The following is a 56,953-nucleotide window of genomic DNA, read 5'->3' as shown; positions in this document are numbered from 1 at the left end:
AGGTGCGTTCCTTCGCCACGCTGCTGCAGCAGTCCAAGGAGCTTGGCACCAGCCTGTCGGGGGCGCTACGCGTGTTTTCCGACGAAATGCGCCACAAGCGCATGTCGCTCGCCGAGGAGAAGGCGCATGCCTTGCCGGCCAAGATGTCGGTCCCGGTGACGGTCTGCATCTTGCCGGTGGTGCTGATGATCGCCATCATTCCGATCATCGTCAAAATGACGGCGAATTAGGATCTCGTTTTTTGCGACAAATGCGATCCTTGCTCGAAACCAAATTTTAGGCGCGTTTCGGCACCGAAGGTTAAGCGCCTTCCTGTACGGTGCTTCCTGAAGAACGACCCGGCAAATCGGGCGATTGGGGCAGGGCATGCGTCACAGAACTCTCACGGCAATGGCCGCGATGGCAGCCGTCTTGATGATATCCGGTTGCACGTCGAGCAACGTCGACACGACCAAGACCACCGCCATCCAGCCAACGGCAAAGGACGTCAGCGCGTCCGACCTGGACCAGGGCAAGGCGCAGTTCCGCGAGGCGAATTACGGCCTCGCCGAAAAGCACTTCCGCAAGGCCGTCGAGCTGAAGGCCGACAATGCCGAGGCATGGATGGGGTTGGCCGCTTCCTATGATGAACTCGGCCGCTTCGACTTTGCCGACCGCGCCTACGACCAGCTTTTGAAGGTTGCCGGCCGCAAGCCGCAGATCGTCAACAATATGGGCTATTCGCAGCTGCTGCGCGGCAACAAGAAGAAGGCGAGGGTGCTGCTTCTGGAGGCCAAGGCCCACATGGCCGACCAGACGGTGGTCGACGCCAATTTGGCGCTGCTGGCCAAGAGTTGATCCCTTCCGTCTCGCATCCGTAGCGTGCAGCGGTCGCCGGGACAGGACATCAGTTCTTTGTAAACCCTGTCCGCAGGTTGGGCGGGAAACCTTGCCGAAAGCAGTATCTGCGGGCTGCCGCTGGCTTATGATGCAGTGCAACCAAGGATCGCAAAGGCTGCCGCTCACCTATGTTGGATTTCAGTTCGCTCCTGCTCGCGGCGGCGCTGTCGGGTACGTGTCTCAGCATCACCCTGCTCGCAATCTGGTTCACCACGCCGATGGCGCGGTTTGTCCTGACGGTGGCCTGCGGCATGCTCGTCCTTGTGGCGCATGTGGTGCTGTTCTGGCAGTACGGCAGAGATCCGGGCCCCTGGCTGTGCCAGGCCGTGCTTGCGCTGCTCAGCCTGGGCTTTCTGATCATCTGCCTGTCTGCCATGCAGTATCTCGGCGTTCGTCACTATCGCAGCGTTGTGCTTCCGACCGTTGCGGCGATGGCCGTCTGCGCGGCTGTCACCTATTTCGGCCTCGATGGCGTCGGCTTCATCCTCACTTACGTTGCCGTGACGGCGCTGCTGACAGTGACCGGGGTGCTGTTCTGGATCCAGGGCGGTCATGATCGCCGGATTCTGCTGGTCGTTTCTTTCCTGAGCGGCACCTGCGCCCTTTCCTTCGGACTTTGTGCCGCGATGCTGGTCGTCAAGGGACAATGGGTGCTCGGCGTGGCGCCCGACAACTGGGCCGAACGATTGAATTCCGTCGTGGCGGTCGCATGCATGACCGGTCTCGGCGCCTTGACGCTCTCGCTGCACCATCTGCAAGCGCAGATCGAACTGAAGGCCGAGACCCTCACCGATCCGCTGACCGGGCTGATGAACCGGCGGGCGCTGATGTCGCTCTATGGCGAGCGCGCCTTCGGCCCGTTCATGTCCGTGGTCATGTTCGACCTCGATCATTTCAAGCGGACGAACGACGTGTTCGGCCATCCGGTCGGCGACAAGGTCCTGTGCCGCTTCGCCGCGGTCATCCGCAAGTATGGCAGGACCGGCGTCGACGCCTTTCGGCTGGGCGGCGAGGAGTTCGCGCTGGTCATGTCGCGCATGACGGAAGAAAAGGCCTACGACTTTGCAAGCAAGATCGGCGTAGCCTTCGGCGCCGAGGTCGTGCCGACCCCGCGCGGCCCCTTGCGCAGCACCGTCAGTGGCGGCATCGGTTTCGGCGAGGTCGGCGGCCGCAGCCTCGAGGACGTGCTGGCCGAGGCCGACAGAGCGCTCTACGCGGCCAAGAACGCCGGGCGAAACCGCGTGCTTGTCCTGGACAGAGCGAGCAAGGCCGACGGGTCGGCCTTGCGTTCCGCCTGACCCGTCGCCCGAATTACTCGGCGGCGCCCAGATATTCCGACAACGGCGGGCAGGAGCAGACCAGGTTGCGGTCGCCGGCGACATTGTCGATGCGCGACACCGGCGGCCAGTATTTTGCCGCGCTGTCGGCATCACCCGCCGGATAGGCGGCCTCCAGGCGCGAATAAGGATGCGACCACTCGACGGCCAGCGCTTCCGCCGCGGTGTGCGGTGCATTGACCAGCGGATTGTCGGCAAGCGGCCATTCGCCCTTCGCCACCTTGGCTGCCTCACCAGCAATCGCGATCATCGCCTCGCAGAAGCGGTCGAGCTCGCGCTTGGGCTCGGATTCGGTCGGCTCGACCATCAGTGTGCCGGCGACCGGGAACGACATGGTCGGCGCATGGAAGCCATAGTCGATCAGCCGCTTGGCGATATCGTCGACGCTGATGCCGGCGCTCTCCTTGAGCACGCGGGTGTCGAGGATGCACTCATGCGCGATGCGATCGTGCCTGCCCTTGTAGAGCAGCGGGAAGTGCGGCGCGAGCCGCGTCGCCACGTAGTTGGCCGAGATGATGGCGGTTTCCGTAGCCTGCTTCAGGCCGGAAGCGCCCATCATGCGGATGTACATCCAGGTGATCGGCAGGATCGAAGCGCTGCCGAAGGGTGCGGCCGCCACGGCATGCGCCGAGCCCTCGGTGACATGACCCGGCAGATAGGGCTGCAGATGGGCCTTGACGCCGATCGGGCCGACGCCCGGACCGCCGCCACCATGCGGGATGCAGAAGGTCTTGTGCAGGTTCATGTGGCAGACGTCGGCGCCGATATCGCCGGGGCGGGCGAGGCCGACCAGGGCGTTGAGGTTGGCGCCGTCGAAATAGACCTGGCCGCCATGCTCATGGATGAGGGCGCAGAGATGGCGCGCGCCTTCCTCGTAGACGCCATGCGTCGAGGGATAGGTGAACATCAGCGCCGCGAGATTCTTGGAATGCTCATTGGCCTTGGCCCGCATATCGTCCATGTCGATATTGCCGTCCTCTGAGCAGCGCACCACCACAACGCTCATGCCCGCCATCGCCGCACTGGCCGGATTGGTGCCATGCGCGGAGGACGGGATCAGGCAGATGGTGCGATGGCCCTCGCCGCGCGAGCGGTGATAGGCGCGGATGGCAAGCAATCCGGCATACTCACCCTGGCTGCCGGCATTGGGCTGCAGGCTGACCGCGTCGAAACCGGTGATCTCCGACAGCCAGCCTTCCAGTTCGCCGACCATCGCGCGGTAGCCAGCCGAATGACTGGCCGGGGCGAAGGGATGCAAATTGGCGACGCTCGGCCAGCTCACCGGCATCATCTCGGCGGCGGCATTGAGCTTCATCGTGCAGGATCCCAGCGGGATCATGGCGCGGTCGAGCGCCAGGTCCTTGTCGGCCAACCGGCGCAGGAAGCGCATCATCTCGGTTTCCGAGTGGTTGTCGTGGAAGACCGGCTGGCTGAGGAATTCCTTGCCGCGCGGTTTTCCGGGCAGGGTGCCGGCACCGGCCGCGCCGGCCTTGGCGCCGAACAGCGCGGCAATCGCCTCCAGATCGGTCTCGGTCGAGGTCTCGTCGAAGCTGATGCCGACATGGTCGGCATCGATGGCGCGCAGCAGCCGGCCGGTTTTTTCGGCGGCGGCGACAATCGCCTTGGCCTTGCCTTTCACTTCAACTGTAACGGTATCGAAGCGGTTTGCACCAAGCACCGAAACGCCTGATGCCTCGAGGCCGGCAGCCAGGCGGCTGGCGAGCGTATGGACGCGTTCAGCAATCGCCTGCAGGCCGGCGGGGCCGTGCCAGATGGCATAGGCCGTCGCCATATTGGCGAGCAGCGCCTGCGCCGTGCAGATGTTGGAGGTCGCCTTGTCGCGGCGGATATGCTGTTCGCGCGTCTGCAAGGCGAGCCGATAGCCGGGGCGGCCCTTGCTGTCGGTCGATTGGCCAACGAGGCGGCCGGGCATCAGCCGGGTCAATTTTCCGGAGACGGCGCAATAGGCGGCGTGCGGGCCGCCAAAGCCCATCGGCACGCCAAAACGCTGCATCGGACCGACGGCGATGTCGGCGCCGAGCTTCGCCGGCGCGTCGGTAAGCGTCAGACCGAGCGGATCGGCGATGAAGATGACCAGCGCACCAAGGGCGCGGGCTTTTTCGATCGCTGCCTTATGGTCGCCATAGACGCCGTACGTGTCCGGCCAGGAGACGAGCAGGGCAGCGGTATTGTCGTCGATCGTCTCGCCGTCGACTTCGGTGTCGAGCGGCTCGGCACGGGTGCGCACGACATCCAGCGTCTGCGGATGCGGCGTGCCGGCAAGCGCCACCTTGGTGCGCTTGTCGCGATGATGGCGCAGCGCAATGCCGACGGCCTCGGCGACGGCGGTTGCCTCATCGAGCAGCGAGGCCGATGCTACCGGCAGGCCGGTCAGCTCGGCGACCAGGGTCTGGAAGTTGAACAGCATTTCCAGCCGGCCCTGGCTGATCTCGGCCTGGTAGGGCGTGTAGGCCGTATACCAGGCCGGATTCTCGAACAAATTGCGCTGGATGACCGGCGGCACGTGGACGCCGTGATAGCCGGCGCCGATGAAGCTCTTCAGCACCGTGTTCTTTGCCATGGTCGCCGACAATTCGGCCAGCGCTTCAGCTTCGCTGGCCGGCGCGGGCAGGGTCAGCGGCAAGTCGAGGCGGATCGATCTCGGCACGGCCTGGCTGATCAGCGTCTCGACGGAGGGAACGCCGATAGTGGCCAGCATCGCTCGAACATCGTTGAGGCCGGGGCCGATATGGCGGGCGGAAAAGGGGTAGGGTGCTGCGCTCATTGTCTTGATCCTGCTGTCAGCCGATATGGGCCTTGTAGCCCGCCTCATCCAGAAGGCCTTCGAGCTGACCTTCATTGGCGAGCCGCATCTTCCACAGCCAGCCGTCGCCGGTCGCGGCCGAGTTGACCAGCGACGGGTCCGACGACAACGAAGAGTTGGCGTCGGTGATCTCGCCATCGACGGGCGCGTAGACGTCCGAGGCCGCCTTGACGGATTCGACCACGACCGCCGTATCGCCCTTGCTCAGTTTCTTGCCGATTTCGGGGAGTTCGACGAAGACGAGATCGCCGAGCTGCTCCTGCGCGTAGTCGGTGATGCCGACGGTGGCGATGCCGCCTTCGACGCGGAGCCATTCGTGGTCTTCGGTGAAATAGGTCTTTGCCATCAGGACTTATCCTTTGCGGTAGCGATGAGGTGTGAAGGGCAGGGGATTGATTTCGATCGGGATTTTCGTCCCGCGCACATCGGCGAAGAGTTTTGTGCCGGGCTTGGCCAGAGCAGTCTGGACATAGCCCATGGCGACCGGATGGCCGGCCGACGGGCCGAAGCCGCCCGAAGTGACGTGGCCGGCCGGATTGCCGTCGGCGTCGAACAGGGCCGCTCCCGCGCGCACCGGCTGGCGGCCTTCCGGCTTCAGGCCGACGCGTTTTTGCGCCGCGCCGCGCTCAAGGATTGCGCGCAGCGCGTCGGCGCCGATAAACGAACCCGAGGCGCGAACATCCTTGGGGACCGCCCACATCAGCCCGGCGCTGGCCGGATCGATCTCCGGCGTGATGTCCTGGCCGTGCAGGCAGAGCCCGGCCTCCAGCCGCAGGCTGTCGCGCGCGGCTAGGCCGATCCAGAGCACGCGCTCGTCTTCGAGCAGTTTCGCAACCAGATTCCGCGCGTCCGCTTCGGGCAGGCCGATCTCGAAGCCGTCTTCGCCGGTATAGCCGGAGCGGCTCATGAACCAGTCTTGCCTGGGCTCGATGCCGTGCATGAACAGCAACGAACCGGTCTCGATGCCGGCGCGGGCAAGGGCTGCCCAGGCCTCGGGCCCCTGGATGGCCAGGAAGACGCGGTCGAGCGCGTCCACCTTTGCGTCGAAATCCTCGGCCAGCGCGCGCAGGTGTTTTTCGTCGGTGACGGCATTGCCGGCATTGGCGACGACCATGAAGCGCTCGTCGCCGAGGCGGGTGACGATGAGGTCGTCGATGATGCCGGCGGCCTCATTGAGGAAGAAGGTGTATTTGGACTGGGAGATATCAAGCGCACCGGCATCCAGCGGGCAGGCGCGGTTGAGAAGTGCCGCGGCAGCGGAACCGCTGACCTCGAACAGCTTCATGTGCGAGATGTCGAACAGTCCGGCATGCTCGCGGGTGTGGAGATGCTCCTTCATGACGCCGGCCGGATAGGTGAGCGGCATCGACCAGCCGGCGAACGCGCCAAAGCGCGCGCCTGCGGCCGTGTGCAGATCCTTGAGAGGCAGGTGTTTGGTGTCTTCGCCCGTCATGTCTTCTCCAGAGTCGCACGCAATCGGCCGCTGATGGCGACCAGTCCGTGCCCCTCTGTCTGAAGCCTGAGAGACTCGCGCCCCGTAACTCTGTCGGCAGCGCTTACACCTTCGGCGCGGGGGCAAGCCCCGACTTTCCAGAGTGTCTTTCCCGTCTACGGTTCTTTTGCCTGAGAGATTTCGGGCGATTTCCCCTTCGGCGGCAGCTCTCGCTGCTCTCTCCCGCAAACAGGTAGGACTCAAACCGTGAGCCCTCGACTCGCCATCCATAGCCCGTGAACGACACCTTGTCACCTGCCAGCGACATCTAAAGCGCGTCGCGCTGAAACGGATTCAGGCGATGCGCCTTAGATCTTTGTTTTGATGCATGTCGTTCTCCCAAAACCGCGGCACACTTTTGGGCGACATGCATTGGCCAACAAGTCTTCGCTAACCACGCCGTTTGCCGGATTCTCAAGACACTGCTGATATGCTGGTCGATATGGTGGCTTGCGACCGGCGGCTGCCGGCGCGGACGGGGACAAGAAAATGGGCGAACTGATCATGAGCGCACCGGCGGCAGGACTGACCTCGAAGAACCGCATCACGGCCGAGGACGTGACGATGCTGCGCCGCGAGGTATTCGGCGACGGCGTGGTGAGCCGCGGCGAGGCCGAGGCGCTGTTCGCGCTCGACGCGACGGCTCGCGACAAGTGCCAGGAATGGCCTGAATTCTTCGTCGAGGCGATCACCGACTACATCGTCCACCAGGAAAAGCCGGCGGGCTACATCTCTGAGGGCAATGCCGATTGGCTGGTCCAGACGATCTCGCGCGACAGCATGGTCGACAGCCGCACCGAACTCGAACTTCTGGTGCATGTGCTGGAAAAGGCGAAATCCTCGCCGAGCAAGCTTTGCGCCTACGCGCTGGAACAGGTCGGCCATGCGGTGATCGACGGCAAGGGTCCGCTGATGCTCGGCGGTGATCTGGTCCCCGGCCTTATCGCCAAGGGCGAGGTCGATCTGTTGCGCCGCATCCTTTATGCCTATGGCGGCGACGGCAACATCGCCATCACCCGCGCCGAGGCCGAGGTGCTGTTCAAGATCAACGAGCGGACCGCGGCGGCCAGCAACGACCCGTCCTGGAACGATCTGTTCGTCAAGGCGATCGCCAATTTTGTCATGTGCTCGGCCGGTTACGAGGCGCCGACGCGCGAGGTGGCGCTGCGCCGCGATAGCTTCTTCGAACAGTCGGATGCCGAAATCGGCGGCTTCTTCGGCCGCATGGTGTCAGGCGGTCTTGCCGGCATCATGGAAGCCTATCGTGCGCCGGATGATATCGAGACCGAGTGGGAAGCGAAGAACCGGGCAGCGGAAGCGCTGGCCCGCCGCGCCGAGACGATCGACGCCGGCGAAGCGAAATGGCTGGCCGAGCGAATCGGCGGGGGCCGGCCGCTACGCGAGAACGAGCGCGCGCTGCTGACGCTGATCAAGCACGCTTCGCCGGAAATCCACCCGGCGCTGAAACCGCTGCTCGACAAAGTGGCTTAGACGTCAAATCATTGATCGGAAACGGTCGACGGCTTCAAATCCCGGCGTACCAGTCGTAGCCATTGTCCTCCCAATAGCCGCCGCGGCCGCCGCCGATCGCGGCGAAACTGTCGACCAGCTCGATCTTGTAGAGGTATTTCGGCATCTTGTAGCCGAGTTGTCGTTCGACGCGGACGCGCAGCGGCGCACCGTTCTCGACCGGCAGCGGCTTGCCGTTCAGACCATAGGCCAGGATCGTCTGCGGATGGCGGGCATCGATCAGGTCGATGGTGCCGTAATATTTGATATCGCCGGCCAGACTCCGGTCGATCGTGTCCAGGCAATGGAACATGACGTAACGCGCCTGCGGCTTGACCATCGCCTGGTCGAGCACCAGCGACAGCGGCGTGCCGGTCCATTTGGCTATGCAGCTCCAGCCTTCGACGCAGTCGTGGCGGGTGATCTGGGTGCGGCTCGGCATGTTCTGAAGCTGCTCGCGGGTCAGCGACAGCGGCTTTTCGACGAGGCCTGAGACTTCCAGCCGCCAGTCGGCGAAATTGTTGGCGAGCAGGCCCTTGTAGGTGTCGTCGTCGGGCGCGGTGACGCCGTTCGGCCGCTGCGGCTGGCGGATGTCGGCCTCGGTGAATTCCTGGGCCAGCGCGTCGTGGCCGGCGAGCCAGCGTTGCGCGCGATATGTCAGGCCGTTGGCGCCTTCGAGGAAACTGCGCAAGCCGTCACCGACGCCGAGCTGGCTGTCGAAAGCATCGCAGCCCGACAGCATGATGCCGGACATGCCGAGGCTGGCCGAGGTGAGGAACTTGCGGCGGCTGATCTCGAACTTCGCCATGTCAGGCGCTCCTCTCGGACGTGTTGTCGCCATGTGCCGGCGGGTCGGTGCGGTACCAGCCGGTGATGATCGAGCGCAGCTCATTGATCGGGCCGGCAGCGAGGATCATCAGCATATGGATGATGAAGAAGCCGACCAGCAGCACCATGACCGCGAAATGGATGGTGCGCGCCGTCTGCCGGCCGGCGAGCAGATCGTTGAGGAACGGCAGCACCGAATTCATGCTCGGCGACATGGCAAGGCCGGTGATGATCATCAGCGGCAGCAGCACGAACAGAACTCCGCCATAGGCCATCTTCTGCAGCGTGTTGTATTCGCGCGTGTGGTGGAACTTCAGTTTGGCGTGGTCGACGATGTCACGCGGCAACCGCTTGAGGTCATCGATGCGCGGGGCGAGATCGCGGCGCAGATGGCCGTTGATAAGGCTGGCGACGAGCCACACGAGCAAGGTCGTGCTCAAAATCCAGGCGAAGAAGAAATGCACCACGCGGGCGGTGCCCAGGTCGTAGTAGGACGGGATCGTCGCCCAGGACGGGAAGCCGCGCGAGGTTTCCTGGCCCGCCGGCCCCGACCAGCCAAGCACGCCCGTGGTGTCGAAACGTTTGCCGAAGATCTCGGTGTAGCCGCGCGTGCCGGTGGCGGTGTTTTCGGCGCCAATGGCGAAGACGGTGTTGTTGTAGTCGAACCCGGACTCCTTGCCGATGTAGAGCTGGGGGCGGGCGTTGAAGATCTGCAGGCCGGAAAGCAGCATGAAGAACAGCGAGATCGCCCACAGCCAGTGCGTCAGCCGCGTCCAGCTCGACTGCCGGTAGATCAGCGTCGCATCCTTCGGCGCGGCATCCGCCTCGACGGTTGGTTGGCTCCTGGCAACGGTTTCCATCGTCTTTTGTACTCCCGTCCGCGCGTCCCGTCGCGGCCTCTCAGATGTTCGTTCTCCTCCCAATACGTCGCCGGCCCAAGCGATGTTTCACACGATCACGTTTTTATTACGGGCTGCCGAGGTTGACGGCGAGATTGACCGCGGCGGCGACGATGATGGTGTTGAAGAAGAACGACAGGATCGAATGGAGAAGCACGATGCGCCGCATCTGTGTGGTCGAGACTTCGGTATCGGAGGTCTGCGAGGTCATGCCGACAGTGGTCGAGAAATAGAGGAAATCCCAGCCGTCCGGCCGCTCCTTGCCGGTGAATTCGAGGCCGCCGACGGGCTTTTTCTGTTTCGATTTGCTGCCGGTCTCCTCGTCGTCCATCCAATAAACATGCGCATAGTGTAGCGCTGTCATGGCATGGATGGTGAACCAGCCGAGCGGGATCGACAGCAGTGCGAAGGTGAGTTGGAGCGAATCCGCGCTGTCCTTTTGGTTGATCAGCTGGAACAGCGAGACGATGGCGACGCCGACGACAATCAGCGTGACGGCGAAGATGACCAGCACCGGCTGGTCGGTGGCGCGCGCGTTCTTGCTCAGATAGGTGCCGGTAAGCAGCGGCATCTGGGCGACGACGAGAGTGATATAGGTGCCGAAAAACGCGTTGGCGCCCATCGAATAGGCGAGCGGTGCACGCAAGAAAAGCGCGATGACCAACGCTGCCAAGCCAATGCAAGCAGATATCGCGAACTGCTTGTGCCGGTGCAAGGGCGTCTTGATGGGCATGTCGGTCGTCATATTTCAATCCGGTGTGGCGGATTTGAGCGCCCGCCGCAAGATGCGGTCGAGTTCGCCGAGGAAACGCGATCGGTCCTGCGGCATGAAACCGGCATTGTAGCCCTTGCTTTCGCCGGTCTCGCGCAGGTGCTGTTTGAGGTCGCGCATCGCCACCGCCATGCCGATCGTCTCCGGGGTGAACGGGCGTCCGGTCGGGCCGAGCACATGGGCGCGGAGCGCCACCGCGCGGGCGGCGAGCGGGATGTCGGCCGTCACCACGACATCGTTGGGCTTGGCATTGTCGACGATCCAGTCGTCGGCTGCGTCTGCGCCCTTGGAGACGACGACATTGCGGACCATCGGATCGCGCGACGGGCGCAAGCCGCCATTGGAAACGAAGGTGGTGACGACGCCATGGCGTCCGGCGACCTTTTCGACCTCGGCTTTCACCGGGCAGGCGTCGGCGTCGACGTAGATGGCGGGTGCGGGCATTGTCTCTCCAAAACGAGCATGGGGCCGGAGACTTGTCCGGCCCCATGCCTGAAATCGAACAAATGTCAGGCCGGCAATGCGCCCGACTTCTTCGCGGTCCAGGTGGCGATATAGTCCATCAGGCCCGGATTGAGGCAGTCATAGGGCTCGAGGCCGATTGACTTCAACTGCGCGCGGATACCGTCCATGCGGCTCGGATCGACACCGGATTCGATGATCGAGGAGACGAAGGCGGTGAAGCCCGGCGGCGACCAGCCGTCCTCCTCGAAGCGTTCGGGATGGATGAAGCTCAGGCCCTTGAAGGGATGATCGCGTTCGACCGGACCGTGCATGTGGACGCCGCAGCCGGTGCAGGCGTGACGCTGGATCAGCGCGCTCGGATCGACCACTTTCAGCTTGTCGCCGTTCTCGACGACGGTGACGTCGCCGGTGCCAGCCACGGCAACGACCGAGAAGATCGCGCCATCAGGCTTCCAGCACTTGGTGCAGCCGCAGGCGTGGTTATGGGCGATCTGGCCCTTGACCTTCACCTTCACCGGCTTGCTGGTGCAGGCGCAGACCAGTGTGCCGCCGGCAAAGCTTGCGCTTTCCCTGGGTAGGCCATTGTCGATTTTCGGATGCAGTTTTTCCGACATTTATTCCTCCCTTGTTGAACCCTGTGCAACGTCAGTCGCTGGCCCTTCGGTCGGCGGCTTTCTTCTCCTCAGTAAATCACCACGCTCCTGATCGACTTGCCCTCATGCATGAGGTCAAAGCCCTTGTTGATGTCTTCGAGCTTCAGCGTGTGGGTGATCATCGGGTCGATCTGGATCTTGCCGTCCATGTACCAGTCGACGATCCTCGGCACGTCGGTGCGGCCGCGCGCGCCACCGAAGGCGGTGCCCATCCAGGTGCGCCCGGTGACCAGCTGGAACGGCCGCGTCGAGATCTCCTGGCCGGCGCCGGCGACGCCGATGACGACCGACTTGCCCCAGCCGCGATGCGAGGCTTCCAGCGCCTGGCGCATCACCTTGGTGCTGCCGGTGCAGTCGAAGGTGTAGTCGGCGCCGCCGATCTGGTCGGCGCCGCGCTTGGTCATGTTGACCAAATGCGGGACGATGTCGCCGTCGACCTCCTTCGGATTGACGAAATGCGTCATGCCGAACTTCTCGCCCCAGGGCTTCTTGTCGTTGTTCAAGTCGACGCCGATGATCATGTCGGCGCCGGCAAGTTTCAGGCCCTGGATGACGTTGAGGCCAATGCCGCCGAGGCCGAAGACGACGGCCGTCGCACCTTGCTCGACCTTGGCCGTGTTGATCACCGCCCCGATGCCGGTGGTGACGCCACAGCCGATGTAGCAGATCTTGTCGAAGGGGGCGTCGGGATTGACCTTGGCCAGCGCGATCTCGGGCAGCACGGTGAAGTTGGAGAAGGTCGAGCAGCCCATATAGTGGAAGAGCTTGTCCTTGCCGATCGAGAAGCGCGACGAGCCGTCCGGCATCAGGCCTTGCCCCTGGGTGGCGCGGATCGCGGTGCACAGATTGGTTTTTCTCGACAGGCAGGACGGGCACTGCCGGCATTCGGGCGTATAGAGCGGGATGACATGGTCGCCCTTCTTGACCGAGGTGACGCCCTTGCCGACATCGACGACGATTCCGGCGCCTTCATGGCCGAGAATCGCCGGGAAGAGACCCTCGGGATCGGCGCCTGACAGCGTGAACTCATCGGTGTGACAGATGCCGGTCGCCTTGATCTCGACCAGCACTTCGCCATCGCGCGGACCGTCGAGGTCAACTTCCATGATCTCCAGCGGCTTTCCGGCGGCGACAGCGACAGCGGCGCGGGTTTTCATCAGGCAGTTCCTCCCAAGGCAATCGACAGAAATTTCAGGTTGTGGCCGACTTGTTGAGCCTGCCCGGCGAGGCGAAATGCCCGCCAGCCCTCCGCAGCGAGCCCACACCACCTTATAGGCTTCGGCGATAGTGGCCAACTTCCCTTGCGACGTTTTTCGACGCACCGGCCATAAGGCCCAGCGCGGACTGCCGGGGCACTTGAGACATGGCTGGAGAGTCCATAGAACTGGTTCCTCCGGAGGACATGAATTCAGTATGTTCAAGAAGATCCTGATCGCCAATCGCGGCGAGATCGCCTGCCGTGTCATCAAGACGGCGCGCAAGATGGGCATCGCCACGGTCGCCGTCTATTCCGATGCCGATCGCGATGCCGTGCATGTCGAGATGGCCGACGAGGCGGTGCATGTAGGGCCTTCACCGGCCTCGCAGAGCTATCTGGTGGCCGAGAAGATCATCGCCGCCTGCAAGGAAACCGGCGCCGAAGCCGTGCACCCCGGCTACGGCTTCCTGTCGGAGCGCGCGTCCTTCTGCGAGGCGCTGGAGGAGGAGGGCATCGTCTTCATCGGGCCGAAGCCGAAAGCCATCAAGGCGATGGGCGACAAGATCGAATCGAAGAAGTTCGCCAATGCCGCCAAGGTCAGCACGGTGCCCGGCTGGCTCGGCGTGATCGAGAATGCCGACCATGCCGAGAAGATCGCCGGCGAGATCGGTTATCCCGTGATGATCAAGGCCTCGGCCGGCGGTGGCGGCAAGGGCATGCGCATTGCCTGGAACCAATCGGAAGTGCGCGACGGCTTCGACCGGGCACGTTCCGAGGCGAAAAGCTCGTTCGGCGACGACCGCGTCTTCATCGAAAAATTCGTGGTGGATCCGCGCCATATCGAAATCCAGGTGCTGGCCGACGGGCATGGCAACGCGCTCTATCTCGGCGAGCGCGAATGCTCGATTCAGCGCCGCAACCAGAAGGTGGCCGAGGAGGCGCCGTCGCCGTTTCTCGACGCCAAGACCAGGAAAGCCATGGGCGAGCAGTCGGTGGCGCTGGCCAAGGCGGTCGACTACCAGAGTGCCGGCACAGTCGAGTTCATCGTCGACAAGGACAAGAACTTCTATTTCCTTGAAATGAATACAAGATTGCAGGTCGAGCACCCGGTGACCGAGCTTGTCACCGGCATCGATCTGGTCGAGCAGATGATCCGCGTGGCGGCCGGCGAAAAGCTCGCGATCAGGCAGGGGGATGTGAAGCTGAACGGCTGGGCGGTGGAAAGCCGGCTCTATGCCGAGGATCCGTACCGCAATTTCCTGCCGTCGATCGGCCGGCTGACCCGATACCGGCCGCCGGAGGAGGGAACGTTCGGCGATATCGTCGTCCGCAACGACACCGGCGTCACCGAGGGATCGGAGATTTCGATGTTCTACGACCCGATGGTGGCAAAGCTGTGCACCTGGGCGCCGACGCGGCTCAAGGCCATCGACGCCATGTCGGAGGCGCTGGACAGCTTTGTCGTCGACGGCATCGAGCACAACATTCCGTTCCTGGCCGCACTCATGCAGCATCCGCGCTGGCGGGAAGGGCGGTTGTCGACCGGCTTCATCGCCGAAGAATATCCCGATGGCTTTGCACCGATCGTGCCGGACAAGGACGAGAAGGCGGTACTGGCGTCGATCGCGACCGCCGTCGAATTGCTGCGCCGCGACCGGCTCGACCGGCTGGGCGGGCGGCTGGCACCACATTCCGGCATCCTGAAGCGGGACTGGGTGGTCAAGATCGGCGCCGACTATCTTTCGGCCTCCATCATCGAAGGCATGATCTCGATCCCGATGGAAATCGACCTGTCGATCGACGGCGGCAAGGCGCTGACCGTGGTGTCCGACTGGCGTCCGGGCGATCTCATCTGGCGCGGCACGGTCGACGGCCGCAGGATCGCCGCACAGGTCCGGCCGGTGCCGAACGGTCTGCGCATAGCCTGGAAGGGCATGTCGGTGACGGCTCGCGCCATGCTGCCGCGCATCGCAGAGCTTGAAAGGCTGATGCCGGAAAAAGTGGCGCCGGACACCTCAAAGCTGCTGCTTTGCCCGATGCCCGGCCTTGTCGTGTCGATCGCCGTCGCCGAGGGGCAGGAGGTCAAGGCCGGCGAGACGCTGGCCGTGGTCGAGGCGATGAAGATGGAAAATGTGCTGCGCGCCGAGCGCGACCTAACCGTGGCGAAGCTCAACGCCAAGCCCGGCGATAGCCTCGCTGTCGACGCGGTGATCATGGAATTCGCCTAACGAAGCCGCTTAGCTGTTAACACGCAACTGCTGGACTCGCATCGTCCGCTTCCGGACAATACATCTAGGCGATTGAGTCTCCTCAGGCAGTACGGGCACCATGGCCGACGAAAAACTTCCACGCGACCCCCTGCTGCGTGAAGCCTATGAGAAGGCGTCGAGGCCGGAGGCGCCGGCGCGGCCCTTCATTCATCTGCGGGTGCATTCGGCTTATTCGCTGCTTGAAGGCGCCTTGCAGATCGGCAAGATCGTCGGCCACGCGGTCAAGGACGAATGTCCGGCGATCGCCGTCACCGACACCAACAATCTGTTCGGGGCGCTGGAGTTCGCGCAGAAGGCGGTCAAGGACGGCATCCAGCCGATCATCGGCTGTCAAATCGATCTCGCCTTTTCCGGTGAAAACAGCGACGGCCAGCGCGACCGCCGGCGGCAGGGACCGGAGATGCGCGCCGTGGTGCTGATTGCCGCGACCGAGGCCGGCTATGCCAATCTGGTCCGGCTCGTCAGCCGGGTTTATCTCCACACGCCGCCCGGCGAGCCTGTACATCTGACGACCGACATGCTGCAGGGACAATGCGATGGCCTGGTCTGCCTGACCGGCGGGCCACGCGGTCCGATCGGCAGCGCCTTGAAGGAGGACCGCCGCGATCTCGCCGACGTACGGCTGCTGACCCTCAAAGCGCTGTTCGGCGACCGGCTTTATGTCGAGCTGGAGCGGGTTTCCGGCTATGACCGGACAATCGAGAAGTCGACGGTCGATCTTGCCTACAGCCACGACCTGCCGCTGGTCGCCACCAATGAGGCGTTCTTCTTCGCCCGCGACGACTACGAGGCGCATGACGCGCTGATCGCCATTGCCGAGGGCTCCGTGGTCGCGGCCGACAACCGCCGCCGGCTGTCGCCGGACAATTTCCTGCGCAGCCAGGCCGATATGGCCAGGTTGTTTTCGGACCTGCCGGAAGCGATCGACAACACCGTCGAGATCGCGTTGCGCTGCTCCTACTACCCGAAGAACCGCAACCCGATCCTGCCGCGCTTTACCGGTGGCGATGGCGCCGACAATGAAACGGCGCTGAAAGCAGAAGCCGACGAACTGCGCCGCCAGGCCCATGAAGGGCTCGATGCGCGGCTGGCCGCGCATGGACCCACCGCCGGCTATACGGCCGAGCAATATCGCGAACGGCTGGATTTCGAACTCGGCATTATCGAGAAGATGAAGTTCCCCGGCTATTTCCTGATCGTCGCCGACTTCATCAAATGGGCGAAGTCGCAAGGCATTCCGGTGGGACCCGGCCGCGGTTCGGGCGCCGGTTCCTTGGTCGCCTATTCGACGACAATCACCGACATCGACCCGCTGCGCTTCTCGCTGCTTTTCGAGCGCTTCCTCAACCCCGACCGCGTCTCGATGCCCGACTTCGACATCGACTTCTGCCAGGACCGGCGCGAGGAGGTGATCCGCTACGTCCAGCAGAAATACGGCCGCGACCAGGTCGGCCAGATCATCACCTTCGGTACGCTGCAGGCGCGCGCCGTGCTGCGCGACGTCGGCCGCGTGCTGCAGATGCCTTATGGCCAGGTCGACAAGCTTAGCAAAATGGTGCCGCAGAACCCGGCCAATCCGGTCAAGCTGGCCGATGCCATTGCCAACGAGCCGCGTTTTGCCGAAGAGGCGGAGAAGGAGCCGATCGTCCAGACGCTGCTCGATATGGCGCAGAAACTGGAAGGCCTCTACCGCCACGCCTCGACGCATGCCGCCGGCATCGTCATCGGCGACCGGCCGCTGTCGGAACTGGTGCCGATGTACCGCGATCCGCGCTCGGACATGCCGGTCACCCAGTTCAACATGAAATATGTCGAGCAGGCCGGGCTGGTGAAGTTCGACTTCCTCGGCCTGAAGACGCTGACGGTGCTGGAAACGGCGGTCAAGCTGATCCGCCGCCGCGGCATCGAGATCGATCTCGCCCGCATTCCGCTCGACGATCCCGACACCTACGCCATGCTGTCGCGCGGCGAAGTGGTCGGCGTGTTCCAGGTGGAAAGTGCCGGCATGCGCAAGGCGCTGATCGGTATGCGGCCCGACTGCATCGAGGACATTATCGCGCTGGTGGCGCTCTACCGTCCGGGCCCGATGGAGAACATCCCGACCTACAACGCCAGAAAGCATGGCGAGGAGGAGATGGCCTCGATCCACCCCAAGATCGACCATCTGGTGAAGGAGACGCAAGGCGTCATCGTCTACCAGGAACAGGTCATGCAGATCGCGCAGGAACTGTCCGGCTATTCGCTCGGCGAAGCCGACCTTTTGCGCCGCGCCATGGGCAAGAAGATCCGCGCCGAGATGGACAAGCAGCGCGAGCGTTTCGTCTCGGGCGCCGTCGAGCGCGGCGTCGGCAAGCCGCAGGCCGACTTCATCTTCGACCTGCTGGCAAAGTTTGCCGACTACGGTTTCAACAAGTCGCACGCTGCGGCCTATGCCGTGGTGTCCTATCAGACGGCCTATCTCAAGGCGCATTACCCGGTGGAGTTCCTGGCGGCGTCGATGACGCTCGACATGGGCAACACCGACAAGCTCGCGGATTTCCGCCAGGATGCGCTGCGTCTCGGCATCCAGGTGCTGGCGCCGTCGGTGATGACCAGTTTCCGCGACTTCGAGGTCGGCGAGAACAAGATCTTCTATTCGCTGGCGGCGCTGAAAGGTGTCGGCGATGCGGCGGTCGAGCACATAGTCGCCATGCGCGGCGAAAAGCCGTTCAAGAACCTTGCCGATTTCTGCGAACGGGTCGATCCGAAGATCGTCGGCAAGCGCGTCTTCGAAAGCCTGATCACCGCCGGCGCGCTCGATTGTTTCGGCCACGACCGTGCCGCGATGATGGCCGGCGTAGAGCGGATGATGGGGCTGGCGTCGCTGGCGCAGCAGAATGCGGTTTCCGGCCAGGCCGACATTTTCGGCGCTTCGCTCGGCGCGCAGTCGCAGGCGCTCAATTTGCCGGCGACCGAGCCATGGCTGGCCGCCGACCGGCTGCACCGCGAATTCCAGGTGGTCGGTTTCTATCTCTCGGCCCATCCGCTCGATGAATACAAGGCGGCGCTGCAGAAGATGCGGGTGCAGAACTGGGGCGAGTTCTCGGCCGCCGTCAAACGCGGTGCCGCTGCCGGCCGGCTCGCCGGCACCGTCACCACCAAGCAGGAGCGCAAGACACGCACCGGCAACAAGATGGGCGTCGTGCAGTTTTCCGACACGTCGGGCCAGTACGAGGCGGTGTTGTTTTCCGAAGGGCTGGCGCAGTATCGCGACCTCCTGGAGCCCGGTCGTTCGGTGGTGATCACCGTTTCGGCCGAAGACAGGCCGGAAGGCGTCAATCTGCGCATCAACTCGGTGCAATCGCTGGAAGACGAGGCCAGCCGCATCCAGAAGGCGTTGCGCGTCTTTGTCCGGGACGAGGGCCCAGCGTCGATCATTCAATCGCAACTCAAACAGCGCGGCGACAGCCAGGTCAGCATCATTGTCCTCAAGGGAGAGGCGCAGGGCGAGGTCGAGATCGCTCTGCCGGGCGGGTATCGCGTCTCGCCACAGATCGCCTCGGCTATGCGCGCGGTGCAGGGCGTGGTGGAAGTGGAGTTGGTGTGATCGTTCCCGCTGGTCGCGCACCCTGCCGATTTCGGCCATGTCCGCCATGATGGCGGCAGACAAGAACGGATCGCGGGACATTTCAGCCTTGGCGCGGCTTCGCGATGTGCTGCGCAGGCTCTATCACGGGCGGACCCCGGCGGCCTTCCGCTTCCAACTGGCGGCGGTGATCATCGATCTTGCCATTATCGCCTTTTTCATCGCCACGCCGGTCCTGCAGGACAAACCGTCATTCCTCTGGCTCGACTATTCGGTGGCAGCCCTTGTCGCCGCCGACATGATCGCCCGGCTGCTTGCCTCTAACGACATGCTGCGGCTGATCAGGCAGCCGACCTCCTGGGTCGATGGCTTCATTCTTCTGACGCTGCTGATGCCCACGGCCTTCGCCAATCTCGCCTTCCTGCGCATCCTGAGGCTGTGGTCTCTGTCGCGCAGCGGCTCGCTCTGGCGGCATTTCGAGATGCGTGGGCTGAAGCCGTGGCGCGAGGCAAGCCAGGCGGTGATCAACCTTTTGACGTTTCTCTTCGTCGTTACCGGCTTCGTCTACACCTTCTTCTTCCGCAGCCAGGCAGGTCTCGAAGGCTATATCGATGCGCTCTATTTCACGGTCGCGACGGTGACCACGACCGGCTTCGGCGACATCGTGCTGCCGGGGATAGCAGGCAAGCTGACGGCGATCGCCACCATGATCATCGGCATATCGCTGTTCGTGAAGCTGGCGCAGGCGATCTTCCGTCCAACCAAGGTGTTCTTTCCCTGCCCGCAATGCGGACTGCAGCGGCACGAGCCAGATGCCGTCCACTGCAAGGCCTGCGGTCATCTGCTGAACATACCGGACGAGGGGAACTGACAGGGCAGGGCTACGACGTGGCGACCTCGGCCGGTTGCGGCGCCTTGCGCTGCAGATTGAGCAGATTGCCCAACAGGATCAGCAAGGCGCCGCCGGCGGTGAAGGCGTCGATCTGTTCGTGGTAGAGCAGCCAGCCGATCAGCGCCGACAGCGGCACGCGCAAGAAATCCATCGGCGAGATGACGGTGGCATCGGCATGGGCGAGCGCGCGGGCCATGCAGAAATGCGACGACATGCCGGTGAAGGCGACGAGCAGGATCCATGGCCAGAGTTCGACCGGCGGGTTGCGCCACACATAGAGCGCCGGGATGAGGCCGAGCACCGACTGGATGATCAGCATCCAGAAGATGATGCGCACGACGCTGTCCGTGCGCGTCAGCGACTTGACCATGACCACCGAGATGCCGAAGCAGACCGCCGCGCCCAACACGACAAGATGTCCGGGGTCGACGGAACCGACGCCCGGGCGAACGATGATCACCACGCCGACCAGCCCCAGCACGATTGCCGCGAGCCTTGGCCGCGACAGTTTTTCGCCCAGGAAGCTGACGGCCAGGATCGCTGTCCAGATCGGCGTGGTGAATTCGATCGAAATCAGGACAGCCAGCGGGATCAGCGTCAGCGCATAGAGCCACGCGGCCTGGCCGGCATAGTGGACCACGTTGCGGGCAAGATGGGCCAGCGGCCGCTCGGTTCGCATCGCAGCAAAGCCGCCATTCGTCATCACCAGCGGCAGCAGGATGAAGAAGCCGATCACCGAGCGCAGCTCAACCACCTGAAAGACGTTGAGCTCGGCGGTCGTGGCGCGGCCGGCGACCGACATCGCCAGGAACGACGCAATCGACAGCGCCATCCAGAATGCGGCCTTGGGGATCGAGGGAGCGGGTGCCATGCCCGCTATGTCGCAAGCTACGCCTGCCATCGCAACCGCTAGCAACTGCATTCGACTGGGCCAGCCGCCGGAATCCGGGCGTTAAAAAACAGTCATGTTGAAGGCGGAACCTGCCGTCTTGGCAGGCGTTCCTTGAGTCTGCGAATGCCAGCTTCGCTGGATGCACCTTGTTTCCGAAACACTTTCTCGGGGGAGAGTTCCATGAAATCACTTGCATGCCTTGTCCTTGCCGGCAGCCTGATGGCCGCGGCCGACGCCCGTGCCGACGATGCCGACTTCCTGCGTTCGTTCCAGGGCAGCTTCGCCGGCAAAGGGACCGTCAAGGTGACAGCCGAGGCGCCGACGGTGAATGTTTCCTGCACCTTCAGCTCCGGCGCGACCGCGACATCGCTGTCGCTCGATGGCAAATGCCGCGGTCTCGTCGTGGTGACGCGCGCCATCAGCGCCGATCTGAAATCGAGCGGCGCCGGCTACACGGGCGTCTATGTCGGGTCCCGCACCGGGCCGGCGCAGCTCGCCGGCAAACGGTCCGGCAATGCGATCAATCTCGGCATCCGTTGGGCGAAGGAGGTCAATGGCGACCGCAAGGCGCGGCTGACGGTCGAGAAGACCGGCGGCGACGGCATGCGGCTGACGGTGACCGACGTCGATCCCAAGACCGGGAAGACCGTGGTGACGAGCCGGATCGATCTCAGCCGCACCTGACCGGCGAGTCAGTCTTCGATCGGTTCGGGCGGGTTGGCACTGCTGCCCTTGCCGAAGGTGTAGCCGGTTTCCACGGCCTTCTTGCCGAACTTGCCGCGCAGCGTGTCGATGGCGCCTTCTGCAAGCGCGCGCTTGCGCGACTGGATGTCGACCAGATCGGGCGGATCGGCTTTTTCGTCGTCCGAGAGATCGCTGACGCCGATGCCGAGCAGCCGGTACTTTGTCCCGTCCGCTTCCCGGCGCAACAGGTCGAGCCCGGTCTGGAAGATGCGGTCGGCCAGCCGGGTGGGATCGCCGAGCTGGCGGTTGCGGGTGCGGAGCTTGAAATCCTGCGTCTTCAGCTTCAGCACCACGGTACGGCCGGCAATGCCCGACTTCTTCAGCCGCGCCGAGACTTTTTCCGAGAGCGCCCGCAGCACCGGGACAAGCTCGGCCATGGCTGAAATGTCGGTGTCGAAGGTGGTTTCCGCCGACACGCTCTTGGCGTCGCTGTCGGGGTGGACGCGGCGGTCGTCCTCGCCGCGCGACAGGTGGTAGAGCCGGTCGCCCATCACGCCGTAGCGGCGCATCAGGTCGCCACGCTCCATGCGCTGCAGCTGGCCGACAGTGCGGATGCCGTCACGCTCCAGGCTTGCGGCGAAGGCTTTGCCGACACCCCAGATCAGCGTCACCGGCTGTTCGGCCAGGAAGCCGAGCGCCTCGGCCTCGCCGATCACCGACAGACCGCGCGGCTTGCGGAAATCGGACGCCACCTTGGCCAGGAACTTGCAATAGGAGAGGCCGGACGAAACGGTGATGCCGAGTTCCTTTTCCACCGTCAGCGCGAAGCGCGCCAAAACGACGGCAGGCGGCATGCCATGCAGGCGCTCGGTGCCGGAAAGGTCGAGAAACGCCTCGTCGATGGAGAGCGGTTCGACCAGCGGCGTCAGCGCCTGCATTAAGGCACGGACCTCGCGGCCAACGCGGACATATTTCTCCATGTCGGGCGGGATGACGACCGCTTCCGGGCAGGCCTCGAGCGCCTTGAACATCGGCATCGCCGAGCGCACGCCGTGGATGCGGGCGATGTAGCAGGCGGTGGAGACGACGCCGCGCTTGCCGCCGCCGACGATCACCGGCCGGTCCTTCAGCGCCGGGTTGTCGCGCTTCTCGATGGCCGCGTAGAACGCATCGCAATCGATATGGGCAAGGTGCAGCCGGTAAAGCTCGGGATGGCGGGCAAGCCGTGGACTGCCGCAGCGCTCGCAGCGGCGCGTCTCGCCGCGCTGAAAGGTCAGGCAGTCGCGGCAAAAACCGTGATCGGGATTGTTGACAGGAGCCGCCATCGCTGCGAACATAAAGAGAACAGATGCAATGGTACGTCAGGACGGAAGCCGCCACAAGCGGTTAGCCGGGAGAGAGTTCATGAGCACGACCATCGCGCCGCTGGCGCCCGAACTGTGGGCGGACTTCGAGGATCTTTTCGGCAAGCAGGGCGCCTGTTACGGCTGCTGGTGCACGCATTTCCGGCTGGCGCCGGCGGTGCGCCGCGCGAGCGACCGGGAGCGCAACAAGGACCATATCAGGGTGCGGATCGAAGCCGGGCCGCCGCCCGGGCTGCTGGCGTTCGAGGACGGCAAGGCGGTCGGCTGGATGCAGATCGGCCCGCGCGGCGACGTGCCCGAATGGAACAATCAGGGCAGGGGCTCGGCTCCCGTCGATCCGACCGACGCCGCCGACCCGAGCGTCTGGGCGATCTCGTGCTTCTTCATCCGCGTCAAGGCGCGGGGCAGGGGCATCAGCCATCGCCTTGTCGAAGGCGGCATCGCGTTTGCCCGGGAGAACGGCGCGCGGCTGGTCGAGGCCTGCCCGATCGACCTGTCGCGCGATTCGCGTTCGATCGGTCTTTTCGTCGGCTCGTCGCGGGTGTTCGAGAAGGCGGGATTCGAACGGTTGCTGGAACGAAAGCCCGGCCGGCCGCTGATGCGGCTGGTGCTTTAGGAAAGCGACGGCCTCGTGTACTGGTCTTCGTCTTGCGGCTGTGATGGTATTTCCCTAACAGAAGCAAGACGTGATTTTTGCCTGCAAAGGCCAAAGGGAGAAGCGACGTGAAGCGTGTATTGCCATTTGTTTTCGTTCTCGCGCTCTGCGCGCCTGCCTTCGCCCAGACCGTCGACAGCCAGGGCGCGAAGCAGCTTTCCGAAGATCTGTCCCGCTATGTCGGCAAACAGGCGATCGAGAAAGGCGTGCTCAAGGTTTCGGTTGAAGGCGACGCTTACAGGATCACGTTTGATCTCAAGGCGCTGGTCAACGCCTTGCCGGAACAGAAACTCGTGAAATTCGACTTTGCGCCCTACGCGATGATGGTGAAACCGCGCAGTGACGGATCCTGGGACGTCTCGATGGAGTTCTCGCAGACCGGGTCCTTCGAGGTCAATGGCCCGGAAGGTTTGCAAAGTACGCAGTTCACGATCAAGGACGGCAAAGGCAACGGCGTCTACAATCCCGATCTGGCAGCGTTCACCAGCGGCGCCAGCACGATGGCCGGCATGACGATGACGTCCAAGGATGCCAAGCAGCACATGGACGTCAGCGCCGGCGCCAGCACGGCAAACTTTGCAGCGACCAAGTCCGCGAATGGCGGCGTCGACGTGACAATGACGCAGAAGATGTCGAGCTTCGTGGAAGCGATCAAGTTCGACGATCCTGAGAGTGGGATGAAATTTCCGGTCACCGTGAAGTCGCCGGAACTGTCGGTGGATGCAACCGGCAAGGGAATGCGGACAAAACCGCTGCTCGATCTTCTGGCATTCGCCGTGGCCAATGAAGACGAGGCCGCGCTGAAAGCAAACCAGGCGCAGCTCAAGTCGCTTCTTCTGGCGGCGCTGCCCTTGTGGGAAAGGCTCGACGGAACCTACGGGTTCAAGGATTTCGTGGTCGAAAGTCCGGTCGGCAATTTCGGCGCTGCGCAGCTGGGCACGGCGTTCGGAATGGACGGCATCGCCCAGGACGGAAAGATCAACTATGCGATCAAGGCATCGGGGCTGACGATCCCCGCGCAACTCCTGCCCAGCTGGAGCGTGGCTTTGCTGCCCACCGATATCGATCTGAACTTCGGCGGCGCCAACATCGATCTCGACAGCATGGCGAAGAAAGCCATCGAAACCTTTGATCTCAACAAGAATCCGCCGCTGCCGGCTGATTTCGGCGATCAGATTTCCGCCGATTTCCTGGCCAAGACGCCCAAGTTCGTCATCGGGCATAGCACGGTGAAGAACGGCAGTATCGAGGTAGCCCTGGAAGGCGAGATGACGTTCCCCGGCAAGAAGCCCGATGCAAATGTGACGATCGATGTCGCCGGCTATGACAAGATCGTGGCGAGCCTGCAGGAGGCGGCCAAGACCGAGCCTGAGGCGGCGCAGTATTTTCCCATCGCCTTGGCCATCAAGGGATTTGGCAAGACGCTGCCGGACGGCCGCATCGAATGGGCCATCAACGCCAAGTCGGATGGTTCGGTCATCGTCAATGGCGCCATGCTGAAACAGCCCGATCCGGTCACGGATGACAGCACCGATCAGGATGCGAGTCCTGGCGAGGGCAACAGCGGCGGAGCAGGCGCGAAGCTGAAACCCTGAGTGGTCAGGCTCTAAAGCCCGAGCGCACTCGCGATCTTCGGCGCGGCGTCGTGCCAGTCGTCGACGACGATGACGCCGCCCGGCGCCGGCGGCAGGAAGGCGCGCAGCGAATTGTCGGCCATCAGATGGAAAAGATGCGCGTCGGCAACCGAACTTTGCACCGACGCCAGATTGGACGGCTGGTCGTCGACGAAAGCCACCGGCCGGCCCTTCTTGCCGCGCAGCTTGGCCACCGCCGGTCCCTTGGCCATTTCGGTGGTCAGCAGCGGGTAGGGCAGCCCGAGCGCGTTGAGATGGGCGCGGCGCATGGCACGGTGCTTATGCGGCATGGCCGTCAGCAGGACGATCTCGGCGCGGCCGCCGAGCGTGCCTAGGGCTTCCGCCGCGCCGTCGGTGATGCTTTGCCAGTCTGCCTGGGCGTCGAAGAATTCACCCAGAAGCGCCGTCACCTCTTCCTGTTCGATCAGGCGGCCGCTCGCCGTTTCGGCGATGTTGCCGGTGAGGCGGAAGGACGCGAGCGTCAGGCCGAAGCCGCGCGATTTGAGAAAATGCGGGAAGGGCCGGATGAACTCCAGCACGACATCGTCGACGTCGAGCACCAGCAGCGGCCGGTCGTCCGCGGCAAGTTCTTCGATCTGCCGTGCTGTCTCGGGATCGTCGCTCATATCGAACGCTCGTGATCGTCGTCGCCGAGCGGCAGCGCGCGCAAGGCCTTGCCGACGGCAGCCGGCGGGGTTCCGGTCTCCTCGGCGAAGCGCAGCAAGGTCGCTTCGTGGGCCAGGATGAACTGCAGCACGCCGGCCAGGAAACCCGGCTCGCCTGCCGCGCGCCGGATCGACTGCGCCTCGATGCCGGTGATCGCCAGGAAGCGCGGCAGAAGCTCCGGATCGGTCGCGACGAAGCCCAATGCCTTGACGGCAATGGTCTCCGCTTCCTCGCGCATTGACGCTGCGTTTGCCATCATTACCTTCTGGGTGCGGAATGAGTCTCTTTCCGCAGTAATGGCAAGTGTCCCTTGCGGCAAGCCATCACCGTCTCCGCGTTGGAATCCGGACAGCTTTTGCGGCGGCCGGTTTCCGTTTCGTCAATCAAATTGGCGTAGAGTGGCGAAGGGTTGGGTGCGATCCGGCAAGGACGCATGACGATGGTCTTCACGCAGAAGGCCGTCGGGACGGGAAATCGATGCCTAAGAAGGTCATGATCGTCGAGGACAACGAGCTCAACATGAAGCTCTTTCGGGACCTCATCGAAGCCAGCGGTTACGAGACGGTTCGCACACGCAATGGCCTGGAAGCGCTGGATCTGGCGCGCCGGCATCGGCCGGACCTGATCCTGATGGACATCCAGCTGCCGGAGGTTTCGGGGCTGGAAGTGACCAAATGGCTGAAGGAGGATGACGACCTCCACTCGATTCCGGTCATTGCCGTCACCGCCTTCGCCATGAAAGGCGACGAGGAACGCATCCGCCAGGGCGGCTGCGAGGCCTATATTTCCAAGCCGATCTCGGTGCCGCGCTTCATCGAGACCATCAAATCCTATCTGGGCGATGCCTGATGTCCAGCCAAGCCGGAGCCTTGTGACATGACCGCGCGGATCCTCGTCGTCGACGACGTCCCTGCCAATGTGAGGCTGCTCGAGGTTCGGCTGCTCGCCGAATATTTCGAGGTGCTGACTGCCTCCAACGGGCCGGATGCCATCGAGACCTGCGAGAATGGCAAGGTCGATGTCGTGCTGCTCGACGTGATGATGCCCGACATGGACGGCTTCGAGGTCTGCAAGCGGCTGAAAAGCGATCCGGCGACCGCGCACATCCCGGTCGTCATGATCACCGCGCTCGACCAGGTTTCGGACCGGGTGCGCGGCCTCGAGGCCGGCGCCGACGATTTCCTGACCAAGCCGGTCAATGACCTGCAGCTGATGACGCGCGTCAAGAGCCTGGTCAGGCTGAAGTCGCTGACCGACGAGTTGCGGCTGCGCGCCTCGACAACCCGCAACATCGGCATCGAGGAGCTTTTGAGCCGCAACTTCACCGCGGCCGACACCACGCCGAAGGTTCTTTTGATCGACGAGCGCAAATCGTCCTACGAGCGTATCCAGAAGATGCTGCGCGGCAGGGCCGATCTCGACATCGCCACCGATCCGCATGCCGGTTTCTTCCAGGCGGCCGAGACAGCCTATGAATGCGTGCTGATCTCGACGGCGTTCGCCGATTTCGATCCGCTGCGGCTGTGCTCGCAGCTGCGCTCGCTCGATCGCACGCGCTTCCTGCCGATCATCCTTCTGGCCGACGAGGGCGAGGAGGGGCGCATCATTCGCGGCCTCGAACTCGGCATCAACGATTTCCTGATGCGGCCGATCGACCAGCAGGAGCTGACCGCGCGGCTGCGCACGCAGGTGCGCCGCAAGCGCTACAACGACCAACTCCGCGCCAGTGTGACCCAGACCATCGAGATGGCTGTGACCGACGGGCTGACCGGGCTGCACAACCGCCGTTACCTCGACAGCCATCTGCAAACGCTGTTCGACCGTGCCGTGGCGCGGCGGCGGCCGCTGTCGGTGATGATCACCGACCTCGATCGCTTCAAGGCCATCAACGATCTGCACGGCCACGATGGCGGCGATGACGTGCTGCGCGAATTCGCGCGGCGGTTGCGCAAGAACGTGCGCGGCATCGACCTTGCCTGCCGCTTCGGCGGCGAGGAGTTCGTCGTGGTCATGCCCGATACTGACGGCGCGGTGGCCGAAAAGGTCGCCGAACGCATCCGTGCCGAGATCGCCCAGATGCCCTTTGCGATCGGCCATGAGGGCAAGACGATCGAGGTCACCGTAAGCGTCGGCGTATCGTCTGTGCTGAAGGGAACCGATACGGTCGCGGCGCTGATGAAACGCGCCGACCTTGCGCTTTACGAGGCCAAGAGCGGTGGCCGCAACCGCGTCGTCGCCAAGGCCGCATAGGGCCTGTTCCCGCCCGATGGAGCCGGGATGGGGCTCTATTCTTTTTTGTTCGAGCATGATCTTTTCCGAAGCCGGATACCACTTTTGGGGGATCATGCTCTGGCGCCGGCGCCCGATTTCCCGGTCAAGCCAACAGGGTTAGGAATTTACCTTAATCCAAGCGATTCGCGAGGCTTGGTTAAGAAACTGTTGATTTTTATAAGGTCTTGCGCAAATGTGAAGCCATAGACCAAGACGACCGGCACGAGGGTGGATTTGCCGGTTCGATCCGAAAAATACCCCATGATGCTCAGGTCCGCCGCATCTCCTGGGTCCGTGGGGTCGGCCGGCCGGCGCTGGCACATAGTGGCCTCCTCGTACCGCTGCCAAACGCCGACCGGCCCCCTTTCTCCCAAAAAACGACATCAGGATTCCGCGCCGAGCGGCGGAAGATCTGCGCTTTCGGCGCGGGCTGGCGATCAGTCCACCAAACGAAAAACGCCGCCCGGTGGGCGGCGCTTCGGCATGCTCGGAGGAAACCGATTACTTGATCTTGGTTTCCTTGAATTCGACGTGCTTCTTGGCGACCGGATCGTACTTGCGGAACGACAGCTTGTCGGTCTTGGTACGGCTGTTCTTGCTGGTCACGTAGAAGAAACCGGTGTCGGCGGTCGACAGAAGCTTGATCTTGATGTTTGCGGCTTTGGCCATGATGTTCGTCCGTTAATGTTCGTGGAGTTTTGGCCGCTGGAGCACGGGGAAAACACCCGGACGCGGGAAACTTGGCGCGACACATAAAGAACGTGCCCGGAAAGTCAAGCCCGGCCGGGCCTCTGCCGCACCCAATGCCCATACTGCCGCAGGCAAGGAGCGTGCCGACGGCAGCGACGTCGGCAGTTTCAGGCGTCCTCCCTGACCGGTGAAGCGGCCTTCTTCCAGTCGCCCGTGGTGTTCCACCAGCGATTGGGGTTGGCGCGGTCGTCGAGACCTTTCGAGCGGCTGGCGAGCAGCGGCTGGATGCGGATCACCGGCTCCTGATAGGAATGCGCCTGGTAGATCGCCTCAACGATTCGGGCGGCCAGCGTCTGGTCGTCGGGCAGTTCGAACGACACCTCGACCGTGCTTGGCCGCTCACGCAAGATCGTCTCGGCGCCGGCGGCAGCACCTTCGAGCGGCCGGTAGCGCTCGACGCCGCCAGCCGACTGGAAGGCGTTGCTGTCATAATTGCCCATGCCGAGCGGGTTGATCGCCACCACCGCTTCCATGATGCGGTCGACATCGGCGGGCGGTGCCTGGAAGCTGACAAGCAGCAGCAACTCCATCCGCACCGATCTGGTTTCAAATCCACTGTCGATCATCTGATATCTCCCTGCTTGTGGAGCGTCGATATAGCAGGGGTGCTGCTGACACGGTGATGTCAGCAGCCTCGTCGCCGAGGCGCCTGATCGAGCCGCTCTACAGGATTTTCCGGACGAGCCTGATGCCGACCAAAGCGATATAGGCGGCGAAGAAAACACCGAGCGACCAGCCGAAGCCGGAGGGGCCGAAGATGTCCATACCGATGCCGATCGCCTGCGGCCCGAGCACCATGCCGACGCCATAGCAAAGCACGAAGGCGGCGTTGGCGGAGGCCAACTCATGGCCGGAGAGCTGGGAGCCGAGATGGGCAAGGCCGATCGTATAGAGCGCGGCGACCACGCCACCCCAGACGAACAGAAGCGCTGCCATCAGGTGCCAATTCGCGGCGAAGTGCGGCATGAAGACGGTGCCGGCGAGGCCGACGGTGGCGCAAGCCAGGAGCAGATGGCGGCGGTCCGAGACGCGGTCGCTGATCATGCCGATCGGGATCTGCAAAAGCACGTTGCCGAGGCCGATCATGGTCAGCAGCAGGGCGGCGTCGGCTTCGGAGTAGCCGATGCGGCTGCCATAGATCGGGAACAGTGCGAAGCCGCCGGTCTCGACGGCGCCGAACACCAGCACTGCGAAGGTGGCGGTCGGCACCAGCCAGATGTAGCGCAGGAAATTGCTGGTCTCGCCGTCCGCCACGATCGTCGGGCTCTCGTTGCGTGCCGCCAGCACCGGTATTGCGGCCAGTGTCACCAACCCGATGATGACGCCGAAGGGCCGGAAGCCGGAGCTGCCGAGATGAGAAAACAGCCACGGCCCGGCGGCGAAACCGAGCGACAGTACGGTGGCATAGATGCCCAGCACCAGGCCGCGCCGGTGCGGCGGTGCCGAGGTGCTGATCCAGAATTCCGACAGGATGAACAGCACTGTCAGCGCGATATGCAGCACGACGCGCAGCGGGAACCACATCCAGAAGGCCGGCGCGAAATGGAAGCCGACGAAGGCGAGCGCGCCGGCGGCAATCATGGCTAACATGGTCCAGGCGACACCGAAGCGCATGGCAAGCGGCGTGGCGAGCGGCGCACCGGCGATCGAGGCCAGGCCGGCGACGGCGGTGTTAAGGCCGATCATCGAGGCCGAGTGGCCGCGCGTCTCCAGGATGACGCTGAGCAGCGGCATTCCGAGGCCGATGGCGATGCCGACGACGCTGATCGAGGAGATCGCAGCGACCATCGGCAGCCAGTGTACGCGTTCGTCTCCCTGTTGCTGGGTATCGACCGTCATGTGATGCCTGAATTACCTATAGAATTTCGCGGATGAAGCGGTTGCGGACAAGCCGGTAGAGGGGCACGGAGCCGCCCGGACGCAGCATCGGATCGTCGGCGAGCCGCCTTTCCAGCTCCTCCAGGATCATGCGGGTGATGTCGGGTATGTCTGCCTGCCTGGCCTTGGCCAGCGGCAGCCAGACCAGCTCCTCCAGCTCATTGGTCGGACCGCCGCCCGGAAGCTCAACCGCCACGTCGCCACGCCAGGCGCTGAAGAAGCGGGTGTCGAAACGGCGTACCCGGTTTGGCGGTGTGATCGCCCGCGCGATGAAACGCAGCGGCTCCAGCGAGGGCATCACGCCGTGTTCGGCAAAGCCTTGCCAGTCGCGCCTGGTCGTTGCGAAGGTGCCTTTGCGGCCGATGAGCAGGCCGGCTTCCTCGTAGGTCTCGCGGATCGCCGACAGCGCAATGGCGCGGGCGCGTGCCACGCTCGTGCGGCCAAGGCCGGTGGTCAAATTGGCTTGTTCCTCCGAGTGGAGCCCTGCTGCGACGGGAATGCGGCTGTCGGCTGGATCCGTGCGACCGCCGGGAAAGACGAATTTCCCGGGCATGAAGGCATGACCGGCATGGCGCCGGCCCATCAGTACCTGGATGTCATCGCCCTTGCGGTCGAGCAGAATCAGCGTCGCGGCGTCGCGCGGACGCAGCGCCCGGGCCCGTGGCGGTGCAACACTCCGCTCAACCTTGTCGATGTCGGCCTTGGTCATCCCGTCCATACGCTCGACCTGATGCATGTCGTCCAGAAGGTTCGGGGACCAACGACCTGCACGGAAATAAGATCTGAAGCGTGTCGCGTGAACCCGTTCATACGCGACGCGCTTTAGCGGAAACTTGTCTTGTGCGAAAGTGGCGTTCAGCCATCGCCGATTGCACCAGCCGCGACTTCAAGCCTCGGGGTGAGACTCGATGACATCCTTTTCGCCGCCGAAGCCGTGCATATAGAGCGCCCATTGCAGGCCGATGACGGCGCCCTTGACCGGCTGCAGCAGCACCACCGCGAGCAGGATGGTCAGCGGCACCCAGATGGCGATGTGCTGCCAGGTGGAGAGGGTGGAGGTTGCCTCGACGCCCATGAAGGCGCCGAGCACGATATGGCCGACAATGACGATCACCAGATAGGCGGGCAGGTCGTCGGCACGGTGGTGATGCAGTTCCTCGCCGCAGGCATCGCATTTGTCGACGGACTTGGTGAAGCCGCGAAACAGCTTGCCTTCGCCGCAATGCGGGCAGCGGCCGAGCAGACCGTGCTTCATCGCCGTCCACAGCGGACGTGCGACCCGGCCCGAATGAAGTTCGCCGCCGAAAACCTGGTCTTCCATCTGCAACTGTCTTGCCATCATCGTCTCCTGCCGCGCGTGCCTGGACGCGATTGCGACGCGCGGGCGCGGCCCTTGGCCTTATGGAACGACCGTTTGGAGCCGGGCAGCGGCTTCGGGTCGGTCAGCATCTCGAAACGCATCGCGCCGGCCATCGGCGCCACCTCGACCAGGCGAACCTCGACGCGGTCGGCAAGCTGATAACCCTTGCCGGTGCGCTCTCCGAACAGCGATCGAGCGGTTTCGTCGTAGATATAGTAATCGCCGTCCAGACTTGACACCGGGATAAAGCCATCCGCGCCGTACTGCGGCAATTGGACAAATAGTCCCGATTTGGTGACGCCGGAGATGCGCGCGTCGAAGCGGTCGTCGATGCGTTCGGCCAGATAGGCCGCGACCAGCCGGTCGACCGTGTCGCGTTCGGCCGCCATGGCGCGGCGCTCGGTGCCGGAGATCAGCACGGAAACATCTTCCAGCCGGTCTGCCTCATTCTGCGTCAGGCCGCCCGCGCCGAGTTCGAGTGCGGCAATCAGCCCGCGATGCACGATCAGGTCGGCATAGCGGCGGATCGGCGAGGTGAAATGCGCGTAGCGTTTCAGGTTAAGGCCGAAATGGCCGATATTCTTCGGCGAATATTCGGCCTGGCTCTGCGAACGCAGCACCACTTCGTTGACCAGCCCCTCATTGTCGGCGCCGCTGACGCGCTCGAGGATGCCGTTGAACTGGGCCGGGCGCATCTGGGCGCCGCGCGCCAGCGACAGGCCGAGCGTCTGCAGGAATTCGCGCAGCGATTCCTGCTTGGCCAGCGAAGGTGCATCGTGGATGCGGTAGACCAGCGCCTGGCGCTTGGTCTCCAGCGTTTCGGCGGCCGCGACATTGGCCTGGATCATGAACTCTTCGATGAGCTTGTGAGCGTCGAGCCGCTCCGGCACGACGACGCGGTCGACGGTGCCGTCCTCCTTCAGCAGGATCTTGCGCTCCGGCAGGTCAAGCTCCAACGGCTGGCGCGAATCGCGACCGCGCTTGAGGATGGCGTAGGCGTCCCACAGCGGCTTCAGCACCGCGTCGAGGATCGGGCCGGTCTTGTCGTCAGGCACGCCGTCGATGGCGGCCTGCGCCTGCGGGTAGGCGAGTTTCGCTGCCGACTTCATCATGACACGGTGGAAGGAATGCCTGACTTTGCGGCCGTCGGCGGAAAAGGTCATGCGCACCGCAAGCGCCGGACGATCCTGGCCCTCGCGCAGCGAGCAAAGGTCGTTGGAGATGCGTTCGGGCAGCATCGGCACGACGCGGTCGGGGAAATAGACCGAATTGCCGCGCTTCAGCGCCTCGCGGTCGAGCGCTGAGCCATAGCGGACGTAAGCCGCGACATCGGCGATCGCCACGGTGACGACCACGCCGCCGGGGTTCTTTTCGTCGGGGTCGGGCGTGGCGAACACCGCATCGTCATGGTCCTTCGCGTCGGCCGGGTCGATGGTGACCAGCGCCAGGTCGCGCCAGTCCTCGCGCTGATCAAGCGTCGCCGGCTTCACGGCCTCGGATTCGGCGATGACGTCGGCCGGAAAGATATGCGGGATATCGTGTGCGTGGATGGCGATCATCGAGACCGCCTTCTCGCTGGTCAGCGAGCCCAGCACCGTCAGGACTTTCGCGCGCGGCAGCCCGTAGCGGGAGGCCCGCGCCGGTTCGACCTCGACCAGGTCGCCGTTCTTGGCGCCGTTCTGGAATTCCTTGTCGACGACCAGTTCGGGCTGGCGCCGCTCCACCGGCTCGATCCTGAAGGTGCCGTCCTTGAGCACGCGAAAGACGCCGAGCACGGCATCCGTGCGCTTCTCGAAGATCTTCATCACCCGGCCGGTATAGGCAGGGCCTGTCGCATCGTCTGTGGGGAAGGTCTTGGCCAGAACGCGGTCGCCGATGCCGGGCGCCGGGCCGTTGCCGCCGCGCGACACGCGGATCGAGACGACAGGCGGCTCGCCGCTGCCGACGGCCTCGGCCGGGTGCGCCAGCAGCACGCCGTCGCCATCGCGGCCAAAAATGTCGAGCACCGCGACATGGGGCAGGGCGCCGACCCGGGCGAGCCGCTTGCGCTCCTTGGTCAGGATACCTTCGTCCTGCAGGTCGCGCAGCATGTCCTTTAGCCAGATGCGGTCCTCGCCACGCAGCGCGAATGCCTTGGCGATGTCGCGTTTTCCCGCGCGGTCCGGGTTTTCGGCGATGTAGCGCAGGATCTCGTCGCGTGAGGGGCGGTAGTCGTCCTTCACCTTGGCGCGGGTATCGGCGGTGCGCGGATCGCCGTGGCTTCGTCCGGAGATCCTGCGCGCCACGGCCTGCTATCCCTTTTTCTTCGCCGCCGGCTTTTTGGCGGCCGCGGGCTTCGCCCCCGCCGCCTTGCGGAACGGCTTCTTGCCGCCGCCGCCCTTGGCTTCCTTCTCGGCAATCAGCGTCAGCGCGTCCTCGATGGTCACCGATTGCGGGTCCTTGCCCTTGGGCAGCGTCGCGTTGACCTTGCCGAAATTGACGTAGGGCCCGTATTTGCCGTCGCGCACGACGATCTTGCCGCCGCCATCGGGGTGATCGCCAAGCTCCTTCAGCGCGGCGGGGGTGCCACCATTGCGGCCGTTCTTGCCCTTCAGCTGCTTCTCGGCGATCACCGACACGGCGCGGTTGAGGCCGATCGAGAACACGTCCTCGATGCTTTCGAGATTGGCGTAGGTGCCGTCATGCAGCACGAAGGGTCCGTAGCGGCCGAGCCCGGCTGAAATCATCTTGCCGCTCTCCGGATGCTTGCCGACGTCACGCGGCAGCGCCAAGAGGGCAAGCGCCTTTTCGTGGTCGATTGTATCGACCGTCCAGCCCTTGGGCAGGCTGGAGCGCTTGGCTTCCTTGCCGTCGCCACGCTGGATGTAGGGGCCGAAGCGGCCGCTGCGCAGCGTGATCTCCTCAGCCGTGTAGGGGTCCTTGCCCAACACCTTGGTGCCGTCGTCGCCGTTGCCGTTCTCGCCATTGGGGTTGGCGGCGTCGCCGAGCTGGCGGGTGAACGAGCATTCCGGATAGTTCGAGCAACCGACGAAGGCGCCGAATTTGCCGAGCTTGAGCGACAGATTGCCGGTGCCACATTTCGGGCAGATGCGCGGGTTCGAACCGTCTTCGCGCGCCGGAAACACTAGCGGCGCCAGCTCTTCGTTCAGCGCATCGAGCACGTCGGTGACGCGCAGTTCCTTGATGTCGGCGACAGCGCCGGAAAAGTCCTTCCAGAAGTCGCGCAGCACATCTTTCCAGGCGAGCTTGCCGTCGGAAATCTCGTCGAGCTTTTCCTCGAGCGAGGCGGTGAAATCATATTCGACATAGCGCTCGAAGAAGCTTTCGAGGAAGGCCGACAACAGCCGGCCCTTGGCCTGCGGCACCAGCTTGCGCTTGTCGATCTCGACGTAATCGCGGTCCTCGAGCGTCTTCAGGATCGCCGTGTAGGTGGACGGGCGGCCGATGCCGAGCTCTTCCAGCTTCTTGATCAGTGAGGCTTCCGAATAGCGCGGCGGCGGTTCGGTGGTGTGCTGGGTGGCGTTGATCGCCTGGCGCGCAAGCTGTTCGCCGGCGCGGATCTCGGGCAGGCGGCGGCTTTCCTCGTCCTCCGCATCCTCGTCCTTCTGGTCGGTGTAGGCGGCGATGAAACCGTCGAAGCGAACGACCGAACCGACGGCGCGAAGCTCGGCGGTGCGGGCGCCGTTGACCGCCTCGATCTCGACCGTGGTGCGCTCGATCTCGGCCGGCTGCATCTGGCTGGCGATGGCGCGCTTCCAGATCAGCTCGTAGAGCCGCGCCTGGTCGGCATCGAGATACTGCCTGACCGAAGCCGGCGTGCGCATGAAATCGGTCGGGCGGATCGCCTCGTGCGCTTCCTGGGCGTTCTTGGCCTTGGTCGTGTAAAAACGCGGCTTTTCCGGCAGGTATTTCGCACCGAACTCCTTGGCGATCGCATCGCGCGCGGCGTCGATCGCCTCCGGCGCCATCTGCACGCCGTCGGTTCGCATATAGGTGATCAGGCCGGCGGTCTCGCCACCGATGTCCATGCCTTCATAGAGGCGCTGCGCCACCTGCATGGTGCGGCTGGCGGAAAAGCCGAGACCCGACGAGGCCGCCTGCTGCAGCGTCGAGGTGGTGAAGGGCGGGCCGGGATTGCGCTTGGTCGGCTTGGCCTCGACCGACAGCGCCTTGAAAGCAGCACCTTCGAGCATCGCCTTGATGTCGTCGGCCTGCGCCTTGTTGGCGATGTCGAGTTTTTGCAGCTTCTTGCGCTCGAAGGCGGTCAGCCGTGCCTCGAAATTCTCGTTGCGCGGCGTGCCGAGAATGGCGGCGATCTGCCAGTATTCCTCGCGGATGAAGCGCTCGATCTCGGATTCGCGGTCGCAGACCAGGCGCAGCGCCACCGACTGGACGCGGCCGGCCGAGCGGGCGCCGGGCAGCTTGCGCCAAAGCACCGGCGACAGGGTGAAGCCGACGAGATAGTCCAGCGCCCGGCGGGCGAGATAGGCATCGACCAGCGGCGCGTCGATCTGGCGCGGATTGGCCATGGCTTCCAGCACCGAGGACTTGGTGATGGCGTTGAAGACGACGCGGCTGACCGGCTTGTCCTTCAGCGCGCGCTTCTGCTTCAGCACTTCCAGCACATGCCAGGAGATCGCTTCGCCCTCGCGGTCCGGGTCGGTGGCGAGGATCAGGCCGTCGGCGTCCTTGACCGCCTTGGCGATGTCGGCCAGGCGCTTGCCCGAGGCGGTATCGACGGCCCAGGACATGGCAAAGTCCTCGTCGGGGCGCACCGAGCCGTCCTTGGCCGGCAGATCGCGGACATGGCCGAACGAGGCCAGAACCTTGTAGTTCTTGCCGAGGTATTTGTTGATTGTCTTAGCCTTGGCCGGCGATTCGACGACGACGACGTCCATGAGGTCTCATATCAGCTGTGGGCGGCAGAAGAATTCCGCTGCGCGACGCGTTCTTTTCGTCGCTCACATGGCCGCGCTTTTGCAATCGGTCAAGGGGAAGCGGCCAAATTGCGGGGACGTCGGCAGCGATACACTCTTAGAGTGTATGGAGAAAATCACAGAATTTCGGGGAAGGCCGTTCATGCTTCGAGCGACCCGAAACGACTCGGAGATACGTCGCCAGCGACCATGCAAATCCGGCCCAGTGCCGCATCTGAGCAGGGGCAATAGCCTGCTTTGTGAAACCGGCCGCCAGGCGAATGGAGGGTGCCCGGCGACCAGTCGACGTCCCGCTAGCGGCAGCACACTGTCCGCCAGCAGGCAGGACGCTGCATTGGGAACGTCAGTCGGCCTTGACGACGTGCCAGACCTCGCCGACGCCGTCGCCGGTCATGTCACCGGCCTTCTTGTCCTTGATGAAGGTGTAGACCGGCTTGCCCTCATAGGCCCACATCTTGGTGCCGTCGGTGCGGTCGACGACTGTCCATTCACCGTCGGCTTTCGCGTCGGCCTCGGCTTTCAGCGGCGGCCAGTTGGTGGCGCATTTGTCGTAGCAGTTGGTCTTGCCCTTCTCGTCCTTGTCGTAGGTATAAAGCGTCATGCCGTTGGCATCGGTGTAGATCTTGGTGCCACCGACATCGGCTTCCTTCCACGCCTCGGCAGCGAAGGATGCGGCGGTGCTGAGCAAGAGCGCGGCCAGCCCGGCTGTGATCGTTTTCATGGAAATCTCCCTAAGTGATCCGAAGAGGCGCGCGGGAAATCGCGGCCTTGTCTGTTCAACGTGTCCGGCTGCCCGTTTCTTCCCCGTCTGTCGCTGGAGGCAGTCCGGCTTGCCACAAAATGGTGATTGGTGGACAAGGCGGTGCGTCGCTATATGCGCGCCAGCATTGTTGGAGCTTGGGAATGGCATTGGACATCGGCTATGTCAGCGCGGTCGGGGCGGGGGCGATCTCGTTCCTGTCGCCTTGCGTGCTGCCGCTGGTGCCGCCCTATCTCTGCTACATGGCCGGCGTGTCGGTCGACGACTTTCGCGGCGATGCCGGCGCCACGGCAAAGGCAGGCGCGCGTGGCGCATTGATTGCGTCCTCGATCGCTTTCGTGCTCGGCTTCTCCACCGTGTTCGTCGCGCTTGGTGCCGGTGCTTCGACCATCGGTCATTGGCTGCGCGTCTGGCAGGAGCAACTGGCGATGGCCGCCGGCGTGCTGATCATCCTGATGGGGCTGAATTTCCTCGGCATATTGCGCATCCCGCTTCTGTCGCGCGAGGCGCGCTTCCAGTCGCAAGGCAAGCCGGCCAGCCTGATTGCCGCCTATGTCATGGGGCTGGCCTTCGCTTTCGGCTGGACACCCTGCATCGGTCCGGTGCTGGGACCGATCCTGACGCTGGCCGGCGGCCGCGAGACGGTCGGTGAGGGCGCGCTGCTGCTCGCTGCCTATTCGCTCGGGCTGGGCATCCCGTTCCTGATCGCAGCCCTGTTTTCCGGGGCCTTCATGCGCTTCCTTGGCAAATTCCGCGTCCATCTCGGCCGCGTCGAAAAGGCGATCGGCGCACTACTGGTTGTCGCGGGGGTGTTTTTCCTGACCGGCGGGGTACAGAGCGCGTCGTATTGGCTCCTGGAGAACTTCCCGGCCCTTGGGCAATTGGGGTAGGCGTCCCGATTCAAGCCCGGGCTTTCGTACAGAACTTTGGACCCGCTGATTAAGAGTCAGCTGCTCCGCCATCTCACCGGAATTTAACCGCATTGGTGCAGCATGGCGCCAGTGCTAGATAGTTCCGATTCCTGATCCCTTTCATACGGTTGCCTTTCCATGAGCCAAAGATCCTGCCTGTCCGTCATCCTCGCTGCCGGCGAAGGCACTCGCATGAAGAGCGCGCTGCCGAAGGTGCTGCATCAGATCGCCGGCCTGCCGATGGTTGCCCATGTGGTGAAGGCGGCTGAGGCCGCCGGCGCCGGTGACCAGGCGCTGGTGATCGGCCATGGCGCGGAGGAGATGCGGAAAGCGGCGACCAAGTTTGCGCCGAAGGCAGAGACTTTTGTGCAGGAAAAGCGCTTGGGCACAGCGCATGCCGTGCTGGCTGCGCGCGACGCGATATCAAGGGGTTACGACGATGTCCTCGTAATGTTCGGCGACACGCCGTTGATCGATCCGGACGCGCTCACCGTGGCACGGTTGAAACTGGCCGAAGGTGCTGGCGTCGTTGTGATCGGTTTCCGCACGGCCAACCCGACCGGCTATGGCCGCCTGATCGAAAAGGGCGGCAAGCTGGTCGCAATCCGCGAGGAGAAGGACTGCTCCGACGAGGAGAAAAAGATCACCTTCTGCAATGGCGGGCTGATGGCGGTGGCCGGCAGCCAGGCGCTGAAGCTGCTCGAAGCGGTCGGCAACAAGAACGCCAAGGGCGAATACTACCTGACCGATATCGTCGAGATCGCCAGCGGCCAAGGGCTCGATGTCATCGCCACCGAGGCCAGTTTCGAGAACGCGCTCGGCATCAACAACCGCGCCGAGCTGGCCGAAGCCGAAGGCATCTGGCAGCGGCGCCGGCGGCGCGAGGCCATGCTCTCGGGAGTCACGCTGATTGCGCCCGAGACCGTGTTCTTCTCACACGATACGGAGATCGGCGCCGACACCATCGTCGAGCCCAATGTCTGGTTCGGGCCCGGCGTGAAGATCGCCACGGGCGCCAAGATCCATGCCTTCAGCCATATCGAGGGCGCCACCGTCGCCTCGAATTGCGATGTCGGGCCGTTCGCGCGGCTGCGGCCCGGTGCCGATCTCAAGCAGAAGGCCAAGGTCGGCAATTTCTGCGAGGTCAAGCAGGCTGTCATCGAGGAGGGCGCCAAGGTCAACCATCTGACCTATATCGGCGATGCGCGGGTTGGAGCGGGCGCCAATATCGGCGCCGGCACCATCACCTGCAATTATGACGGCTACTCGAAATTCTTCACCGATATCGGCGAGGGCGCCTTCATCGGCTCGAACTCCTCGCTGGTGGCGCCGGTCACGATCGGCAACGGCGGCTACATCGCCTCGGGCAGCGTGATTACCGAAAGCGTGCCGGATGACGCGCTGGCCTTCGGCCGCGCCCGCCAGAAAACGATTCCAGGCAAGGGCAAGGAATTGCGCGAGCGTTTTGCTTCGGCGGCTGCGGCGAAGAAAAAGTGAATATTGGCAGGCCAAACGCCTGAAAAACCGAACGATTGCAGTAACCGGATTGCAAGAGCGGTCTGTCATGGTGCATTGCGAGCAGGACCGTTCCGCTGACACGGAACGAAACGCAAAGTGACTTTTACGGCAGGCCGGCAATCCCTAGATAGCGCTGGGTTTCTGCAAGGAATCGGGGGCAAGCGCCATGTGCGGTATCGTCGGAATTGTCGGCCAGCAGCAGGTCGCGCCGCTCATCGTCGATGCGCTGAAACGGCTCGAATACCGCGGCTATGACTCGGCCGGCGTCGCCACCATCGAACATGGCGAACTTGGCCGCCGGCGCGCCGAAGGCAAGCTGGTCAATCTCGAACGCCTGCTGAAGAACGAGCCGCTCGGCGGCACGATCGGCATCGGCCACACGCGCTGGGCAACGCATGGCGTGCCGAACGAAACCAACGCGCATCCGCATTTTTCCGACGGCGTCGCCATCGTCCACAACGGCATCATCGAGAATTTCGCCGAGCTGCGCGACGAACTAATCCGCGACGGCTATTCTTTCTCGTCGCAGACCGATACCGAGGTCGTGGCGCATCTGGTGGCGCGCGAACTGGCCAGGGGGCTGAAGCCGGTCGAGGCCGCGCACCAGGCGCTGAAGCGGCTGGAAGGCGCCTTCGCACTGGCGATCATGTTCAAAGGTGACGAGGATCTGATCGTCGGCGCCCGCAATGGCCCGCCCTTGGCCGTCGGCCATGGCGACGGCGAGATGTTTTTGGGGTCCGACGCCATTGCGCTGGCGCCCTTCACCAATTCGATCACCTATCTGGAAGACGGCGACTGGGCGGTGGTGCGACGCAACGATGTCGCCATTTTCGACATGGACGGCAACAAGGTCGAGCGCAAGCGCCAGCAGTCGCTCTCGACCAGCTTCATGGTCGACAAGGGCAACCGCCGACACTTCATGGAAAAGGAAATCCATGAGCAGCCGGAAGTGATCTCGCACACGCTGGCGCATTATGTGGATTTCGTCTCCGGCGTCTCGAAGCCGCTCGAGCTGCCCTTCGATTTCGCCAAGATCGGACGGCTGGCGATCTCGGCCTGCGGCACCGCCTATCTCGCCGGCCTGATCAGCAAATACTGGTTCGAGCGCTATGCGCGGCTGCCGGTCGACATCGATGTCGCCTCGGAATTCCGCTACCGCGAGATGCCGCTGTCGGCCAACGACGCCGCCTTCTTCATCTCGCAGTCGGGCGAGACCGCCGACACGCTGGCCTCGCTGCGCTACTGCCGGAAGGCCGGCATGAAGATCGGCGCCGTCGTCAATGTGCGCGAATCGACCATGGCACGCGAATCCGATGTGGTGCTGCCGACGCTGGCCGGCCCGGAGATCGGCGTCGCCTCGACCAAGGCTTTTACCTGTCAGCTCTCGGTGCTGGCCTCGCTTGCGATACGCGCCGGCGTGGCGCGCGGAACGATTTCGCGTGAGCAGGAAAAGACGCTGGTGCGCGAGCTGTCGGAAGCGCCGCGCTACGCCAACCAGGTGCTGAAGCTCGACGGGCAGATCGAGCGCATTGCGCGGGAACTGTCGCGCTACAAGGACGTGCTGTATCTCGGCCGCGACACCAATTTCCCGCTGGCCATGGAAGGCGCGCTGAAGCTCAAGGAAATCTCCTATATCCACGCCGAAGGTTATGCTGCGGGCGAGCTGAAGCACGGCCCGATCGCGCTGATCGACGAGAACATGCCGGTGATCGTCATCGCGCCGCATGACCGCATCTTCGAAAAGACGGTGTCGAACATGCAGGAAGTGGCGGCGCGCGGCGGCAAGATCATCCTGATCACCGACAGCAAGGGTGCGGCACAGGCGAGCGTCAAGACGATGGAGACGATCATCCTGCCCGACGTGCCGGAAATCATCTCACCGATCGTCTACGCGCTGCCGATCCAGATGCTCGCCTACTTCACCGCCGTGTTCATGGGCACCGACGTCGACCAGCCGCGCAATCTGGCGAAGTCGGTGACGGTGGAATAGGCAGCGTTTAAAAACTTCGCAATTCCAAACCGCCTTGCGGTTCACTAATGTCGCGTTGCAATCAGCGCGCTGCGGTGAACCCATGTCCGACGCTCCCAAGACCTCAGGCATGACCCGGCTGCGGAATTATTTCCTGACCGGCTTCATCGTCTGCGCACCTCTGGCCATCACCGCCTATATCGCCTGGTCGTTCATCGGTTGGGTCGATTCCTGGGTGAAACCTTATATTCCGGCCCGCTACAGCCCCGACACCTATCTGCCGGTCCCGGTTCCGGGCTTTGGCCTCATCGTTGCCTTGATCCTGATCACGCTGATCGGTTTCATGACGGCCAACATCGTCGGCCGCGCCATCGTCAACTTCGGCGAACGCTTGCTCGGTCGCATGCCCTTGGTGCGCGGCATCTATGGTTCGCTGAAGCAGATTTTCCAAACGGTGCTGTCGAACAAGGGTGACATGTTCCACCAGGTCGGGCTGGTCGAATATCCGCGCAAGGGCGTGTGGTCGCTGGTTTTCGTCGCCAGCGAGAAGGAAACCGAGATCAACCAGAAGCTCGACCAGGAAGGCGATCCGCTGATCGCGGTGTTCATGCCCTGCACGCCGAACCCGACCACCGGCTTCCTGATGTATGTGCTGAAATCCGACATTGTGCTGCTCGACATGACGATCGAGGACGGCGCCAAGCTGATCGTCTCGGCCGGGCTGGTGGCGCCTGAGGTGAAGGCCAAGATCGTGACCGTCAATGGCGAGCGGATCGATGGCCCGCTTGCCAATCCGCCGCTCGGCGCCGGGCCTCAGCCGGCGCGCAGCAGGCGCACGGCCTCGTCGCGGCCGAACAGATAGAGCAATAGCCGAAGCGCCGAACCGCGCTCGGACTGCAATTCCGGATCGCGCGACAGGACCAACCTTGCGTCGTCGCGGGCGGCCTCGAGCAGGTCGGCATGCGCCTCGATGCGTGCCACCTGGAAGCCCGGCGTGCCGGACTGGCGGGTGCCGAGCAGTTCGCCTTCGCCGCGCAGTTTCAAATCCTCCTCGGCGATACGAAAACCGTCCTCGGTCTCGCGCATCACCGACAGCCGGCGTTTTGCCGTCTCGCCCAGCGGATCCTTGTAGAGCAGCACGCAGGACGACGGCTTGTCGCCGCGCCCGACTCGTCCGCGCAGCTGGTGCAGTTGCGCAAGGCCGAAGCGCTCGGCGTGTTCGATCACCATGATGGTCGCATCGGGAACGTCGACGCCGACCTCGATAACCGTGGTGGCGATCAGGATGCGCGTCTCGCCCTGCTTGAAGGCGCGCATCGCCTCGTCCTTCTCTGTGCCCTTCATGCGACCATGCACCAGCCCGATCCGGTCGCCGAACAGCGGCTTCAGCGAAGCAAAGCGGTCCTCGGCCGACATCAGCTTGATCTCTTCGGATTCCTCGACCAGCGGACAGATCCAGTAGATTTTTTGACCGTCGGTGACGGCATCGAGCATACGGCCAACCAGTTCGTCCAGCCTTTCGAGCGGCAAGGTCACGGTGCGGATCGGCTGGCGGCCGACCGGCTTCTCGGTCAGCTTCGACACATCCATGTCGCCGAAGGCGGTCAGCACCAAAGTGCGCGGGATCGGCGTCGCCGTCATCACCAGCATGTCGGGCGCATCGCCCTTGGCGGTGATGGCAAGCCGCTGATGGACGCCGAAACGGTGCTGCTCGTCGACCACGGCGAAGACGAGGTCATGGAAAGTCACTGTTTCCTGGAATAGCGCGTGGGTGCCGACAACGATGTCGATTTCTCCGTTTGCAAGACCGGCGAGCGTGTCGGTGCGCTCGCGGCCCTTTTCGCGGCCGGTGAGGATGGCGATGCGCAGGCCGGCCTTTTCAGCCAAAGGGGTGATCGTCGCCAGATGCTGGCGCGCCAGGATTTCGGTCGGCGCCATCAGCGCCGCCTGACCGCCGGCCTCGACGGCCCGCGCCATGGCGAGCAGCGCGACCACCGTCTTGCCGGAGCCGACGTCGCCCTGCAGCAGACGCAGCATGCGTTCCGGGTCGGCGAGATCGGCGTTGATTTCGGCCAGGGCGAATTCCTGGCTGGCGGTCAGCGAATAGGGCAGGGCCGCGCGCAGTTTTTCGACGATGCGGCCGTCGCCAATCAGCGGCCGGCCGGACAGGCGGCGCACCTTGGCCCGCACCAGGGCCAGCGACACCTGGCCGGCCAGCAACTCATCATAGGCAAGCCGCCGCCATGCCGCCCCCTCGATGGCGACATCGATCGGGTCGGCCGGGTTGTGGATGCGGGTGAGCGCATCGTCGAAGGTCGGAAAAGTCTGGCGGCGCATGAAGGCGTCGTCCTGCCATTCCGGCAGTTCCGGCAGCCGGCCGAGCGCCTGGCCGATCGCCCGGCGCAGCACCTTTCCCGACAGGCCGGCGGTCAGCGGATAGACCGGCTCGACCAGGGGCAGGGCTTCGGCGTCACTGGCCAGCGCGATATGATCGGGGTGGACCATGGTCGGGCGGCCGTTGAACCATTCCATGCGGCCAGAGACGACGACATGCTCGCCCACGGGCATGGCCTTTTCGAGATAAGCGGCATGGGCATGGAAGAAAGTCAGGCCGATTTCGCCGGTCTCGTCATGGGCATAGACCCGGTAGGGCACCGACCTGTTGCCGCGCGGCGGCGGCTGATGGCGGTCGATGCGCACTTCGAGCGTGACGATGGCGCCTGCCGGTGCGAGCGCAATGCCCGGCCGGTTGCGGCGGTCGATCACCGTGTGGGGCAAGACGAACAAGAGGTCGCCGGCGCGGGCGGCGCGGTCGCCGAGATCGGCAGTGACCACCTTCTCGATCAGTGTGCCGACTTTCGGCCCAACGCCGGCAAGCGAGGTGATCGGGACGAACAGCGGATCGAGGAGGGAAGGACGCATGATGTCAGCTTATGTCGCGACGGTCATTGCGCAAGGCTGACACCGCCCTCTATCCACGCTATATGCGCCGCTTCAGACAGGGATGCGGTACGATGACCGGAACGAAACGATCAAGCGAGGGGCTCGATGCCCGCCGCCGCAAGCTTCTGTTCCGCTCCTGGCATCGCGGCATGCGCGAGATGGATCTCATCCTCGGCAGCTTCGCCGATGCCGAAATCGGCGCCTTGACCGGCGACGAGATCGACCAATATGAGAGGCTCCTCGATGTTCCCGATACCGAATTCCTGCCTTTGATCACCGGCGAGCGCGCGGTTCCGCCCGATATCGATTGTGCCGTCCTGCAAAAGATCCTGGCGTCGCGCCGGACCATGACTTTCTGAAAACGTTGAATCCATGAGCCTCATCCCCTCCATCGGCCTGCCGAAAGGCCGCGCCGGCCAGTTCATCGTCGATGGCGTCGCCGATGGCTATGAAGCCTTCGCGCTGGTGCAGACGGCGCATGAGATCGGGCCCGACAAGCCGGTGCTGTTCGTGGCGCGCGACGGCCAGCGCCTGCCGGCGATCATCGAGGCGCTGGCCTTTGCAGCCCCCGGCCTGCCGGTGCTGGAACTTCCGGCCTGGGATTGTTTGCCTTACGACCGCGTCTCGCCGGGTTCCGATGCCGCCGCCAAGCGGCTCGACGCGCTGACGGCAATGATCGCGCTGGCCACAAAACCGCACCGCGCCGTCATCCTCACCACGGCTAATGCGCTCTTGCAGCGCATTCCGCCAGCCGATCTGGTCGAGGCGCAGACCTTCCATGCCAAGCCGGGCAACCAGATCGATATGAACGCACTGATCGCGCGGCTCGAGACATCGGGTTTCGAGCGGGTGCCGACGGTGCGCGGCGTCGGCGAGTTCGCCGTGCGTGGTGGCATTCTCGACCTGTTCGCGCCCGGCTGGACCGAAGCGCTGCGGCTCGATTTCTTCGGTGACACGCTGGAATCGATCCGTGTGTTCGACGCCGCCACGCAGCGCACCACCGGGCAGCGCAAGTCGATGGCGCTGCAGGCGATGAGCGAAGTGGCGCTGACGCCCGAGACCATCAGCCGTTTCCGCCGCGCCTATATCGAGGCCTTTGGCGCGCCGCAGCGCGATGACGGGCTCTATGCGGCAGTCAGCGAGGGCCGGCGCTTCGCCGGCATGGAACATTGGCTGCCGTTGTTCTATGAGCGGCTGGAGACGGTGTTCGATTATCTGCCCGATATCCCCGTCGTCTTCGACCATCTGGCGCATGAGGCGCTGGCCGAACGGCATACGCTGATCCTCGACCACTACGAGGCGCGCCGCAAACAGGCCGACGGCGCGCTGAAGGACGCCGTGCCCTACAAGCCGGTGGCGCCTGACCTGCTCTATCTTTCGCCGGAAAACCTCGTTGCCTCGCTTGGGCCGCGCGAAGCCATCGACTTCACCGCCTTCGACGCGCCGGATGCAGGCGCGAAAAAGATCTTCCACGCCGGCTCGCGCCATGGCCGCGCCTTCGTCGAAGAACGCGCCGACCCCAACGTCAACGTCTTCGACGTCGTCGTGAAGCATATCGCCGACGAGCGCGCCGCACGCCGCCGCGTCGTCATAGCCGGCTGGACCGAAGGCTCGCTCGATCGGCTCGGCCAGATTCTGGCCGAACATCATCTCGGCAATCTCGTGCCGGTGGCGACTCTTGCCGAAGCGGACAAGCTCGAGCCGGGGCAGGCAGCACTTGCCGTGCTGCCGCTGGAATCCGGCTTCGAGACGGAAAAACTGGTCGTCGTTGCCGAGCAAGACATTCTCGGCGATCGCCTGATCCGGCGCTCCAAACGCAAGAAGCGCGCTTCCGACTTCATCGCCGAGGCTTCGTCCCTGTCGGCCGGCGACATCGTCGTCCACACCGATCACGGCATTGGCCGCTTCATCGGCCTGCGCACCATCGAGGCGGTCGGCGCGCCGCATGACTGCCTCGAGATCCACTATGCCGGCGACGACCGGCTGTTCCTGCCGGTGGAAAACATCGAGCTTCTGTCGCGCTACGGCTCGGATTCGGCCGAGGCGACGCTGGACAGGCTCGGTGGCGGCGCCTGGCAGTCGCGCAAGGCGCGGCTGAAGCGGCGGCTGCTCGATATGGCCGGGCAGTTGATCCGCATCGCCGCCGAGCGGCAGATGCGCTCGGCGCCGTCGCTGGTGCCGGCGGATGGCCTCTATGGCGAGTTCTCCGCGCGCTTTCCCTATGAGGAAACCGACGACCAGCAGACGGCAATCGATTCCGTCATGGACGATCTCGGCGCCGGCAAGCCGATGGACCGGCTGATCTGCGGCGATGTCGGCTTCGGTAAGACGGAGGTGGCGCTGCGCGCCGCCTTCATCGCGGCGATGGAGGGTTTTCAGGTCGCCGTGGTGGTGCCGACGACGCTGTTGTCGCGCCAGCATTTCAAGACCTTCTCGCAGCGCTTCTCCGGCCTGCCGATCCGCGTCGCTCAGGCATCGCGTCTGGTCGGCGCCAAGGAATTGGCTGAAACCAAGAAGGGTCTTGCCGAAGGCACGGTCGACATCGTCGTCGGTACCCATGCGCTGCTCGGATCCGCGATCTCGTTCAAGAATCTCGGCCTTTTGATCATCGACGAGGAGCAGCACTTTGGCGTCAAGCACAAGGAACGGCTGAAGGACCTGAAAACCGATGTGCACGTGCTGACCCTGTCGGCGACGCCGATCCCGCGCACCTTGCAGCTAGCCTTGACCGGCGTGCGCGAGCTGTCGTTGATCGCCACGCCGCCGGTCGACCGGATGGCGGTGCGCACCTTCATCTCGCCCTTCGATCCGCTGGTCATCCGCGAGACGCTGCTGCGCGAGCGCTATCGCGGCGGCCATTCCTTCTATGTCGTGCCGCGTATCAGCGATCTCGCCGAAATCCATGATTTCCTGCGCGAATCCGTGCCCGAGCTGAAGATCGCGGTGGCCCATGGCCAGATGCCGCCGGGCGAGCTCGACGACATCATGAACGCCTTCTACGACGGCCAGTACGATGTGCTTTTGTCGACCACCATCGTCGAGTCCGGTCTGGACATCCCGACCGCGAACACGCTGATCATCCATCGCGCCGACATGTTCGGCCTGTCGCAGCTCTACCAGCTGCGCGGCCGCGTCGGCCGCTCGAAAGTGCGCGCCTATGCGCTGTTCACGCTGCCGGCCAACCGCAAGTTGACCGACACCGCCGAACGCCGGCTGAAGGTGCTGCAGTCTCTGGACACGCTCGGCGCCGGCTTCCAGCTCGCCAGCCACGATCTCGACATCCGGGGCGCCGGCAATCTTCTCGGTGAGGAACAGTCCGGTCACATCAAGGAGGTTGGCTTCGAGCTCTACCAGCAGATGCTGGAAGAGGCGGTGGCCGAAGTGAAGGATTCCGGCGAAGTGCAGGACGGCGGCTGGTCGCCGCAGATCGCCGTCGGCACGGCGGTAATGATCCCGGAGGGCTATGTGCCCGACCTGCAGCTCAGGCTGGCGCTCTACCGCCGCCTCGGCGACCTCGAAAACACCGAGGAGATCGACGCGTTCGGCGCCGAGCTGATCGACCGCTTCGGACCGCTGCCGGAGGAAGTGAAGCATCTCCTGAAGATCGTCTTCATCAAGGCGCTCTGCCGCAAGGCCAATGTCGAAAAGCTCGATGCCGGCCCCAAGGGCGTCGTCATTCACTTCCGCAAGCGCGAGTTCCCCAACCCGGTCGGATTGGTCAAGTTCATCGGCGAGCAGGGCTCGCTGGCCAAGATCCGGCCCGATCACAGCGTCGTCTTCAGCCGCGACTGGCCGAGTGCCGAAAAGCGGCTGGCCGGGTCAGCGGTGGTGATGACGCAGCTGGCGCGGCTGGTGGCAGCGTAGCGAGGCTGCTCGCGGCGTCTGGCGCATTCGCCAGCGCTGAAATTCCAGTCTAGAATAGGAAATCGGCTTCGTGTATGGAGCCGCCACCCCCTTATGGGGCTGGAATAGCGGCGAGGATGCCGGCTGGAAAGAGCGTTTGGGTGCAACGATGACGAAATGGTCGCCGAATTCGTGGAGGGCAAAGCCGATCAAGCAGGTTCCTGCTTATCCGGATCTTGCCGCGCTGAAGAACACGGAAGCCCAGCTCGCCACCTTTCCGCCGCTGGTTTTTGCCGGTGAGGCGCGCAAGCTGAAGAAGCAGCTTGCAGCTGTCGCAGCCGGTGACGCATTCCTTCTCCAGGGCGGCGATTGCGCCGAGAGTTTTGCCGAGCATGGCGCGGACAATATCCGCGACTTTTTCCGCGTCTTCCTGCAAATGTCGGTGGTGCTGACCTTCGCCGGCGCGCAGCCGGTGGTGAAGGTCGGCCGCGTTGCCGGCCAGTTCGCCAAGCCGCGCTCGTCCGACAACGAGACCAAGGGCGAGGTGACGCTGCCGAGCTACCGCGGCGACATCATCAACGGCATCGAGTTCGACGCCAAGTCGCGCATTCCCGATCCCGCTCGCCAGGAGATGGCGTACCGCCAGTCGGCGGCGACGCTCAACCTTTTGCGCGCCTTCGCGCAGGGCGGCTATGCCAGCCTGGAGAACGTGCATAGCTGGATGCTGGGCTTCGTCTCCGACAGCCCGCAAGGCGAAAAATACGAGTCGCTCGCCAACCGCATCACCGAGACGATGGACTTCATGCGCGCGGTCGGCATCACCTCCGAAACCAATTTCGCGCTGCGCGAGACGGATTTCTACACCAGCCATGAGGCGCTGCTGCTCGGCTATGAGGAGGCGCTGACCCGCGTCGATTCGACCTCGGGCGACTGGTACGCCACGTCGGGCCACATGATCTGGATCGGCGATCGCACGCGCCAGCCCGACCATGCGCATGTCGAATACTGCCGCGGCATCAAGAACCCGCTTGGCCTCAAATGCGGCCCGTCGTTGACGCCGGACGGATTGCTGGAACTGATCGATCTGCTCAATCCGGAGAACGAGCCGGGCCGGCTGACGCTGATCGCGCGCTTCGGCTCGGACAAGGTTGCCGACCATCTGCCAAAGCTGGTGCGGGCGGTGCAAAAGGAAGGCCGCAGCGTGGTGTGGTCGTCCGACCCGATGCACGGCAACACGATCGAGGCCGCCGGCTACAAGACGCGGCCGTTCGACCGCATTCTCAAGGAAGTGCAGACCTTCTTCGAGGTGCACCGCGCCGAGGGCACGCATCCGGGCGGCATCCATGTCGAGATGACCGGAAAGAACGTCACCGAATGCACCGGTGGCGCCCGCGCGATCACCGCCGAGGAATTGCAGGATCGCTACCACACGCATTGCGACCCGCGCCTCAACGCCGACCAGGCGATCGAGCTGGCCTTCTTGGTCTCGGACCTCTTGAAGAAGAGCCATCCGGTCCAGCACAAGCAGGCCGCCAACGGCTGAGCCTGTCTGCAGACAGAATGGATTGAACAAAAGCGCTGGAGAGATCCGGCGCTTTTTTCGTTTCGCGGAGACGCATGACGGGCCGCGATCACATCAGCGCTTACGAAAATGTGTTCTCACACGACCATCGCAAAACCAAGATTGAGGTGGAACGCACAGCCGACTTAGTGCCCTCTCGATGCGATCGCCAGCACCATGCGTCACGAGCATGCCATCATCCACCACCGCGGGCTTGATTTCTGGTCGGCACGCGCCGCGGTCCTCGTCATCATTTGCCTGCAGCTTCTCGTCATCAACGATCTGTCATTCGGGCCGCGGTGGCTGGCTCCCGCGATCGAGGCAGCGCTCCTCATGCCTCTCTCGATCGCGACGGCATGGACGCAAATGGCAACCCAGAGGGCTGTCGAGCACGATCACTGGTACGCGATCGGCCGGTTTCGCGTGTTCATCCGTCGGATGGCGCTGGTGATGACCGGCGTCATCAGCATCATGAATTGCGGTGCGCTGGCCTTCCTGGTGCGCGCGCTGCTGGGAGGCCATGCCGGCCCCGGAACGACGCTTCTCGTCGATGCACTGAACATCTGGGTCACCAACGTCATCGTCTTTGCGCTTTGGTTCTGGAGCACCGACCGGGGCGGACCGCCGACCTGCGGGCTGGTCAAGCGCGCGCAGGCCGACTTCCTCTTCCCACAAATGACGCTGCCCGATCGCGAAATCCAGGGCTGGCTGCCCGGCTTCGTCGACTATGTATTCCTGGCGTTCACCAATGCGACGGCGTTCTCGCCGACCGACACCTTGCCGCTCACCCAGCGTGCCAAGCTGTTGATGATGGCGGAGGCGATGATCTCGCTGCTGACCATCGCGCTTGTGGCCGCGCGCGCGGTCAACATACTGGCTTAAGGCCGCCCGCGCTCCCAGCGCAGGCCGGCAAGCCTCGGGTCGGAAAAAGCAGTCCTGGAGAACTCGATGCGCTTTTCGGGAAATTCGCAGATCGCCTGCACGCCGAAGGCGCCGAGGCGGATGCGCCAGGTCTGCGGCTCCAGCGGCTTTGCCTTGGCAAAACCCTTGCATGTCAAAAGCGCGATGTTGGCGCCCTTCGGGTCGCGCGCCGAGCGATAGCGGATCGCCTGCAGCCCGGCCTCGCGCGCGACATCGGCGATCGCCTGGCAGGCGCTGTAGTCGGTCGGGTGCGTCCATGCGGCCGCGTCACGATCGAGCTGCGGTCGCGTCAGGTCGACGGTCGCGGCACATTTGATGGCGGTGGCGAAGGCGGTGTAGTCGGCGGCGTCGCGCGGCCATGGCGTGTCGGGGGATTCCGCGAAGAACAGCAGACGGTAGAAGGCCATTTCGGCGACCGCTGTCAGCATCGTCTCGGCGGCATAGTAGACGCCCAAGGTCCTGCCGGCGCGGCGGAAGCGTGAGCCGTGCGGATAGATCGATCCATAGCGGAAAGGCGTTGCCAGCAGATAATGGAGATGCCGGCACTCCAGCGGGATCTGCGGCTTGGTCTGCTCGATCAGGTCCTCGAGCAGGGCCTGTTCGTCGAGCGTATCGACGACCTTCAAGGTCGAGACGCGATGCTGCGCCTCGACCATGCGCCAGTACTTACCGTCGAGTGGAACGGCCTCAGACGAGAGCGCGGCGGGAGTCCAGATAGGCGATGACATCGACGAGCCCTGATATTGTCTGGATTTTCTCGACCGGCGCGCCGTCGAAGGCCGTGTTGGCATTCTTCAGCCATGCCCGGGCGATCGTCTCGTCACCGCCGACAATGGCGTCGAGCGAACGGAACAATCGGACGAACAGCACCGCAAGCTCGAATGGCTTGGTGCCGCGCTCCAACAGGAATTCCTGTTTGCGCATGCGCGAAACCGTGGCTTCCGAGACGCCGATGATCGACGCCAGTATCCTGGCGGTGATGTCGAGCAATTCAGCGGCGCGCAGCGTGGCCTTGGTCAGGACCGCGTTCTCGGCTGCGCCAGCAGCGATTTGAGGCTGTATCATGGGCGTATTTTCCATTTCTATGGAAAATATAGCTCACAAAAATTCACATGGAAAGGTGGTGGCAACAATTTTTCTGAACTCTGGCGGGCATTCGCCCATCGCAGGAGGGCCGCCCGTGACGGCTCAGTCCTTCTTGTAGAGCAGCCAGCTCTTGCCGGCGCGGCCGGCCATCGCCGAATGGCGGGTCACGCGATTGCGCCCGCTGACTTTCGAGCGATAGAGCGCCCGGTCGGCCTTGGTGTAGAGATCCTCGGGGCTTTCGGCCTCGGATGCCATGCAGATGCCCATCGACACCGTCACGGTGCCATAATTGGTGCCGGTCTGGCTGCTGGTGAACGGTGTCTGCTCGATCAGCATGCGGATGCGCTCGGCGATCTCGTAGGTGGTGTCCTCGCTGGCGCCTTCGACGATCAGCGCGAACTCCTCGCCGCCGGTGCGGGCAACGAACATGTCGCCGCGGATGCTGGTCTGGAGGATCTCGGCGATGATCTGGATGATCCTGTCGCCGACCGGGTGGCCGTAACGGTCGTTGATGTCCTTGAAGCGGTCGATATCGGCAAGGATCAGGGCGTTGAACAGGATGCCCTTGTTGCTGTTGTAGATCTTGGTGATTTCCTTGTCGAAGGCGCGGCGGTTCCAGATATGGGTCAGGGGATCGGTGTCGGCGAGGCGCTTGTATTCCTCAAGCTTCGACTTGACGCTCTCGAGTTCGGCGGTCTTGTCGCTGAGTGTGCTCGCTACCTGCCTGCCATGCTCGATCGTCGAATTGGTGGCCGCCGACATGGCGCCAACGATCTTCTGCAGCAGGTCTTGGGAAAGCAGGCTGCGGTTGCTCAGTCCGTTCGACGTTTCATCGAGGATCCTGCCGTATTTTTCGATGTGGGTGCGTTCGCTTCGCAGCAGCGAGGCGATGTCCTCGAGTTCCTTGGCGATGACGTCCCGGGCATGCTCGACGATGCCTGGGCCGTGATGCTGGGCAAAGAAGGTGCGCCCGATGCGGTCGAGATCTTCCTGCGTCGGCCGGCTGCTCAGCGAAACCACGGCGAGGCTGAGCTCATGGTTGCTGCCGCTCAGCGCCTCGTAAAAGATCTCGTAGTTGCGCGGCAGGCCAAGCACGCCAAGCTGGCGCATGGTTGCCACCACGGTGCTTGCAATGTCCGTGTTCCTGTCGGTCGGGGCGGCTGCCGGCTGCATGTTCTGTTCACTCTACCCCTAAGAGCCACCGCAGACCTGCGAGTGCCGGACGTCGCCGATGCGGGGAGTGCGACCGAAATTCCAGACATGCGAAGAGATGCGTCCCCAATCACGACCTCCGCTTGCAGGAACAATAGATGCGAGCGCGCTAAAGTTTCCTTAATGCGCTGCATTGCAACGCATTTTCTTCTACCTCAGGATGCAAGAGGCTTTTTGGCGACCAGGCGGCGAGGATTTCGGAACGCGTCCTTGCGGTGTCGCTTTTGTCTGTGCCTGGCCGGCGCAAAACTGGAATCCTGCCGGCGAAACTGACTCTGGCAGCGAAATCAAACGGAGGCCGAGATGAGCGACGATCACAGCGGATCATGCCTGTGCGGGGCGGTGCGCTTCAGGACGCGGGGGGCTTTGCGCGGCGTGATCTACTGCCATTGTTCGCAGTGCCGCAAGCAGAGTGGGCACTACTATGCCGCAACCAACGTCCCCGATGACAACATCACAATCGCGGGTGCCGAGAACATCAGCTGGTACGAAGCGTCGTCGTTTGCCAGGCGCGGCTTCTGCAAGACATGCGGCTCGGTGCTGTTCTGGAAGCCTCACCAGGATGCCTATGTTTCGGTCATGGCCGGATTGTTCGATGCGCCGACCGGGCTTCAAGGTGAGAGTCACATCTTCGTCGGCGACAAGGGCGACTACTACTCGATCGACGACGGACTGCCGCAATTCGAGAAATCGACGCCGGCGCTCAGGGTCGCGGACGAATGATTTTTGCGGGGTCTGCCTTATTCCCTTGATCCAGCGGTTGCGATATCCCCTGCCGGTGACTCGGAAAGGGACGTTGGGCATGCAGCGGCTGATCGATGCTTTCTATAATTCGGTGCGGGCGTTTCGCAAGCTGGCCGCCAGCGAAAAGGCCTTCCAGCAGGAGCTGATGCTGCTGGTGCTTGCCTTGCCGCTCGGCTGGTTCGTGTCGACGTCCTGGCGTGGCTACGCGCTGCTGATCGGCGCGGTGCTGCTGCTGATCATGGTCGAAGTGCTCAACACTGGCATCGAGGCGGCGTGCGATGCCTTCAGCCGCGAATTCAACGTCGACATCCAGCTGGCCAAGGATTGCGGCTCGCTGGCCGTGCTGATTTCGGTGGTGATCGTCGCCGGCGTCTGGGGCATCGCCATCATCGAGCGCATCACGGGGCTACCGATCTGATCTTGCCAACACTATATGGCGGTTACCCCAACCTGATCCCGACCATGATCTGATCCGAAAACCGGTATCCACTTTTCGGGATCATGGTCCAGGAGACCGCCATGTCGGATGTTGCCAATTTTCTGCTGCTTGAACGGACAGGGCTGCCGGACGATTTGCGCTGGCTGGTCGATAGATATCCGCGCGAGATGTGGCAGGGCCACGCCAACATCCACGGCATGGCGAACATGTGGCTACAGCGGCACGACATGTTCCGCGAACTCGGCGGCATGCTGACCAGCGGCATTGGCGACTATCGCGAGGGCAGGCTGACGGCGCCGGATTTCGCGCGCTGGTTCGCGCCGCGCCTCAACCATTTTCTTGGGCATCTCGACGGCCACCACAATGTCGAGGACCATCATTATTTCCCGGTCTTCGCCAAGGCGGAGACGCGGCTGAAGCGCGACTTCGAGATCCTCGACGCCGATCACCACACGATCCATGAGGGGTTGGAGCGCAATGCCGAGGCGGCGAACGCCTTCATCCGGGCGCTGGGGGAGAGCGAGGACAGGCAGCGCTTTGCCGCCGATGCCTATGCCGACGAGAACAGCCGGCTGATCGCCATGCTCACAAGGCATCTGGCCGACGAGGAAGACCTGATCATTCCGCTGATCCTCGACCGAGGCGACCGCGCGCTGGACCCCGACTGACGTTCACGTTTCCCCGGCATCCTTGGCGCGTTCCTTGCCTGCAACATGGTGGGCAAGGAACCAGGCAAGGCCGGCCACGGCAAGGCCGATGGCCAAGGCGATCAGCAACCGCTCGTGGCGATGCAGTGCCTGGCCGACGATGCGCTCGGCTCCAAGCCCGAAGACATAGCCGACAGTGCCGAACAATGCCGCCCAGACCAGCGACGAGACGGCGTTGAGGATGACGAAACGCGTTGCAGTGATGCTGGCAAAACCGGCGGCGATGCCGCCGACCAGGCGCATGCCGTAGATGTAGCGGTTCGACAGCACGAAGATGTTGGGATGCGCGGAGACGAGGCGAAAGGCGTGGCTGAAACCCGGCCTTGCCTTCAGTTTGAGAACATAGGGATGATCGGCAAAGCTTCGGCCGAGGATGAAGAAGAAGGTGTCGCCGACGAAGGCGCCGAAGGCGGCCGCCAGGAAGGCCTGCCACAACACGAAAACGTGCTGATGGGCGAAGAAGCCGCCGAGGATGGCGGCACTTTCGCCTTCCGCGACGCAGCCCAGGAAAACCGCGATCAGCCCATACTGCTCGATGAGATGATGGATCGCCTCGGTCATCAGGAGCTTTGCCGCGCCGACAGTTTCTCGTCGATCCGTTTGACCTGTTCGGCCAGGCGCAGGATCTCGTCGCGCAAGCCGATGATCTCGCTGTGGCGCAGGTCGTCCAATTTCTCGTGCAGCGCCATGATCTCGATTTCGGCCTTGAGATTGACCTCGTAGTCGTGGGCGGCGTCGATACGGTCGCGCTCGGTCTGGCGGTTCTGCGACATCATGATGACCGGCGCCTGCAGCGCCGCGACCATGGACAGCACCAGGTTGAGGAAGATGAACGGGTAGGGGTCGAAGGCATCGCGCGTCAGCAGCCAGACATTGCCTGCGGTCCACAGGATCAGAAAGGCGATGAAGCTGAGTATGAAGGACCACGAGCCGCCGATCCGGGCGATGGTGTCGGCGACGCGATCGCCGAGCGTCTGGTGAAAGGCGACGGCCTTGTTGGTGTCCTTCGATATGGTGGTGCGCTCGAGTGTCGATTGCAGCACCCGGCTTTCAAGTTTGCTCAAGGCATCCGGCCTTCGCTTCAGCCAGCGGCTTGCCAGATCTTCGACGGTCTTGTTCATGTCTCGTCTCCGTCAGCGTGTGCGATAGACGTAGAGGCTGCCGGTTCGAACGGGAAGTGGTAGATTGACGCGACCTGTGAGGGACCAAATGGCCGATTTCCAGAAAATCCGCGCCCGTGCGGCAAAACGCAAAGGCGGTGAGGCGGCGTTGGCGTCGCTGCTCGGGCCCATGCCCGACAACGCTGCCGTGGCGAAGGTTACGGACGATCGCATCCTGTCGACGATGGCCGAGCGCGTCTTTGCCGCCGGCTTCGTCTGGCGCGTCATCGAGCAGAAATGGCCGGGCTTCGAGGAAGCGTTTCTCGGCTTCGAGCCGAAGCGGCTGTTGTTCCAGCCCGACGATTTCTGGCACGAGCTGGCGTCCGACAAGCGCATCGTGCGCAATCCGCAGAAGATCAAATCCGTGCGCGACAATGCCGCTTTCGTCGAGCGCGTGTCGAAAGAACATGGCGGCTTCGGCAAGTTCCTCGCCGCCTGGCCGGCCGACGACCAGGTCGGGCTGATGGCCTATCTCGGCAAGCATGGCAGCCGGCTCGGCGGCAAT

51 protein-coding genes and 1 riboswitch (2 of these 52 only partly in view) are annotated in these 56,953 nt (G+C 63.7%); of the genes, 24 read left to right on the top strand and 27 right to left on the bottom strand.

Annotation, left to right across the window (positions count from 1 at the left end):
* The 3 genes from DH08_RS01935 to DH08_RS01925 form a co-directional block, all read left to right on the top strand.
* On the top strand, positions 1-230 hold the 3' portion of the coding sequence (locus DH08_RS01935) for a type II secretion system F family protein (RefSeq protein WP_192177632.1). 733 nt of this gene lie to the left of the window's left edge; only the last 230 of its 963 coding nucleotides appear in the window; its start codon lies beyond the left edge, outside the window; it ends in the stop codon at positions 228-230.
* A gap of 136 nt (positions 231-366) precedes the next feature.
* Positions 367-837 (top strand): tetratricopeptide repeat protein, encoded by a 471-nt coding sequence (locus DH08_RS01930; protein WP_192177631.1) that lies wholly within the window; start codon positions 367-369, stop codon positions 835-837.
* 170 nt (positions 838-1,007) lie between these two features.
* Entirely contained in the window at positions 1,008-2,177 is a 1,170-nt protein-coding gene (locus DH08_RS01925; protein WP_192177630.1) for a GGDEF domain-containing protein, read from the top strand.
* A 13-nt stretch (positions 2,178-2,190) separates the two neighbouring features.
* Here DH08_RS01925 and gcvP read toward each other — a convergent pair whose 3' ends face one another.
* From gcvP to gcvT, 3 genes are read right to left on the bottom strand one after another with little or no spacing between them, the layout of a single operon-like run.
* The gene (gcvP, locus tag DH08_RS01920) at positions 2,191-5,001 is read right to left on the bottom strand and encodes an aminomethyl-transferring glycine dehydrogenase (RefSeq protein ID WP_192177629.1); all 2,811 of its coding nucleotides are present in this window, start codon (positions 4,999-5,001) and stop codon (positions 2,191-2,193) included.
* 16 nt (positions 5,002-5,017) lie between these two features.
* Complete coding sequence (gcvH, locus tag DH08_RS01915) at positions 5,018-5,386, bottom strand: glycine cleavage system protein GcvH (RefSeq protein WP_192177628.1); 369 nt, start codon at positions 5,384-5,386, stop codon at positions 5,018-5,020.
* Between the two features lie 6 nt (positions 5,387-5,392).
* Positions 5,393-6,493 carry a glycine cleavage system aminomethyltransferase GcvT gene (gene gcvT, locus DH08_RS01910; protein ID WP_192177627.1) on the bottom strand — a complete coding sequence of 367 codons (1,101 nt, stop codon included), beginning with the start codon at positions 6,491-6,493 and terminating at the stop codon, positions 5,393-5,395.
* A 148-nt stretch (positions 6,494-6,641) separates the two neighbouring features.
* Positions 6,642-6,728, bottom strand: a riboswitch (glycine riboswitch).
* A 293-nt stretch (positions 6,729-7,021) separates the two neighbouring features.
* Between gcvT and DH08_RS01905 the strand changes: the two genes are divergently transcribed.
* Positions 7,022-8,023 carry a hypothetical protein gene (locus DH08_RS01905; protein WP_192177626.1) on the top strand — a complete coding sequence of 334 codons (1,002 nt, stop codon included), beginning with the start codon at positions 7,022-7,024 and terminating at the stop codon, positions 8,021-8,023.
* Positions 8,024-8,057: 34 nt separating this feature from the next.
* Here DH08_RS01905 and DH08_RS01900 read toward each other — a convergent pair whose 3' ends face one another.
* From DH08_RS01900 to DH08_RS01875, 6 genes are all read right to left on the bottom strand, one after another.
* Positions 8,058-8,849, bottom strand: a complete 792-nt coding sequence (locus tag DH08_RS01900) for a molybdopterin-binding protein (protein WP_192177625.1) — start codon at positions 8,847-8,849, stop codon at positions 8,058-8,060.
* A gap of 1 nt (position 8,850) precedes the next feature.
* The gene (locus DH08_RS01895; RefSeq protein ID WP_192177624.1) at positions 8,851-9,729 is read right to left on the bottom strand and encodes a cytochrome b/b6 domain-containing protein; all 879 of its coding nucleotides are present in this window, start codon (positions 9,727-9,729) and stop codon (positions 8,851-8,853) included.
* 106 nt (positions 9,730-9,835) lie between these two features.
* Positions 9,836-10,513 (bottom strand): DUF1345 domain-containing protein, encoded by a 678-nt coding sequence (locus tag DH08_RS01890; protein WP_192177623.1) that lies wholly within the window; start codon positions 10,511-10,513, stop codon positions 9,836-9,838.
* A 3-nt stretch (positions 10,514-10,516) separates the two neighbouring features.
* Positions 10,517-10,984, bottom strand: coding sequence for a YaiI/YqxD family protein (locus DH08_RS01885; protein ID WP_192177622.1), 468 nt, complete (start codon positions 10,982-10,984; stop codon positions 10,517-10,519).
* Positions 10,985-11,049: 65 nt separating this feature from the next.
* The gene (gfa, locus tag DH08_RS01880) at positions 11,050-11,619 is read right to left on the bottom strand and encodes an S-(hydroxymethyl)glutathione synthase (RefSeq protein WP_192177621.1); all 570 of its coding nucleotides are present in this window, start codon (positions 11,617-11,619) and stop codon (positions 11,050-11,052) included.
* A gap of 68 nt (positions 11,620-11,687) precedes the next feature.
* The gene (locus tag DH08_RS01875) at positions 11,688-12,815 is read right to left on the bottom strand and encodes an S-(hydroxymethyl)glutathione dehydrogenase/class III alcohol dehydrogenase (protein ID WP_192177620.1); all 1,128 of its coding nucleotides are present in this window, start codon (positions 12,813-12,815) and stop codon (positions 11,688-11,690) included.
* 256 nt (positions 12,816-13,071) lie between these two features.
* Here DH08_RS01875 and DH08_RS01870 point away from each other — a divergent pair, with 256 nt between their 5' ends.
* From DH08_RS01870 to DH08_RS01860, 3 genes are all read left to right on the top strand, one after another.
* Entirely contained in the window at positions 13,072-15,084 is a 2,013-nt protein-coding gene (locus DH08_RS01870; RefSeq protein ID WP_192177619.1) for an acetyl-CoA carboxylase biotin carboxylase subunit, read from the top strand.
* 100 nt (positions 15,085-15,184) lie between these two features.
* Positions 15,185-18,712: a DNA polymerase III subunit alpha gene (gene dnaE, locus DH08_RS01865; protein ID WP_192177618.1), complete on the top strand. Its 3,528-nt coding sequence runs from the start codon at positions 15,185-15,187 to the stop codon at positions 18,710-18,712.
* Positions 18,713-18,758: 46 nt separating this feature from the next.
* On the top strand, positions 18,759-19,562 hold the full coding sequence (locus DH08_RS01860) for a potassium channel family protein (protein WP_192177739.1): 804 nt from the start codon (positions 18,759-18,761) through the stop codon (positions 19,560-19,562).
* A 10-nt stretch (positions 19,563-19,572) separates the two neighbouring features.
* On the opposite strand, the gene DH08_RS01855 is transcribed toward DH08_RS01860, so the two are convergent.
* Entirely contained in the window at positions 19,573-20,454 is an 882-nt protein-coding gene (locus DH08_RS01855; protein WP_192177617.1) for a DMT family transporter, read from the bottom strand.
* Between the two features lie 201 nt (positions 20,455-20,655).
* Between DH08_RS01855 and DH08_RS01850 the strand changes: the two genes are divergently transcribed.
* On the top strand, positions 20,656-21,159 hold the full coding sequence (locus DH08_RS01850; protein WP_192177616.1) for a hypothetical protein: 504 nt from the start codon (positions 20,656-20,658) through the stop codon (positions 21,157-21,159).
* Positions 21,160-21,167: 8 nt separating this feature from the next.
* Here DH08_RS01850 and DH08_RS01845 read toward each other — a convergent pair whose 3' ends face one another.
* The gene (locus DH08_RS01845; protein ID WP_192177615.1) at positions 21,168-22,496 is read right to left on the bottom strand and encodes a DNA polymerase IV; all 1,329 of its coding nucleotides are present in this window, start codon (positions 22,494-22,496) and stop codon (positions 21,168-21,170) included.
* A gap of 67 nt (positions 22,497-22,563) precedes the next feature.
* On the opposite strand from DH08_RS01845, the gene DH08_RS01840 reads away from it, so the two are divergent.
* Together DH08_RS01840 and DH08_RS01835 are read left to right on the top strand one after the other, a co-directional pair.
* Positions 22,564-23,139, top strand: coding sequence for a GNAT family N-acetyltransferase (locus DH08_RS01840; protein WP_192177614.1), 576 nt, complete (start codon positions 22,564-22,566; stop codon positions 23,137-23,139).
* A gap of 107 nt (positions 23,140-23,246) precedes the next feature.
* Positions 23,247-24,773: a hypothetical protein gene (locus tag DH08_RS01835; protein ID WP_192177613.1), complete on the top strand. Its 1,527-nt coding sequence runs from the start codon at positions 23,247-23,249 to the stop codon at positions 24,771-24,773.
* A gap of 11 nt (positions 24,774-24,784) precedes the next feature.
* Here the strand turns inward: DH08_RS01835 and DH08_RS01830 are convergent, their stop codons facing one another.
* Together DH08_RS01830 and DH08_RS01825 are read right to left on the bottom strand one after the other, a co-directional pair.
* Complete coding sequence (locus DH08_RS01830; RefSeq protein ID WP_192177612.1) at positions 24,785-25,438, bottom strand: hypothetical protein; 654 nt, start codon at positions 25,436-25,438, stop codon at positions 24,785-24,787.
* Positions 25,435-25,734: a DUF3572 domain-containing protein gene (locus DH08_RS01825; protein WP_192177611.1), complete on the bottom strand. Its 300-nt coding sequence runs from the start codon at positions 25,732-25,734 to the stop codon at positions 25,435-25,437. Before DH08_RS01825 ends, DH08_RS01830 begins: the two co-directional genes overlap by 4 nt.
* A gap of 221 nt (positions 25,735-25,955) precedes the next feature.
* Here DH08_RS01825 and DH08_RS01820 point away from each other — a divergent pair, with 221 nt between their 5' ends.
* Both DH08_RS01820 and DH08_RS01815 read left to right on the top strand, forming a co-directional pair.
* Positions 25,956-26,327, top strand: a complete 372-nt coding sequence (locus tag DH08_RS01820) for a response regulator (RefSeq protein WP_006201772.1) — start codon at positions 25,956-25,958, stop codon at positions 26,325-26,327.
* Between the two features lie 27 nt (positions 26,328-26,354).
* Entirely contained in the window at positions 26,355-27,728 is a 1,374-nt protein-coding gene (locus tag DH08_RS01815) for a PleD family two-component system response regulator (RefSeq protein WP_192177610.1), read from the top strand.
* Between the two features lie 522 nt (positions 27,729-28,250).
* Here DH08_RS01815 and rpmG read toward each other — a convergent pair.
* The 8 genes from rpmG to DH08_RS01775 form a co-directional block, all read right to left on the bottom strand.
* On the bottom strand, positions 28,251-28,418 hold the full coding sequence (gene rpmG, locus DH08_RS01810) for a 50S ribosomal protein L33 (RefSeq protein ID WP_006201775.1): 168 nt from the start codon (positions 28,416-28,418) through the stop codon (positions 28,251-28,253).
* 188 nt (positions 28,419-28,606) lie between these two features.
* Positions 28,607-29,065, bottom strand: coding sequence for a YqfO family protein (locus DH08_RS01805; protein ID WP_192177609.1), 459 nt, complete (start codon positions 29,063-29,065; stop codon positions 28,607-28,609).
* A gap of 97 nt (positions 29,066-29,162) precedes the next feature.
* A complete protein-coding gene (locus DH08_RS01800) occupies positions 29,163-30,338 on the bottom strand; it encodes an MFS transporter (RefSeq protein ID WP_192177608.1) in 1,176 nt (391 codons plus the stop codon).
* A gap of 16 nt (positions 30,339-30,354) precedes the next feature.
* Positions 30,355-31,095, bottom strand: a complete 741-nt coding sequence (locus DH08_RS01795; protein ID WP_192177738.1) for an NUDIX hydrolase — start codon at positions 31,093-31,095, stop codon at positions 30,355-30,357.
* Positions 31,096-31,263: 168 nt separating this feature from the next.
* Positions 31,264-31,698 carry a DUF983 domain-containing protein gene (locus DH08_RS01790; RefSeq protein WP_428338046.1) on the bottom strand — a complete coding sequence of 145 codons (435 nt, stop codon included), beginning with the start codon at positions 31,696-31,698 and terminating at the stop codon, positions 31,264-31,266.
* A 17-nt stretch (positions 31,699-31,715) separates the two neighbouring features.
* A complete protein-coding gene (rnr, locus tag DH08_RS01785) occupies positions 31,716-34,022 on the bottom strand; it encodes a ribonuclease R (RefSeq protein ID WP_192177606.1) in 2,307 nt (768 codons plus the stop codon).
* A 6-nt stretch (positions 34,023-34,028) separates the two neighbouring features.
* Positions 34,029-36,635 (bottom strand): type I DNA topoisomerase, encoded by a 2,607-nt coding sequence (gene topA, locus DH08_RS01780; protein ID WP_192177605.1) that lies wholly within the window; start codon positions 36,633-36,635, stop codon positions 34,029-34,031.
* A gap of 382 nt (positions 36,636-37,017) precedes the next feature.
* Positions 37,018-37,395, bottom strand: coding sequence for a COG4315 family predicted lipoprotein (locus DH08_RS01775; protein WP_040582653.1), 378 nt, complete (start codon positions 37,393-37,395; stop codon positions 37,018-37,020).
* Between the two features lie 182 nt (positions 37,396-37,577).
* On the opposite strand from DH08_RS01775, the gene DH08_RS01770 reads away from it, so the two are divergent.
* The 4 genes from DH08_RS01770 (at position 37,578) to DH08_RS01755 (ending at position 42,694) form a co-directional block, all read left to right on the top strand.
* Positions 37,578-38,324 (top strand): cytochrome c biogenesis CcdA family protein, encoded by a 747-nt coding sequence (locus tag DH08_RS01770; protein ID WP_006201783.1) that lies wholly within the window; start codon positions 37,578-37,580, stop codon positions 38,322-38,324.
* A gap of 159 nt (positions 38,325-38,483) precedes the next feature.
* Positions 38,484-39,842 carry a bifunctional UDP-N-acetylglucosamine diphosphorylase/glucosamine-1-phosphate N-acetyltransferase GlmU gene (glmU, locus tag DH08_RS01765; RefSeq protein WP_192177604.1) on the top strand — a complete coding sequence of 453 codons (1,359 nt, stop codon included), beginning with the start codon at positions 38,484-38,486 and terminating at the stop codon, positions 39,840-39,842.
* A 187-nt stretch (positions 39,843-40,029) separates the two neighbouring features.
* A complete protein-coding gene (glmS, locus tag DH08_RS01760) occupies positions 40,030-41,853 on the top strand; it encodes a glutamine--fructose-6-phosphate transaminase (isomerizing) (protein WP_192177603.1) in 1,824 nt (607 codons plus the stop codon).
* An 82-nt stretch (positions 41,854-41,935) separates the two neighbouring features.
* Positions 41,936-42,694: a DUF502 domain-containing protein gene (locus DH08_RS01755; RefSeq protein WP_192177602.1), complete on the top strand. Its 759-nt coding sequence runs from the start codon at positions 41,936-41,938 to the stop codon at positions 42,692-42,694.
* On the opposite strand, the gene recG is transcribed toward DH08_RS01755, so the two are convergent.
* Positions 42,646-44,754 (bottom strand): ATP-dependent DNA helicase RecG, encoded by a 2,109-nt coding sequence (gene recG / locus DH08_RS01750; RefSeq protein ID WP_192177601.1) that lies wholly within the window; start codon positions 44,752-44,754, stop codon positions 42,646-42,648. The genes DH08_RS01755 and recG overlap by 49 nt on opposite strands.
* A gap of 92 nt (positions 44,755-44,846) precedes the next feature.
* On the opposite strand from recG, the gene DH08_RS01745 reads away from it, so the two are divergent.
* The 4 genes from DH08_RS01745 (at position 44,847) to DH08_RS01730 (ending at position 51,061) form a co-directional block, all read left to right on the top strand.
* Positions 44,847-45,134: an FAD assembly factor SdhE gene (locus tag DH08_RS01745; protein ID WP_192177600.1), complete on the top strand. Its 288-nt coding sequence runs from the start codon at positions 44,847-44,849 to the stop codon at positions 45,132-45,134.
* 13 nt (positions 45,135-45,147) lie between these two features.
* On the top strand, positions 45,148-48,639 hold the full coding sequence (gene mfd / locus DH08_RS01740) for a transcription-repair coupling factor (RefSeq protein WP_192177599.1): 3,492 nt from the start codon (positions 45,148-45,150) through the stop codon (positions 48,637-48,639).
* Positions 48,640-48,787: 148 nt separating this feature from the next.
* Positions 48,788-50,161, top strand: a complete 1,374-nt coding sequence (locus DH08_RS01735; protein ID WP_065518317.1) for a class II 3-deoxy-7-phosphoheptulonate synthase — start codon at positions 48,788-48,790, stop codon at positions 50,159-50,161.
* Between the two features lie 195 nt (positions 50,162-50,356).
* Positions 50,357-51,061 (top strand): hypothetical protein, encoded by a 705-nt coding sequence (locus tag DH08_RS01730; RefSeq protein ID WP_192177598.1) that lies wholly within the window; start codon positions 50,357-50,359, stop codon positions 51,059-51,061.
* On the opposite strand, the gene DH08_RS01725 is transcribed toward DH08_RS01730, so the two are convergent.
* From DH08_RS01725 to DH08_RS01715, 3 genes are all read right to left on the bottom strand, one after another.
* Positions 51,058-51,828, bottom strand: a complete 771-nt coding sequence (locus tag DH08_RS01725) for an RES family NAD+ phosphorylase (protein ID WP_192177597.1) — start codon at positions 51,826-51,828, stop codon at positions 51,058-51,060. The two genes, DH08_RS01730 and DH08_RS01725, sit on opposite strands and share 4 nt — an antisense overlap.
* The gene (locus tag DH08_RS01720) at positions 51,788-52,165 is read right to left on the bottom strand and encodes an MbcA/ParS/Xre antitoxin family protein (protein WP_192177596.1); all 378 of its coding nucleotides are present in this window, start codon (positions 52,163-52,165) and stop codon (positions 51,788-51,790) included. The genes DH08_RS01725 and DH08_RS01720 overlap by 41 nt, the downstream gene beginning before the upstream one ends.
* Positions 52,166-52,288: 123 nt before the next feature.
* A complete protein-coding gene (locus tag DH08_RS01715) occupies positions 52,289-53,359 on the bottom strand; it encodes a GGDEF domain-containing protein (protein WP_192177595.1) in 1,071 nt (356 codons plus the stop codon).
* 342 nt (positions 53,360-53,701) lie between these two features.
* On the opposite strand from DH08_RS01715, the gene DH08_RS01710 reads away from it, so the two are divergent.
* The 3 genes from DH08_RS01710 to DH08_RS01700 all read left to right on the top strand — a co-directional run bounded on the left by DH08_RS01710 (position 53,702) and on the right by DH08_RS01700 (position 55,249).
* On the top strand, positions 53,702-54,121 hold the full coding sequence (locus tag DH08_RS01710) for a GFA family protein (protein ID WP_192177594.1): 420 nt from the start codon (positions 53,702-53,704) through the stop codon (positions 54,119-54,121).
* A gap of 79 nt (positions 54,122-54,200) precedes the next feature.
* Complete coding sequence (locus DH08_RS01705; RefSeq protein WP_006202019.1) at positions 54,201-54,560, top strand: diacylglycerol kinase; 360 nt, start codon at positions 54,201-54,203, stop codon at positions 54,558-54,560.
* 101 nt (positions 54,561-54,661) lie between these two features.
* The gene (locus DH08_RS01700; RefSeq protein WP_192177593.1) at positions 54,662-55,249 is read left to right on the top strand and encodes a hemerythrin domain-containing protein; all 588 of its coding nucleotides are present in this window, start codon (positions 54,662-54,664) and stop codon (positions 55,247-55,249) included.
* A gap of 3 nt (positions 55,250-55,252) precedes the next feature.
* Here DH08_RS01700 and DH08_RS01695 read toward each other — a convergent pair whose 3' ends face one another.
* The gene (locus tag DH08_RS01695; protein ID WP_192177592.1) at positions 55,253-55,849 is read right to left on the bottom strand and encodes a DedA family protein; all 597 of its coding nucleotides are present in this window, start codon (positions 55,847-55,849) and stop codon (positions 55,253-55,255) included.
* A complete protein-coding gene (locus DH08_RS01690) occupies positions 55,849-56,409 on the bottom strand; it encodes a DUF1003 domain-containing protein (protein ID WP_192177591.1) in 561 nt (186 codons plus the stop codon). The genes DH08_RS01695 and DH08_RS01690 overlap by 1 nt, the downstream gene beginning before the upstream one ends.
* An 88-nt stretch (positions 56,410-56,497) precedes the next feature.
* Between DH08_RS01690 and DH08_RS01685 the strand changes: the two genes are divergently transcribed.
* Positions 56,498-56,953: the 5' portion of a DNA-3-methyladenine glycosylase I gene (locus DH08_RS01685; RefSeq protein ID WP_192177590.1), read on the top strand. 258 nt of this gene lie beyond the right edge of the window; 456 of the gene's 714 nt are visible here — the first part of the coding sequence; the start codon lies at positions 56,498-56,500; the stop codon falls past the right edge of the window.

Origin of the sequence: Mesorhizobium amorphae, from assembly GCF_014843845.1 — a bacterium.
Lineage (GTDB): Bacteria > Pseudomonadota > Alphaproteobacteria > Rhizobiales > Rhizobiaceae > Mesorhizobium > Mesorhizobium amorphae_A.
The sequence above is the reverse complement of the archived record's forward strand: the minus strand, read 5'-3'. Positions and strand labels throughout refer to the sequence as shown.

Coding starts and splice junctions, on each gene's coding strand:
- DH08_RS01885 (WP_192177622.1), bottom strand. CDS start 10,984: ATGCCCGCACCCGCCATCTACGTCGACGCCGACGCCTGCCCGGTGAAA.
- rpmG (WP_006201775.1), bottom strand. CDS start 28,418: ATGGCCAAAGCCGCAAACATCAAGATCAAGCTTCTGTCGACCGCCGAC.
- gfa (WP_192177621.1), bottom strand. CDS start 11,619: ATGTCGGAAAAACTGCATCCGAAAATCGACAATGGCCTACCCAGGGAA.
- DH08_RS01830 (WP_192177612.1), bottom strand. CDS start 25,438: ATGAGCGACGATCCCGAGACAGCACGGCAGATCGAAGAACTTGCCGCG.
- DH08_RS01925 (WP_192177630.1), top strand. CDS start 1,008: ATGTTGGATTTCAGTTCGCTCCTGCTCGCGGCGGCGCTGTCGGGTACG.
- gcvT (WP_192177627.1), bottom strand. CDS start 6,493: ATGACGGGCGAAGACACCAAACACCTGCCTCTCAAGGATCTGCACACG.
- DH08_RS01695 (WP_192177592.1), bottom strand. CDS start 55,849: ATGACCGAGGCGATCCATCATCTCATCGAGCAGTATGGGCTGATCGCG.
- DH08_RS01845 (WP_192177615.1), bottom strand. CDS start 22,496: ATGTTCGCAGCGATGGCGGCTCCTGTCAACAATCCCGATCACGGTTTT.
- DH08_RS01805 (WP_192177609.1), bottom strand. CDS start 29,065: ATGATCGACAGTGGATTTGAAACCAGATCGGTGCGGATGGAGTTGCTG.
- DH08_RS01715 (WP_192177595.1), bottom strand. CDS start 53,359: ATGCAGCCGGCAGCCGCCCCGACCGACAGGAACACGGACATTGCAAGC.
- dnaE (WP_192177618.1), top strand. CDS start 15,185: ATGGCCGACGAAAAACTTCCACGCGACCCCCTGCTGCGTGAAGCCTAT.
- DH08_RS01840 (WP_192177614.1), top strand. CDS start 22,564: ATGAGCACGACCATCGCGCCGCTGGCGCCCGAACTGTGGGCGGACTTC.
- DH08_RS01745 (WP_192177600.1), top strand. CDS start 44,847: ATGACCGGAACGAAACGATCAAGCGAGGGGCTCGATGCCCGCCGCCGC.
- DH08_RS01705 (WP_006202019.1), top strand. CDS start 54,201: ATGCAGCGGCTGATCGATGCTTTCTATAATTCGGTGCGGGCGTTTCGC.
- DH08_RS01875 (WP_192177620.1), bottom strand. CDS start 12,815: ATGAAAACCCGCGCCGCTGTCGCTGTCGCCGCCGGAAAGCCGCTGGAG.
- DH08_RS01775 (WP_040582653.1), bottom strand. CDS start 37,395: ATGAAAACGATCACAGCCGGGCTGGCCGCGCTCTTGCTCAGCACCGCC.
- DH08_RS01735 (WP_065518317.1), top strand. CDS start 48,788: ATGACGAAATGGTCGCCGAATTCGTGGAGGGCAAAGCCGATCAAGCAG.
- DH08_RS01850 (WP_192177616.1), top strand. CDS start 20,656: ATGAAATCACTTGCATGCCTTGTCCTTGCCGGCAGCCTGATGGCCGCG.
- DH08_RS01860 (WP_192177739.1), top strand. CDS start 18,759: ATGATGGCGGCAGACAAGAACGGATCGCGGGACATTTCAGCCTTGGCG.
- DH08_RS01770 (WP_006201783.1), top strand. CDS start 37,578: ATGGCATTGGACATCGGCTATGTCAGCGCGGTCGGGGCGGGGGCGATC.
- DH08_RS01730 (WP_192177598.1), top strand. CDS start 50,357: ATGCGTCACGAGCATGCCATCATCCACCACCGCGGGCTTGATTTCTGG.
- DH08_RS01825 (WP_192177611.1), bottom strand. CDS start 25,734: ATGGCAAACGCAGCGTCAATGCGCGAGGAAGCGGAGACCATTGCCGTC.
- DH08_RS01900 (WP_192177625.1), bottom strand. CDS start 8,849: ATGGCGAAGTTCGAGATCAGCCGCCGCAAGTTCCTCACCTCGGCCAGC.
- mfd (WP_192177599.1), top strand. CDS start 45,148: ATGAGCCTCATCCCCTCCATCGGCCTGCCGAAAGGCCGCGCCGGCCAG.
- glmS (WP_192177603.1), top strand. CDS start 40,030: ATGTGCGGTATCGTCGGAATTGTCGGCCAGCAGCAGGTCGCGCCGCTC.
- DH08_RS01820 (WP_006201772.1), top strand. CDS start 25,956: ATGCCTAAGAAGGTCATGATCGTCGAGGACAACGAGCTCAACATGAAG.
- DH08_RS01815 (WP_192177610.1), top strand. CDS start 26,355: ATGACCGCGCGGATCCTCGTCGTCGACGACGTCCCTGCCAATGTGAGG.
- DH08_RS01905 (WP_192177626.1), top strand. CDS start 7,022: ATGGGCGAACTGATCATGAGCGCACCGGCGGCAGGACTGACCTCGAAG.
- DH08_RS01700 (WP_192177593.1), top strand. CDS start 54,662: ATGTCGGATGTTGCCAATTTTCTGCTGCTTGAACGGACAGGGCTGCCG.
- gcvP (WP_192177629.1), bottom strand. CDS start 5,001: ATGAGCGCAGCACCCTACCCCTTTTCCGCCCGCCATATCGGCCCCGGC.
- DH08_RS01870 (WP_192177619.1), top strand. CDS start 13,072: ATGTTCAAGAAGATCCTGATCGCCAATCGCGGCGAGATCGCCTGCCGT.
- DH08_RS01755 (WP_192177602.1), top strand. CDS start 41,936: ATGTCCGACGCTCCCAAGACCTCAGGCATGACCCGGCTGCGGAATTAT.
- DH08_RS01930 (WP_192177631.1), top strand. CDS start 367: ATGCGTCACAGAACTCTCACGGCAATGGCCGCGATGGCAGCCGTCTTG.
- DH08_RS01895 (WP_192177624.1), bottom strand. CDS start 9,729: ATGGAAACCGTTGCCAGGAGCCAACCAACCGTCGAGGCGGATGCCGCG.
- DH08_RS01890 (WP_192177623.1), bottom strand. CDS start 10,513: ATGACGACCGACATGCCCATCAAGACGCCCTTGCACCGGCACAAGCAG.
- topA (WP_192177605.1), bottom strand. CDS start 36,635: ATGGACGTCGTCGTCGTCGAATCGCCGGCCAAGGCTAAGACAATCAAC.
- recG (WP_192177601.1), bottom strand. CDS start 44,754: ATGCGTCCTTCCCTCCTCGATCCGCTGTTCGTCCCGATCACCTCGCTT.
- DH08_RS01790 (WP_428338046.1), bottom strand. CDS start 31,698: ATGGAAGACCAGGTTTTCGGCGGCGAACTTCATTCGGGCCGGGTCGCA.
- DH08_RS01725 (WP_192177597.1), bottom strand. CDS start 51,828: ATGTCATCGCCTATCTGGACTCCCGCCGCGCTCTCGTCTGAGGCCGTT.
- DH08_RS01795 (WP_192177738.1), bottom strand. CDS start 31,095: ATGGACGGGATGACCAAGGCCGACATCGACAAGGTTGAGCGGAGTGTT.
- DH08_RS01690 (WP_192177591.1), bottom strand. CDS start 56,409: ATGAACAAGACCGTCGAAGATCTGGCAAGCCGCTGGCTGAAGCGAAGG.
- DH08_RS01855 (WP_192177617.1), bottom strand. CDS start 20,454: ATGGCACCCGCTCCCTCGATCCCCAAGGCCGCATTCTGGATGGCGCTG.
- DH08_RS01800 (WP_192177608.1), bottom strand. CDS start 30,338: ATGACGGTCGATACCCAGCAACAGGGAGACGAACGCGTACACTGGCTG.
- DH08_RS01710 (WP_192177594.1), top strand. CDS start 53,702: ATGAGCGACGATCACAGCGGATCATGCCTGTGCGGGGCGGTGCGCTTC.
- DH08_RS01720 (WP_192177596.1), bottom strand. CDS start 52,165: ATGATACAGCCTCAAATCGCTGCTGGCGCAGCCGAGAACGCGGTCCTG.
- gcvH (WP_192177628.1), bottom strand. CDS start 5,386: ATGGCAAAGACCTATTTCACCGAAGACCACGAATGGCTCCGCGTCGAA.
- glmU (WP_192177604.1), top strand. CDS start 38,484: ATGAGCCAAAGATCCTGCCTGTCCGTCATCCTCGCTGCCGGCGAAGGC.